The sequence below is a fragment of the Kaistia soli DSM 19436 genome (assembly GCF_900129325.1).
Classification (GTDB): domain Bacteria; phylum Pseudomonadota; class Alphaproteobacteria; order Rhizobiales; family Kaistiaceae; genus Kaistia; species Kaistia soli.
The window spans coordinates 1,268,224-1,323,699 of sequence record NZ_FQUP01000001.1; the positions used below are offsets into that span (position 1 = coordinate 1,268,224).

Annotated in this window: 59 protein-coding genes and 1 tRNA gene (1 of these 60 only partly in view); 32 read left to right on the forward strand and 28 right to left on the reverse strand. The window is 64.0% G+C overall.

Features of this window, described 5'->3' with window-relative positions; translation table 11 throughout:
- The 13 genes from BUB39_RS06235 to BUB39_RS06300 all read left to right on the forward strand — a co-directional run.
- On the forward strand, positions 1-440 hold a 440-nt coding region (locus BUB39_RS06235; RefSeq protein WP_210187037.1), incomplete at its 5' end, for a hypothetical protein.
- Between the two features lie 11 nt (positions 441-451).
- On the forward strand, positions 452-958 hold the full coding sequence (locus tag BUB39_RS06240; RefSeq protein WP_073052083.1) for a hypothetical protein: 507 nt from the start codon (positions 452-454) through the stop codon (positions 956-958).
- A 43-nt stretch (positions 959-1,001) separates the two neighbouring features.
- Complete coding sequence (locus BUB39_RS06245; RefSeq protein WP_073052085.1) at positions 1,002-3,149, forward strand: TolB family protein; 2,148 nt, start codon at positions 1,002-1,004, stop codon at positions 3,147-3,149.
- A 6-nt stretch (positions 3,150-3,155) separates the two neighbouring features.
- Entirely contained in the window at positions 3,156-4,235 is a 1,080-nt protein-coding gene (locus BUB39_RS06250) for a hypothetical protein (protein ID WP_073052091.1), read from the forward strand.
- Between the two features lie 606 nt (positions 4,236-4,841).
- Positions 4,842-5,249: a hypothetical protein gene (locus BUB39_RS06255; protein WP_073052093.1), complete on the forward strand. Its 408-nt coding sequence runs from the start codon at positions 4,842-4,844 to the stop codon at positions 5,247-5,249.
- 2 nt (positions 5,250-5,251) lie between these two features.
- Positions 5,252-6,061: a hypothetical protein gene (locus BUB39_RS06260; protein ID WP_073052095.1), complete on the forward strand. Its 810-nt coding sequence runs from the start codon at positions 5,252-5,254 to the stop codon at positions 6,059-6,061.
- A gap of 84 nt (positions 6,062-6,145) precedes the next feature.
- The gene (locus BUB39_RS06265) at positions 6,146-7,582 is read left to right on the forward strand and encodes a hypothetical protein (RefSeq protein WP_073052096.1); all 1,437 of its coding nucleotides are present in this window, start codon (positions 6,146-6,148) and stop codon (positions 7,580-7,582) included.
- Positions 7,528-8,475, forward strand: coding sequence for a hypothetical protein (locus tag BUB39_RS06270; protein WP_139251354.1), 948 nt, complete (start codon positions 7,528-7,530; stop codon positions 8,473-8,475). Before BUB39_RS06265 ends, BUB39_RS06270 begins: the two co-directional genes overlap by 55 nt.
- Before the next feature lie 380 nt (positions 8,476-8,855).
- On the forward strand, positions 8,856-9,158 hold the full coding sequence (locus BUB39_RS06275; RefSeq protein WP_073052098.1) for a hypothetical protein: 303 nt from the start codon (positions 8,856-8,858) through the stop codon (positions 9,156-9,158).
- 42 nt (positions 9,159-9,200) lie between these two features.
- Positions 9,201-9,425, forward strand: a complete 225-nt coding sequence (locus BUB39_RS06280) for a DUF7940 domain-containing protein (RefSeq protein ID WP_073052099.1) — start codon at positions 9,201-9,203, stop codon at positions 9,423-9,425.
- Positions 9,415-9,942: a lysozyme gene (locus BUB39_RS06285; RefSeq protein WP_073052101.1), complete on the forward strand. Its 528-nt coding sequence runs from the start codon at positions 9,415-9,417 to the stop codon at positions 9,940-9,942. Before BUB39_RS06280 ends, BUB39_RS06285 begins: the two co-directional genes overlap by 11 nt.
- Positions 9,942-10,292, forward strand: coding sequence for a hypothetical protein (locus BUB39_RS06290; protein WP_073052103.1), 351 nt, complete (start codon positions 9,942-9,944; stop codon positions 10,290-10,292). The genes BUB39_RS06285 and BUB39_RS06290 overlap by 1 nt, the downstream gene beginning before the upstream one ends.
- 168 nt (positions 10,293-10,460) lie before the next feature.
- Complete coding sequence (locus tag BUB39_RS06300) at positions 10,461-10,907, forward strand: hypothetical protein (RefSeq protein ID WP_073052107.1); 447 nt, start codon at positions 10,461-10,463, stop codon at positions 10,905-10,907.
- Between the two features lie 15 nt (positions 10,908-10,922).
- Here BUB39_RS06300 and BUB39_RS06305 read toward each other — a convergent pair whose 3' ends face one another.
- The 6 genes from BUB39_RS06305 to BUB39_RS06335 all read right to left on the reverse strand — a co-directional run bounded on the left by BUB39_RS06305 (position 10,923) and on the right by BUB39_RS06335 (position 16,237).
- Entirely contained in the window at positions 10,923-11,408 is a 486-nt protein-coding gene (locus BUB39_RS06305) for a hypothetical protein (protein ID WP_073052109.1), read from the reverse strand.
- A 635-nt stretch (positions 11,409-12,043) separates the two neighbouring features.
- Entirely contained in the window at positions 12,044-12,856 is an 813-nt protein-coding gene (locus BUB39_RS06315) for a TIGR04255 family protein (protein WP_073052112.1), read from the reverse strand.
- Positions 12,857-13,215: 359 nt separating this feature from the next.
- Positions 13,216-13,764, reverse strand: a complete 549-nt coding sequence (locus tag BUB39_RS06320) for a hypothetical protein (protein WP_073052113.1) — start codon at positions 13,762-13,764, stop codon at positions 13,216-13,218.
- Positions 13,761-14,603, reverse strand: a complete 843-nt coding sequence (locus BUB39_RS06325) for a carboxymuconolactone decarboxylase family protein (RefSeq protein ID WP_084526924.1) — start codon at positions 14,601-14,603, stop codon at positions 13,761-13,763. Before BUB39_RS06325 ends, BUB39_RS06320 begins: the two co-directional genes overlap by 4 nt.
- Complete coding sequence (locus tag BUB39_RS06330; protein ID WP_073052115.1) at positions 14,603-14,992, reverse strand: VOC family protein; 390 nt, start codon at positions 14,990-14,992, stop codon at positions 14,603-14,605. Before BUB39_RS06330 ends, BUB39_RS06325 begins: the two co-directional genes overlap by 1 nt.
- A gap of 63 nt (positions 14,993-15,055) precedes the next feature.
- Positions 15,056-16,237 carry a beta-keto acid cleavage family enzyme gene (locus tag BUB39_RS06335; RefSeq protein WP_139251356.1) on the reverse strand — a complete coding sequence of 394 codons (1,182 nt, stop codon included), beginning with the start codon at positions 16,235-16,237 and terminating at the stop codon, positions 15,056-15,058.
- A 364-nt stretch (positions 16,238-16,601) separates the two neighbouring features.
- Here BUB39_RS06335 and BUB39_RS06340 point away from each other — a divergent pair, with 364 nt between their 5' ends.
- Positions 16,602-17,585: an AraC family transcriptional regulator gene (locus tag BUB39_RS06340; protein WP_073052116.1), complete on the forward strand. Its 984-nt coding sequence runs from the start codon at positions 16,602-16,604 to the stop codon at positions 17,583-17,585.
- A gap of 196 nt (positions 17,586-17,781) precedes the next feature.
- Here BUB39_RS06340 and BUB39_RS06345 read toward each other — a convergent pair whose 3' ends face one another.
- Positions 17,782-18,498 carry a DJ-1/PfpI family protein gene (locus BUB39_RS06345; protein WP_073052821.1) on the reverse strand — a complete coding sequence of 239 codons (717 nt, stop codon included), beginning with the start codon at positions 18,496-18,498 and terminating at the stop codon, positions 17,782-17,784.
- A 569-nt stretch (positions 18,499-19,067) separates the two neighbouring features.
- On the opposite strand from BUB39_RS06345, the gene BUB39_RS06350 reads away from it, so the two are divergent.
- Positions 19,068-20,255 carry a pyridoxal phosphate-dependent aminotransferase gene (locus BUB39_RS06350; RefSeq protein WP_073052822.1) on the forward strand — a complete coding sequence of 396 codons (1,188 nt, stop codon included), beginning with the start codon at positions 19,068-19,070 and terminating at the stop codon, positions 20,253-20,255.
- 5 nt (positions 20,256-20,260) lie between these two features.
- On the opposite strand, the gene BUB39_RS06355 is transcribed toward BUB39_RS06350, so the two are convergent.
- Positions 20,261-21,037, reverse strand: coding sequence for an SDR family oxidoreductase (locus BUB39_RS06355; protein WP_073052117.1), 777 nt, complete (start codon positions 21,035-21,037; stop codon positions 20,261-20,263).
- 99 nt (positions 21,038-21,136) lie between these two features.
- Positions 21,137-21,634 (reverse strand): YciE/YciF ferroxidase family protein, encoded by a 498-nt coding sequence (locus BUB39_RS06360; protein WP_073052118.1) that lies wholly within the window; start codon positions 21,632-21,634, stop codon positions 21,137-21,139.
- 231 nt (positions 21,635-21,865) lie between these two features.
- On the opposite strand from BUB39_RS06360, the gene BUB39_RS06365 reads away from it, so the two are divergent.
- A complete protein-coding gene (locus BUB39_RS06365; protein WP_139251358.1) occupies positions 21,866-22,723 on the forward strand; it encodes an SDR family oxidoreductase in 858 nt (285 codons plus the stop codon).
- 92 nt (positions 22,724-22,815) lie between these two features.
- On the opposite strand, the gene BUB39_RS25920 is transcribed toward BUB39_RS06365, so the two are convergent.
- Positions 22,816-23,013 (reverse strand): hypothetical protein, encoded by a 198-nt coding sequence (locus BUB39_RS25920; RefSeq protein ID WP_342168838.1) that lies wholly within the window; start codon positions 23,011-23,013, stop codon positions 22,816-22,818.
- On the opposite strand from BUB39_RS25920, the gene BUB39_RS25925 reads away from it, so the two are divergent.
- The gene (locus BUB39_RS25925; RefSeq protein WP_342168827.1) at positions 22,916-23,233 is read left to right on the forward strand and encodes a low affinity iron permease family protein; all 318 of its coding nucleotides are present in this window, start codon (positions 22,916-22,918) and stop codon (positions 23,231-23,233) included. The two genes, BUB39_RS25920 and BUB39_RS25925, sit on opposite strands and share 98 nt — an antisense overlap.
- Here BUB39_RS25925 and murJ read toward each other — a convergent pair.
- The 4 genes from murJ to BUB39_RS06390 all read right to left on the reverse strand — a co-directional run bounded on the left by murJ (position 23,137) and on the right by BUB39_RS06390 (position 28,608).
- Positions 23,137-24,780, reverse strand: a complete 1,644-nt coding sequence (gene murJ / locus BUB39_RS06375; protein WP_073052120.1) for a murein biosynthesis integral membrane protein MurJ — start codon at positions 24,778-24,780, stop codon at positions 23,137-23,139. The genes BUB39_RS25925 and murJ overlap by 97 nt on opposite strands.
- A gap of 103 nt (positions 24,781-24,883) precedes the next feature.
- Positions 24,884-25,132, reverse strand: a complete 249-nt coding sequence (locus tag BUB39_RS06380; RefSeq protein WP_073052823.1) for a hypothetical protein — start codon at positions 25,130-25,132, stop codon at positions 24,884-24,886.
- Between the two features lie 216 nt (positions 25,133-25,348).
- Positions 25,349-27,895 carry an arylsulfatase gene (locus tag BUB39_RS06385; RefSeq protein WP_073052121.1) on the reverse strand — a complete coding sequence of 849 codons (2,547 nt, stop codon included), beginning with the start codon at positions 27,893-27,895 and terminating at the stop codon, positions 25,349-25,351.
- 200 nt (positions 27,896-28,095) lie between these two features.
- Positions 28,096-28,608 carry a hypothetical protein gene (locus BUB39_RS06390; RefSeq protein ID WP_073052122.1) on the reverse strand — a complete coding sequence of 171 codons (513 nt, stop codon included), beginning with the start codon at positions 28,606-28,608 and terminating at the stop codon, positions 28,096-28,098.
- A 132-nt stretch (positions 28,609-28,740) separates the two neighbouring features.
- Here BUB39_RS06390 and BUB39_RS06395 point away from each other — a divergent pair, with 132 nt between their 5' ends.
- The 10 genes from BUB39_RS06395 (at position 28,741) to BUB39_RS06440 (ending at position 38,981) form a co-directional block, all read left to right on the forward strand.
- Positions 28,741-29,814, forward strand: a complete 1,074-nt coding sequence (locus BUB39_RS06395; RefSeq protein WP_244540162.1) for an alcohol dehydrogenase catalytic domain-containing protein — start codon at positions 28,741-28,743, stop codon at positions 29,812-29,814.
- Positions 29,811-31,454, forward strand: a complete 1,644-nt coding sequence (locus BUB39_RS06400) for a GMC family oxidoreductase (RefSeq protein ID WP_073052124.1) — start codon at positions 29,811-29,813, stop codon at positions 31,452-31,454. Before BUB39_RS06395 ends, BUB39_RS06400 begins: the two co-directional genes overlap by 4 nt.
- Positions 31,455-31,620: 166 nt before the next feature.
- Positions 31,621-32,544: a helix-turn-helix domain-containing protein gene (locus tag BUB39_RS06405; protein ID WP_073052824.1), complete on the forward strand. Its 924-nt coding sequence runs from the start codon at positions 31,621-31,623 to the stop codon at positions 32,542-32,544.
- Positions 32,545-32,839: 295 nt separating this feature from the next.
- The gene (locus BUB39_RS06410) at positions 32,840-34,273 is read left to right on the forward strand and encodes an ABC transporter substrate-binding protein (RefSeq protein ID WP_073052125.1); all 1,434 of its coding nucleotides are present in this window, start codon (positions 32,840-32,842) and stop codon (positions 34,271-34,273) included.
- A gap of 109 nt (positions 34,274-34,382) precedes the next feature.
- On the forward strand, positions 34,383-35,264 hold the full coding sequence (locus tag BUB39_RS06415) for a carbohydrate ABC transporter permease (RefSeq protein ID WP_073052126.1): 882 nt from the start codon (positions 34,383-34,385) through the stop codon (positions 35,262-35,264).
- Positions 35,261-36,097, forward strand: a complete 837-nt coding sequence (locus BUB39_RS06420; RefSeq protein ID WP_073052127.1) for a carbohydrate ABC transporter permease — start codon at positions 35,261-35,263, stop codon at positions 36,095-36,097. The genes BUB39_RS06415 and BUB39_RS06420 overlap by 4 nt, the downstream gene beginning before the upstream one ends.
- Positions 36,098-36,102: 5 nt before the next feature.
- Positions 36,103-36,309 carry a DUF2160 family membrane protein gene (locus BUB39_RS06425; RefSeq protein ID WP_073052128.1) on the forward strand — a complete coding sequence of 69 codons (207 nt, stop codon included), beginning with the start codon at positions 36,103-36,105 and terminating at the stop codon, positions 36,307-36,309.
- A gap of 86 nt (positions 36,310-36,395) precedes the next feature.
- A complete protein-coding gene (locus BUB39_RS06430) occupies positions 36,396-37,433 on the forward strand; it encodes an NAD(P)-dependent alcohol dehydrogenase (RefSeq protein ID WP_073052129.1) in 1,038 nt (345 codons plus the stop codon).
- A 29-nt stretch (positions 37,434-37,462) separates the two neighbouring features.
- Entirely contained in the window at positions 37,463-38,236 is a 774-nt protein-coding gene (locus tag BUB39_RS06435; protein WP_073052130.1) for an SDR family NAD(P)-dependent oxidoreductase, read from the forward strand.
- A 19-nt stretch (positions 38,237-38,255) separates the two neighbouring features.
- Entirely contained in the window at positions 38,256-38,981 is a 726-nt protein-coding gene (locus tag BUB39_RS06440; RefSeq protein WP_073052131.1) for an SDR family oxidoreductase, read from the forward strand.
- Between the two features lie 16 nt (positions 38,982-38,997).
- On the opposite strand, the gene BUB39_RS06445 is transcribed toward BUB39_RS06440, so the two are convergent.
- The gene (locus BUB39_RS06445) at positions 38,998-39,264 is read right to left on the reverse strand and encodes a hypothetical protein (protein ID WP_073052132.1); all 267 of its coding nucleotides are present in this window, start codon (positions 39,262-39,264) and stop codon (positions 38,998-39,000) included.
- 172 nt (positions 39,265-39,436) lie between these two features.
- Entirely contained in the window at positions 39,437-39,898 is a 462-nt protein-coding gene (locus tag BUB39_RS06450; protein ID WP_073052133.1) for an Lrp/AsnC family transcriptional regulator, read from the reverse strand.
- 169 nt (positions 39,899-40,067) lie between these two features.
- Between BUB39_RS06450 and BUB39_RS06455 the strand changes: the two genes are divergently transcribed.
- Positions 40,068-40,793 (forward strand): aspartate/glutamate racemase family protein, encoded by a 726-nt coding sequence (locus BUB39_RS06455; RefSeq protein ID WP_073052134.1) that lies wholly within the window; start codon positions 40,068-40,070, stop codon positions 40,791-40,793.
- Between the two features lie 40 nt (positions 40,794-40,833).
- On the opposite strand, the gene BUB39_RS06460 is transcribed toward BUB39_RS06455, so the two are convergent.
- The 9 genes from BUB39_RS06460 to BUB39_RS06500 all read right to left on the reverse strand — a co-directional run bounded on the left by BUB39_RS06460 (position 40,834) and on the right by BUB39_RS06500 (position 49,653).
- Positions 40,834-41,460, reverse strand: coding sequence for a nucleoside triphosphate hydrolase (locus tag BUB39_RS06460; RefSeq protein ID WP_073052135.1), 627 nt, complete (start codon positions 41,458-41,460; stop codon positions 40,834-40,836).
- Positions 41,461-41,682: 222 nt separating this feature from the next.
- A tRNA-Gly gene (locus BUB39_RS06465) sits at positions 41,683-41,756 on the reverse strand.
- A gap of 167 nt (positions 41,757-41,923) precedes the next feature.
- Positions 41,924-42,442, reverse strand: a complete 519-nt coding sequence (locus tag BUB39_RS06470; RefSeq protein WP_073052136.1) for a cupin domain-containing protein — start codon at positions 42,440-42,442, stop codon at positions 41,924-41,926.
- Between the two features lie 165 nt (positions 42,443-42,607).
- Complete coding sequence (locus BUB39_RS06475; RefSeq protein ID WP_073052137.1) at positions 42,608-44,983, reverse strand: phosphoketolase family protein; 2,376 nt, start codon at positions 44,981-44,983, stop codon at positions 42,608-42,610.
- A gap of 92 nt (positions 44,984-45,075) precedes the next feature.
- Entirely contained in the window at positions 45,076-45,783 is a 708-nt protein-coding gene (locus BUB39_RS06480; RefSeq protein ID WP_073052138.1) for a transaldolase family protein, read from the reverse strand.
- Between the two features lie 87 nt (positions 45,784-45,870).
- Complete coding sequence (locus tag BUB39_RS06485; protein WP_244540163.1) at positions 45,871-46,719, reverse strand: ATP-binding cassette domain-containing protein; 849 nt, start codon at positions 46,717-46,719, stop codon at positions 45,871-45,873.
- 1 nt (position 46,720) lies between these two features.
- Positions 46,721-47,485 (reverse strand): aliphatic sulfonate ABC transporter permease SsuC, encoded by a 765-nt coding sequence (ssuC, locus tag BUB39_RS06490; protein WP_073052139.1) that lies wholly within the window; start codon positions 47,483-47,485, stop codon positions 46,721-46,723.
- Positions 47,486-47,492: 7 nt separating this feature from the next.
- Entirely contained in the window at positions 47,493-48,653 is a 1,161-nt protein-coding gene (ssuD, locus tag BUB39_RS06495; protein WP_073052140.1) for an FMNH2-dependent alkanesulfonate monooxygenase, read from the reverse strand.
- A 28-nt stretch (positions 48,654-48,681) separates the two neighbouring features.
- Entirely contained in the window at positions 48,682-49,653 is a 972-nt protein-coding gene (locus tag BUB39_RS06500; RefSeq protein WP_073052141.1) for an aliphatic sulfonate ABC transporter substrate-binding protein, read from the reverse strand.
- A 329-nt stretch (positions 49,654-49,982) separates the two neighbouring features.
- Between BUB39_RS06500 and BUB39_RS06505 the strand changes: the two genes are divergently transcribed.
- Positions 49,983-50,246: a hypothetical protein gene (locus BUB39_RS06505; protein ID WP_073052142.1), complete on the forward strand. Its 264-nt coding sequence runs from the start codon at positions 49,983-49,985 to the stop codon at positions 50,244-50,246.
- Here the strand turns inward: BUB39_RS06505 and BUB39_RS06510 are convergent.
- On the reverse strand, positions 50,243-51,151 hold the full coding sequence (locus BUB39_RS06510; protein ID WP_073052143.1) for a histone deacetylase family protein: 909 nt from the start codon (positions 51,149-51,151) through the stop codon (positions 50,243-50,245). The two genes, BUB39_RS06505 and BUB39_RS06510, sit on opposite strands and share 4 nt — an antisense overlap.
- A 94-nt stretch (positions 51,152-51,245) precedes the next feature.
- Here BUB39_RS06510 and BUB39_RS06515 point away from each other — a divergent pair, with 94 nt between their 5' ends.
- Positions 51,246-52,586: an MATE family efflux transporter gene (locus tag BUB39_RS06515; RefSeq protein WP_073052144.1), complete on the forward strand. Its 1,341-nt coding sequence runs from the start codon at positions 51,246-51,248 to the stop codon at positions 52,584-52,586.
- Position 52,587: 1 nt separating this feature from the next.
- Here the strand turns inward: BUB39_RS06515 and BUB39_RS06520 are convergent, their stop codons facing one another.
- A complete protein-coding gene (locus BUB39_RS06520) occupies positions 52,588-53,658 on the reverse strand; it encodes a quinone-dependent dihydroorotate dehydrogenase (RefSeq protein ID WP_073052145.1) in 1,071 nt (356 codons plus the stop codon).
- Positions 53,655-53,999, reverse strand: coding sequence for a DUF952 domain-containing protein (locus BUB39_RS25715; protein ID WP_073052826.1), 345 nt, complete (start codon positions 53,997-53,999; stop codon positions 53,655-53,657). Before BUB39_RS25715 ends, BUB39_RS06520 begins: the two co-directional genes overlap by 4 nt.
- Before the next feature lie 234 nt (positions 54,000-54,233).
- Between BUB39_RS25715 and BUB39_RS06530 the strand changes: the two genes are divergently transcribed.
- Together BUB39_RS06530 and BUB39_RS06535 are read left to right on the forward strand one after the other, a co-directional pair.
- Complete coding sequence (locus BUB39_RS06530) at positions 54,234-54,905, forward strand: S24 family peptidase (protein WP_073052827.1); 672 nt, start codon at positions 54,234-54,236, stop codon at positions 54,903-54,905.
- A gap of 11 nt (positions 54,906-54,916) precedes the next feature.
- Positions 54,917-55,476, forward strand: partial view of a thermonuclease family protein gene (locus BUB39_RS06535; protein ID WP_073052146.1) — the 5' portion only. Its footprint extends 202 nt past the window's final position; the window shows 560 of its 762 coding nt (coding positions 1-560); the start codon lies at positions 54,917-54,919; the stop codon falls past the right edge of the window.

Consider the following 55,476-nt stretch of genomic DNA (forward strand, 5'->3'; position numbering starts at 1 on the left):
TCAACGCCTATTGCGTCGAAAGCGACCCTGTCGACCAGAGCGGCGTGATCGTCCAGGTCCGCGACGATCTGCCGGCCAATCCCTTTAACCTTCGCTACACAGGCCTCGTTGGTGGTGTCAGGCGCTATACATGGGATGCCGACCCGGCATCGACCGCGGCGCAGCTCAACCGCATATCGCAGTTCGTCATGCGGTCCCGGCCGGGCTCCGGCTGGTCATGGGCTGACCTTCGCCCAATGCGTCTGTTTGTCGGTTACCCTCCATTCGACACGGTCGAACCCCTCACGGCCGGGCCGCACACGATCGGCATCGCGGCGGCCGACATCTTTGGCCGCCTGTCGCTCGTCCCTTCTGTCGTCGACGCAACACTCGACACGAGCGCGGAATCTCGCGTCGGCAAGCTCGACCTGTCCAACCCGGCGAATTCCGCCTGGATCTAGGGATCATCACCATGACTGTGACCACAATCCCCATCCTTGACGGGACGGGGGCAGCCTTCGATCACACTGCGATCGACGACGGCAGCGGCAACATCCTGCTCGGCCGGGTGGCCTTTACGGCGGATGGTCTGACCCCGGTCAATCCGAGCTCGGAAGAAAAGCAGGACGCGATCATCGCGGCGATCGCCGGCCTGTCGGCATCTCGCTGGCAGAGTGGCCCTGTCGTGCTGACGAATGCCGATCAGGCGCTGAAGGCCGCGGGGGCCGCCGGCGTCAAGAATTGGGCGACCTGGGGCGTCCTGATCTGCGACGCCACATGGACCGCCAACACGGTGCAGATCCGCGACGGCACGACCGTGCTGTTCAGCCTGCCGCTGCCGGCCGGCGCTGGCTACTACCCGATGCCAGCCGGTTTGGCGCTCGTCGGATCGGCGGCGACTGCGCTCAACATCAAGGCCGCATCCGCCGTGACCGGCGTCTGCACCGCCAATTTCGGCGGCCATTTCGGCTCCGCCTGATCCTCAAAACTTCGCCCGGTCGATCGAGAGAGGTCGCCTCCGCATGCCCGACAATTTTGCGAACCTGCTGCCGCTCGTCTCGTCTGTCGATGATCTGGTGGGCAACAAGACGGTAGACGGCGTCACCTCGACAGTGCGCGTCCCGCGCGCCAACATCACGAACGGAGCGTCGCCGGCGGATATCATCGCGGTTGCCGACCGTGCGACCGCGCTCGAGGGGGACCTCGCACCTGGCGCGCGGGCGATGCGCGGCGGCGCGAACATCGCATCTGCCTCGACCATCAATCTCGGCGCGGCAACTGGCGACTTCGCGGCCGTCACCGGCACCGCGACCATCAGCGCTCTCGGAACCGCTCCAGCCGGGATCGAGCGGACGGTTTACTTTACCGGCGTGCTGATCCTCACCCACTCTGGCACGCTGGTGCTGCCGACGGGCGCCAACATTACGACTGCGGTCGGCGACGTCGCCATTTTCCGGTCGCATGGCGGCGGCGCATGGAGGTGCGTCAGCTTTTTGCGGGCGACTGGAGTATCCGTTGGGCTGAACAAGGCGGCCTCGGCGACGGTCATCACGGGAACCGACGACAGTCAGTATGTGACTTCGGCTGGCGACAAGGCGGCGCTCGAAGCGCGGGTCGGGCCGCTGGATATCAAGACATCGTATGTCACGATCGTCACCGATGATCGTTTCGCCTATGGCAAGCGCCTGATCTCCGTCGAGACGGATAGCAACGACGTCGGCTATCGGTTCAACACGGATGACGGATACCTCCGCTCCAAGCTCGCCCTGAATGGCGGCGCGACCATCACTGTTGCTTGGGACGACATCGCCGGCGAGAACGTGATCGCCATCAACCCGGCGGCGATCGATGTCCCCGATCAGTCGGCGATTTGGTTTCACATGGGCCGTCAGCTCGACCGGGCCGACGTCGATGCAAATCTCTACCTGACCAGAGGAATGCTGGTCGATGGTACGCAGGTCGATGGGAAGGCGGGTGCCACAGCGTCATCGTCGGCGCCCGTCTTGGCATCGGCCGTCGTCGCGCCGAGCCATATTGTCGAGGTCCTGGACGATGGGTCCGGCATGGCGCAAATCTACAAGCGCAGCCGCGCCGGCGGCATTCGAACGGCCCTGACGACGAGCGGTCCGAACGGCGTTCCGGCGCTGCTGCCAGACGGCGACACCATCCTCTATCCGAGCACGCGCAGTGGCTCGCGCACGCTCTATGCGCAATCGATCCTCACCGGCGGCGAGGTGCTGGCCGAGAGCGGGCCGGAATTGGTCGGCTTCGGCAATTCGCTCATGGACCCCGGCTTCCTGCCGAGCCTGACGCCGCTCGGCTATACAGTCGACATCGAAGGCCGCTCGGGCCAGCGCGACGATCATATTGCGGCCCGTATGGGCGCTGTGCCTGTCACTCTTGTTGTCTCGGGAAACACCATCCCGACCAGCGGCAATGTCGCCGTGTCTTCGATCACGCCAGACATTTTCGACCACCTTGACGTCGATTGCTCTTTCCGCATCGAAGTTCTGGGGGCCGCAGGCGAGGTCATCCCCGGCAAGCTCACCAAGGTCTTCTCGACGGGTGTTATCGGCTTCACGCGCTACTTCGCCGGTGACGCGGTCACGGTCCCCAATCCGGCGACCATGCGCGTCATCTCGGGCAAGGGAGAGGGTACGCTTGACCCGTCAGCAGCCCTGAGCCTGGATGTTCTGCGTCGCCGTACAGCGCTGCTCTATCCCAATTTCAATTCGATCACGATTGTCGATGGCTCTTACCCGACCTCGGCCATCATCGCCCGAAACGCGGCAATGGTCGCGGCGCTCTTGCCCGTCATCAAGCGCTTTGCGTGGATCGGGGACGTCTGTGGCTATAGCCGTCTGACGGCGGCCCAGGCCGGAGGCTCTTACGCCGGCACGATCCCTGCGGACGATGTAGCCAGTCAGGTGTTGATTGAGCGCACTATCGCCATCAATGAGGCCAACCGCGCGGCTTGGGGTCCGAACTACTTCGACCAGACCGCCTACATGAAGTCGCGTGGCTATACGACGGTCAAAACTGTCAATGGCGTTGCCTACGACATCGTGCTGCCGTCGATCCTCACGGACGGCGTCCATCATGGGACGCTCGGCAAAACCGAAATTGCCCGAGGCATCGATCTTCATCTCAAGAGCCTTTACGGAGCCTGACCCGCCATGGCCAACACGCGCGTTTTCAGATCGCCTAACGCCCTGCAAAGCACGACGGGCCTGGTCCGCATCGGCAAGCACCCGATCCTTTCATATGGCATCAACCCGGCTGCCTTCCTGTTCTGCAAAGACTTCTCACGCCAGGAGGTCATCAATCAGTCCGCGATCCCGATCATCAATGCTCCAATTGGCGATCTCAGCGATACCGGCACCCCAACCGGGTTGTTGAAAACCGACACCCTCGCCCGTTCCGGCGGCGGGAAGCTGACTGGCATCTTGACCGCCGGGGCGCTGACGAGCGTCACGATCGATAATGGCGGCGGTTCATATAGCTCTGCCCCGCGCGTCTACGTCTATGGCGATGGCACTGGAGCCGCTGTCACAGCCATTGTGACGGCTGGTGTCATTACTGGCTACACGATCACGAATCCCGGCAGTGGCTATACCTTCATCGATCTCTATGTCGCGGGCGCTCGGATCATCGCCGGCAAAGGGCTGCAGATCGGGGACAACCAATCGACGCGCGTTCAGGTCGACACGGGCGCACAGTTGTTTCAGGCCAATCTCGGCCACGATTACTATGTTGCCGCCCACGTCACTGTGCCCTCTAAGACCGACGCGACCAACCCCAATATCATCTCCAAGATGGCGGGCAACGGAAATGGAACCGCCGGCATCTATCTTTCTTGGGGGCCGTCGACGGGAGGTCGCATAGACGGCAAGTTCTCCGGTTATACAGGCGGCAACGGAGACATCGGCCTTGCCTCCATTACCGGGGTCGGCGCCCCGGACAACGCCCCACACCACCTTGCCATTGCGATCGAGGGGGGCTTTCCGAAAGTCTACAAGGACAACACCCTTCGCGCGGTCGGGGCCTCCGTCGCGGCGACGCCGCTGACTGCCCTCACGCAGGAGATGGTCATCGGAAACCGCGGCGGCGTGATCGGTTTCACCGGCCATGCTGGCATGGTTGTGCATCTGTCCTACACGGTCGATCTCACCGTCGCCGGGATTACGGCAGCACAAATGAATGCAATCGACTTGGCCGCTCAGCGGGCCGGCAGTCTAACATGGCTCGCCGCCTGAATATTCGCGACGGCTGGCGATCTTGAAAGGAGCGGGCGGCCCGGTCAGCTGTGCTGTCCGGACTGCGGGGCCGATCCGGCAAGTCTGTCCCCGCCCGACGTCAGTGACCTTACCGTCGCCGCCGCTGCTGTGCACAGCCCGGTAAGACTCTGCCGCGTCGGGTTTTGATAGCAAGTGAGAGTATCAGATGTTCACGATGCAGCGCGCTGCTGACGGGTATCGACGCTGGCACCGTAACAACCTTCGCGGAGATCGACGCCGCCGGTTGGCCGGCCTGATCATGGCGACGCTCATCGATATCGACGTGTGGCGGGGCAATCCACTGTTTCTGCGGTTGGCGGGTCATACCTCTCAGCCGCGGGGTCGCAGCGCTTCGATCATGAACACAGACATCAAACGGTTGAAGCCTAGCATTCGTGCTCTCGTTTCTAAAACTTTTGGGTGTGGGACTCCACTTGCGCAATGCACAATGATACAACTCATTGGCTGTATTAATTCCTTCGGGGGAAGGGTTGCGATGGGGCTATACCGGCTTTGCCAAGGTATCGTTACACCGTTTGAGGGGGGATGCGCGGGACGAGTTGATGGCAATTGGAAGGCTCGGTTATGAGCCTGCCCACACTGCAAGATATTGACGTTTGGCGCGGCAATAACCTCCCGCCAATCGAATGGCCTTGGCCGGACGGCTATGTGGCTACGGTCGACTGCCAGCTAACGATCTGGAGCGGAGCAGAACTGCTGATTGTCGCGGACGGTGGCGGCAGCCTGATCGTTGATACCGTCGCCCGCAAATTCATCTGGTCCCGCACGTTAGCGGAGAGCCGCATGATCCCCTTCGGCCGCATCGCTCAGTATGAAATTGAGGATCGGGACGGCGGCGAAACGACGATTTTCTACGGCGCCGTCAATGGGCTGGGCGGACTCAACCTCGATAGCGACGAGCCGCAGGCGACGGGCCAGCTCGATTTCTCCAGTCCTTACAATTCCGGAAACCTTCTCCTCGGGTGGGTGTGATCATGTCAGGCTCAATCGTTACCAAGCCCATCCGCGATGGCGCCGGCAACCTCATGCAGATTCAGTGCTGGGACTTGTCTGGGACAGGCGCGGGGCCTTTCGTCCCCCTTCAGTTTCTGTCGTCGGCCAGCGGTCTCGGCGTTGTCGACTTCGAGGCGTTGTCTGCGACGCAGGTCGCTGCGATCAACGCCATCACGTCCACGATTGACGATGGCGTTCCGATCACCGCGGCGGCGTTGCCGTTGCCGGCGGGCGCCGCGTTGGAAGCTGGCGGCAATCTGGCAGCGATCAATACCAAGCTCGGCACTGCTCTGCCGCTTCCGGTCGGCGCCGCTGCTGACGCCAGCTTAGGCGGGGCAAACGCCGACGCGGCGGCAGACACAGGCGCGAGCACGACCAATGGCTTCCTGCGTTGGCTTCGCGACAAGTTCGTCGCCGGCATCACGCTCGCGGCCAGCTCAGCGGTCATCGGCAAGGTCGGCATTCAGATCGGCGGCGCCGACGTCGCCGCAGCCAACCCGATACCGGTCAGTTCTGCCCCCGGAACACTCACCTATGGGCAGATCGTCATGACTGGCTCCGCGGTCCAACTCCCGTCCCGCGCACTGGTGAATGGTCTTGTGATCAAGGCGCGCGACACCAATGCCGGAAACGGTTTCGTTGGCGCCTCAGGTGTCACGGCGACCGATAATGGGACTGGCAACGGCTATCGCCTCTCGCCGGGAGACGCATGGTCCGGCACGCCAACGAACGCCAACCAAGTCTATGTCATCGGCACCGCCGGTGATGTCTTCTATTTCACCGGGAGCTAGGCCGCCATGCCGATCCCCGCTATTCCCCCCACCGGCATTGTAGTTGCAACTAAGGCCACCGCCGCTGATCGCACGCAGACGGGGTTGGATCGTGTTCAGACCGGCGCCGACGTCATTTTGGCTAATGCGGCGCGTGACGCTGCACTGGCCTATACCAACGCCAAGGCTGACATCGCGACGGGCCGCGCATCCGTCGCGGACGGCCAGTATTTTGCCGTGATCGGCACAGTCGGTTCCGGTATCGCGGCCACGCTCTACCGCCGGGACAGCAGCACCACGCAGACTCTCGTCAACAGGCTGCCGGCGTCGGACGCGATTGTCACCGATGGCAGTTTCGGAGCGTTCACCATCCAGGCGCTTCATCCAGACACCGGATATCTCGGCGTAATCACTGCCCCGGCTTTTACCGGCTCGGGCAAAGAAAAGATCCTGATGATCAAGCGGGATGGCACCATTCAATTGGCCGCCTCCGCCGACAGCATTGTCCCCGCAGACGCGCTGGGCCCTGACGCAGTCCGCCTCTTGCCCGCCGGAGCGTCCTCAAGGTTTGTCCATCGCGACAGCGGCTACCTCATTCCCTTCGAGGCAGGTGGCGTCCTGCTCGGCGGCTTCACGGCCGAGGGCAAATTCCGCGCCGTGCTCGACGAACAGTCGGTGTTTCCGGCCGGTATCGGCGGCGGCAGCGCGATCACTATGCCGACAAAGTCGCTCTCCATGTGGGGCGACAGCATCACGGCCAATATGACTGGCAGCGCTATCGCGGCGCTGATCGGCCAGACCTTCAACAATATGGGCAGGGGGGGTCAGCGCTCGGGCGAGATCGCGGCGCGGCAGGGCAGCAAGCCGCTGCTCGTCACGCCGACCGGCAACACGATTCCGGCGTCTGGCTCCGTCGTCCTGACGGCGATTTCCGATGACGTGCTCTTTAATGCCGGCACTTGGCCGAGCAACATCGCTGTTGTGCTTCAGGGGGTTGAGGGCAGCCTCACAGCGGTGTCCGGTGGCGTCGGTGGCAATCCTGTCGGCAGCGGCGTCTACACCTTCACCCGAACCTCGCCCGGCAGCGCCGTCGCGTGTCCGCCTAACAGCGTGATGACGGTTTCCAACGCGGCGCTCTACCGGGGCGACACGATTTATCTGTGGGTCGGGCACAACAATGCCGGTCAGGCCGCGGTGATCACCGACCTCGAGCGGATGGTTCGCTACCTCACGCCGACCATCCAGCGCGTGCGCATCCTCACGCTGATCAATGACGGCGGCTCCGCCCAGGCGACGAACAAGGCGATTAAGGCCCGCTTCCCAGCCCATATGGTGTTCGACATCAGGCAATATCTGATGGATTTCGGCCTCTCCGACTGCGGCATGACGGCCGACAGCGCGGATCTCGCTGCGATCGCCGCCGGCAATATCCCGCCGCAGCTTCGCGGCGGCGACAGCATTCACCCCTCCTCGACCTGCAACACGCTGTGCATCGAGCCGGCGATCGCGCGGGATTACCTCAACCAGGGCTGGAACAGATAATGGGCTTCGTATTGTCCGGCGCTGATGCGCCCACCAAGCCGTCTCCCTTCGGCAAGCTGCTTGATGACCCCTTGATGTCGGAGGGGACACTTGCGCTTTGGGATCCGCGCCATCATCTATGCGCGTTTACGGGTGTCCCCATTCAGAGCCAGGTCATCGGCAACGCTGCCAAGAACCAGGCGGCGATTGTGCTCGGGCTTGATGCGTCGCTGCTCGACTTCACAGCGTCCGTTACCGTCACGGGCACGACTGAGATCAAGATCGAGCGCTCCGGCAAGGGCGGGCTGCATACGATCCTGTCGCAGGTCAATGAAACGGTTTCGAACAACAAGTGCGTGTTCAACGGGCCATCGGCTCTTCGCGACTATCTCTTCAATCTCGTGCCTTCCGGGGCAGTTGGCATCTGCATCTGGCAGCGGGTGACACGCAGCGCAATCGCTGCGGGGCCGAGTGCTTCCACGACGCACCTGGTTTCGTCTTCGTCTGGAAATGTCTTTTTGTGGGCTGCTCCCGGAGGTTCGCTCAACGGAGCTTCTCCGCTCGGAACATTTTCCGCGAACAGTGCCGAGGGCGCCAGGTTCAACACCATCGGTATCAACGCCTGGAGCGGGACAAAGCCTGGATCGTCCAACAGTACCGGGCTTCAGATTGGCGGTTCGCCCGGAGGTGTCACTGGGAACGCGAATAACAACAAGAAGTCGTCCAACATCCTTTACCGGGTGCAGATCGAAGACCTAACGAAATCGAAGCGCTCCAACAGCGGCTTCGGCGGCACGGTCACCGAGGAATACAATGCCTTCCAGGCCGCCATGTATGCCCAGTTCCAGAAGGAATTCGCGGCCGGTGGCGCCTTCTATGGCGACACCTTCACCGATCCGGCAACGTTCCCATAGGGACGGCCTGACGGCCTGATCCACTCATCTTCCGGAGACACTACATGACCGCGCTCACGGCGGCGCAGATCCGCGCGCTGGCGGCTCGAGCAGGATTGCCTGAGGCCTGACTGAGAGGACTCTTGTACTGCTTTGAAACCGGTCTTAAGGCAACTGTATCTGCCCCCTCAGACTGTGCAGAACCAAGTGGCGCCAGCTGCAAACACGAGTCGCATGCCACAGCGGAGGCCTCTTTCGGGAGGCCTACCGCTGTCGCGAAAGAGGGGGCCGGTTGCGGCCGGCCTCGAGGCCGCGCGAGCTGAGGCGTCTGCCGGCTCCTTTCCCGCAAAGCGTGGTAGGGCAGGGGAGGGGGTCTTTATGCCAAGCCCCGGTCAGCGACCGTGAAGGAGCGCATCAAACTGCTCGGCTTCGCGATCCTCTCGCTCGGCGTCATAGGGTTCGGCATCGCCAATCTCTACACGGCGGTTACGATCGGCGAGGTCCGCTCACGTAGCGGCTGGATCGCCTACGGAGAGCAGCCGCTGCTCTTCCTCGCCATGACAGGGATCTATGTCGGCGGAGCGGTGCTGTTTTCCGTCGCCCTCCATATCGTCATAACTCAGCAGCGCGCTTTCGAACGGTCCATGAAGCGTAGCCGCCCGGCGCTCGACGACGCGAAGCGGCGCCCCGCCGATCACCGATAGCGCCCGCAGCGCCGAATTCTCCCATCATCTCCGGAGTTCAACATGAAGCTCGTCAGTGACTGGCGCGCGGTGCTGAAGCACGCGTGGTCGATCCGTCTCATCCTGCTGGCTGCCCTGTTCTCGGGGCTCGAGGTCGCGCTGCCGATCATCGGTGACGAGATCCCGCCGCGCCTGTTCGCCGCCCTGACGCTGATCGTCGTGGCGGGCGCCTTCCTCGCCCGCATCGTCGCGCAGCCCAAGACGATGGGAGGCGACGATGCCGGTTAATAAGATCCAGAGCAGCCGGCGCGCGAAAGCGGCTATCGCCGGAGCCGGAGCGGTCGGCGCCGTCGCCTTGGCGAGCGTCGTCCTGATCCAGCCCTGGGAGGGCCGCAGCCTCGTCGCCTATCGGGACATCGTCGGCGTGCTGACAATCTGCGACGGCGACACGGCGAATGTCCGCCCCGGCATGAAGGTGACGCCAGCTGAATGCGATCGGCGCACGGCCGTCCGCGTCCGCCGCGACTATTTCGAGCCGCTCAAGGGCTGCATCTTCGGCTTCGAGAAGCGGCCGATCAGCTGGCAGGCGAGCATGATCTCGCTCGCCTACAATATCGGGACCGGCGCGGCCTGCAACTCAAGCGCCGCGCGCCTCGCACGCCTCGGCAAGCTGCGCGAAAGCTGCGAAGCGGCCACCGCGTTCAACAAGGCCGGCGGCAAGACAGTGCCCGGCCTCGTCAAGCGCCGAGAGATGGGCGACGCGACCCGCATCGGCGAAGCCGAGCTTTGCGTGAGCGGGCTGTGATGGCCGCGCTCCTCTCACCGCTTGGTCGCTGGATCGTGGGCGTAGCGCTCGTGCTGGCGGCGCTGGCGGGTCTCTATGGCCTCGGGCACCGCAACGGGGCTGCCGCAGCTGATGCCCGCTGGGACGCCGCTATGGCGGCCGAGCAAACGCGGCAGGCTTCTGCCCGCGCGAAGGCCCTCGATGCCGCAGTCGCGCGCGAGCTAACCCGCGCGGCCGAGAACGAAGCCCTCGAGCAACAGGTCGACGACTATGAGAAAGAACTGGCGACACGTCCGGCCGATGCTCGCTGCGTGCTCGATCGGGATGATGTCGACCGGCTGCGCAAGCTCCAGGGTGACGCCGCGCGTTGACCTGCCGCCCATGCCGGCGACGGTCCAGCAACCCTGTCACCATCCGGCGATCGAGGCCGGCGCGGATCCCCGCCTACCACTTGCTCGTTACATCGGTGCGCTGAAGGTCTGCGAGGGAAGACGGGCGGATGCGGTCGCGTTCTATGACGACCTTCGAAAGGGCTTCCAATGACGGAAATTGGCAGCGTGAAAACGGAAATCAGCTGGAACCTCGGCCTCACCGTCGTCGGCTTCCTGAGCATGTTCACCGGCGGCATCTGGGCCTTTGCCGACGCCTCGAACAATATCAACGACCTCATCGATCGGATGGACAAGTTCGAAGCCGGGGCCACCGTCCGGCGCGCCGCCACCGACGCCCGTTTCGGCAAGATCGAGGATCGCCTGCAGCCACTCGATAACTATCAGTATCGGACAACGACCGTTGAGGCGCAGGTGAAGGCGATCAATGAGCGGCTCGATCGCGGCTTTGATGTCCAGCGCGATTCCATGGAAGCGTTACGCAAGAGCATCGGCGACGTGTCGCTGCAGATCGGGCTTCTCTCGCAGCGCCTGGATGCGGTCGTGCCGAGGAAGGGGGCGAGTGCCGCACAGAATAGTGTGTACGCGAAGAACTAAGAACTAGAAGGAGCGTCAGCCCGCCGCCATCGCGTCTGACAGAGAAAGAACGTCACCGAATTGAAGCATAAGCAGTCCGCGCAGCCTCTTAAGGTCCGGCTCTGACTGCGCAGCAGATCGTATGATGGTCGCATGCATCGGCTGATCAGGTTGAGCGTCGTCGAAAACACAAAACGCTCTATTGTCCGTTTCATCGAGAAGCGAACGGGCGGCATTGGCCGTTCCAGCCATCACGCCAACGACCGCCTTTCCATCCTTACCCTCTACTAGCTTGCTCGCTTGTCGGGCCAACTCCTCATCTCCGAGATGCTGTCGTCTCAAAAGCGATAAGCCTCGACGGAGCAAGTCATCCATCGAAAAGGCAGCCGGTGTCGGCTTCCCAGTCTTCTGGTTAATATGATGCGGAGACACAATCACCCGCAAGAGCTGTTCATGATCCTGAATAGGGCCGTGGGGGCTGTGCGACACAACCTCGCACGAGCAGAGCGAGCCATCGACCATGGTCCGTCCTTAAGCACTCAGGATGACGGCCATTAGGTCCTTAGGCAGAGATTTCCTGTTGTAGGGTGCGACCCCGCTGGCAACCAGCTGAGTTCTGTCGTCGGTCCGCGACAATGCATGCCCATAATAGACGATGGTCTGATCGCCCTTGAAGCTGAGGTCTATATACGTCGTAGGGGCCTGCCAGAAGAGACCTATGTCACCGCGAGATTCCACCATTGCGGCCGGCGCGTCCGAACTCACAGGAATCAGGTCAAGAATAGCGAGGGCATCCTCGATAGCCTCTTTTGAGGGCACCACAGCGCCGTCACCATCCCAATCAGCATCGAGATGTTGGTAACTTAGTATCTGTGCTGCCAACTCGGCTTTCGGATCAAGCGTGGGCACCAAGTGACTAGACGCGATCGGAGCGGCTACGGCGGTGCTGCTTGACGCATTGGCGGCGCTAGGACCAGTAACAGTGCAGGCAATGCCCACCGTACCAATGACAACTCCAGCCACAGCTGTTCGAACGCGCTTCATTGCAGCGCGCGCGGCGGATCGCGGCACTGGCCGTGTATTTGACAACGCGTATCCCGGGTATGCGGTCGCCGCGGGACTAGCGGACATGTCTACCAAAGACGTCTGCAGGCCGGTCAAACCACGCTCCTCCGCATTCCGATCTGCTCTGCCATCGAATCTACCAAGTACCCCAATATCGACGACTTGTTGATAGCGTGCAATTCATTCATCAGATTATCAATCTTGCCGTCAACCGGTCCGAACAGCCTCATATAGGCGGCGGGCTGGAAAGCGTCCAGCCGCAAGAGGGAATCAAAGCGGACAATAGACGTTCCGTCCTCCTCGGTGGCGTCAATATGCATCCTGTCGAGCAATTTGCCACCGATCGCCAATTCCTTCGAACGGAACGAGCCTTGATGCAGGTGCCAGAGCGGTGAGTTGTTCGCGTCCCATAACGCCTCAGGAAAATATCTACTGTCTCTTCTGATCAGATTATCTATCGAATAACTCTTCGCGGAACCGTTCCATTTAAATGTATCGATATATTGCAAGCTAATGCTTGCCACGACGTTCCCGGATCGGGCTAGGTGCTTCGCGCTCGAAGCCAGAAGGTTGCGCGCGCGGCCCCAGACGTCTGCCCACCTGGTGTAGGTAGCACAATTAACAACCAGGGTTTGCATATTAGCCAACAGTCGCCAGTCGATCGAGCCGTCTCGTTTGAATGACTGGAATGCTATGCCGGACTGCGCGGCCTGCTCCGCGCTATCGAACGGCCCGATACTAAAGTGGAAAATCTGAGGTATCTCAATCTTCGGCAGCTCGGCCTTCCACTCGCTATGCGCAGCCTGCAAATCCTGCAGTGACTTCTGGTCGAACGGACGCTGGAAAATCAGGGTAAAGACGACCTCCTGAACGGAGTGATGACCGTATATAGGCTCAAACGGCAAGGCCCCCTCCGTGCGTCAGAATTGCTGACCGATATCACAGTCCTGTGGATGGGTCACTTTCGCGATATGGCGGACTCTTGTCCGCCCTTCGGTCCGCGCCATCGACGAGTCTTCATTGCCGATAGCGCTAATCACCGGCTAATGGTGATGCAAGCCGAAACTTCCCAGTCGCCCCGATCGCAACGTCCGGGTTGCGTCGAGGGGCCACGGTACAGTCGACCGCGTCAGATCTGCGTTGGACAAGGCTGCCGCCGATGCGGGGATCCTCGATCAAGCCTAACCTTCGTCCCGGCGACTGAGCCGTATTCTGAACGGAAGACATGGCGGCGGCCCAACACCTCATGAGCCGCCTTGCTTGCTCACGTACTGCGTTGACCGGCCCCCTCGAACAAAATCCGCCGCATTGTCTCTTCGCCGATGATCCTCGCGACGTTCTTGAAGGCGAAGAAGGGAAGCAGCGAGACGAACAGGATCACGACGACGATCGCGAGCCCCAGCAGGCCACCTCCACCGAAGGAGAAGGGGCTTTCAGTTGAAACGCTTCCTCTTATCCAAATGCTCACGGCGCGCTCGATCACGTGGAAGCCGAGAAAAAGAGCGCTACAGAAAGCCGCTTCGAAGAGGATCGACCAGATAACAGGCTTGCGACGAAGCCATCGCGCGAAGTCGAAATGCTCGGCGACTAGCATGATCTTCCCAAGCACAAGAGCGTTCAGGATCGCGAAACCCTGAAGCGCGATCGAATCTCCAGCCTCTCGCCGGGTGATGTCCTGATTGAGCACGAATAGCGCGAACAGCACCCAAAGATAGAGGAAGAGCGCAAGGAAGAGTCGAAACTCCCCGATCAGCCGCGCCGTGAGGGAGCGGGGTTTGCCGGCGTCAGTGGTGCTGCGGCTGTCCTGGTTCATCGGCGGGTCCGCTCCAGCAGCTCAATCTCCTCGGCAAGGATCGGTACCGCGAGATTGCAGGCGGCAACGCCGTACCCGACGCTGATTTTGAGCACGTCCATGATCTCCGACACGCTCGCGCCTGCGGCGAGCGCCCCCTTGATGTGGCGCCGCGTCCCGGGCGCATACATGTGGGTAAAGGAGGCATCGAACGCGATGCTGAGCAGTTCCGTCTCCTTCGGCGAGAACACGCCCGCGCCATAGATGCCAGCGCCGGTTGCCATAAACTCGTCCGTCCAGCTTGGATCGAGCTGGAAGAATGGGTCCCAGGCCGTGTTCCATTGGCCGATCGCCTTCATCCGGTCGCAGGCAGGCGTTTCCCCCACAGGCCGGACCGAGGCCGCGAGGGCTTCAGACCCCGCTTCCTCGCGCAGGATCGGGGCCGCCAGGCTGCAGCTATGAATCGCCATGACCGATCCCATCTTGATAACGGTCAGGATCTCGTTGCGCGTTGCGCCGGCGCCAAGCGCGGCGCGGATATGCTGGCGCACTCCGGCACGGTCGAGATTGGTGCAGGCTGTGCAGAGCGCGACCGCCACGAGCTCTACGAAGCGCGGAGTAAGAGTGCCGCTCGTCCAAGCATTCGTGCTCATGGCACGACAAAAGGCCGCCCACTCCGCGTCCCACTCCTCTAAAATCGCATAGGCCATCGCTGACCAGGGCCCGTTCGGGCCGATCTGGGTGGACTTCACCATGCTCGCTGTCCTTCGTGCCATCAAACCAAACGCCACCGCCGGCTGGCATGGGGAACGCGCCCTCGGCTGAGCGGTCCCCTCTTCGTCATGCAGTGCCGAATTCATCAGTCCGGCTCGGGCATCGGGAAGGCTGTCGGGTCGTGCTGCCAGACGAGGCAGGTGTTCCCGGCCGGATCGGCGATCACCGCGTGCCACGCAGTGCGCGGAACCGCCGTCTTTTCCTTGACGATGCTTCCGCCCAGGCGAGTGACCGCGTCGATCGTTTCGTCGATGGAATCGACTTCGACGAAATTCATCCAGCCTTGTTGTTCAAAGCGCGGCCGACGGGCGATGCCTCCGGCAGACAGCGGCGCCGCCTCTGCATCGAGAGTGATGCGCCAGTAATCGACGCCCTCGACGCGCTCGATCCGCCAACCGAACAGGCCGCGATAGAACGCCACCAGTGCTTCCGGCTCGTCACCATAGATTTCGAAATTAGTCAGGTGTCCTGCCATGATGCTCACTTTGCCAAGAAGGACGGGACGGCGCGTTGTGGCGCCGTCCCAAAAATTACAGCCTCAACCGGAAATGATACCTTTGGCGGCCGCCGCCGCTTCCATCGCGAGCTTGGCGGCTCCCGGCGGCACCATGCAGTAGGCCATCGGGTGCGAGTCGCCGCCGTTCTTGGCGGTCGTCTTCTTGCCGTCCGTATCGAAGACGAGGAAGCCCTTGTCGCCGTCGCGGCGGTTGGGGGGCAGGCCGAGATGGGCAAGCGTCTCCTCGACGCTGTCATACCAAACGCCGACCTTCAGGATCTCGCGCGCCTCATCGGTATTGGCGACCTTGCGGCCGAACTCCTCGGCGATGCGCACGGCACCTTCGATCTGCTGCACCGAGCTGCGGCGCTTCTTGTCGGGACCCCAGATATTGTCCTCGTTGCCGACGCGCACATGCTGGCCGAGCACGATCGCCATCGCCGAGAGGGAGATCAGCCCCCGCATGCTCGACCAGAAGGTGGAGACCGCGCCCTGCGGCACCTGCCGCAGGAAGTCCATCCAGTGATAGGGGTTGCGGCCAAGCGTCCCGCCGCCATAGCCGGCGATGGCGAGGTTCATCGGCCCCATATAGACGCCGGCACGGATCAGCCGCTCGATGATCTCGAGCTGGTGGACGTGTGCCGGCACGAAATAGGGCTGGATGCGATTGGCGCGAAGCCGCTTCAGATGCTCGAGATAGAAGGCCGGCCCTGCATCGACCCACATGCCCGACCATGCGGCCTGGACCTGCGGATTGTTGTCGAGATGAGTGCCCTTGATATCGTCGGGGACGAACATCGAGACGACGTCCCACTGCGTCGTGCCGGTTGCCACGGTGACGAAATCCGGCTTCGGGTCGAGCTCGGTCAGCATGTGGCGGGTGTCGTAGTCGAGCCACTTGGCCTTGGCCTCAGCCGTATGCGGCGCGAAGGAGATCGAACCGCCGACCTGCAGGATCATCTTCGGCACAGCCTGCCGAAGGCGGCCGAGGAAATAGTTGTACTGATCGAAATTGGTCGAGCCCTGGCCGGTGGCGGGGTCGCGGACATGCACGTGCAGCATGGTCGCGCCGGCATTGTAGCAATCGACCGCCACCTGGATCTGCTCGTCCCAGGTCAGCGGGATATCGGCATCGCCGGGCAGCCACTGGGGCCCGAACGGAGCGGCCGTGATGATCAGCGGCTGCATGTTCTCGGGAAGAATTGAATCGTCCGTGTAGTACATCGTGTCCTCGCTTCTGCTCGGCCGGGCCTTTTCCCGACCTACCGGAGAACAGCCGAGCGGATCGGCAAGCCCCTAACCCCGGGCACCGCGAGTCTTGCAGGCATGGGAAAACGCTCCCGGAAAGGCGAAATGCGCGCCCTACCAGCCTGGCTTTCTCCAGCCGACTTCTTGAGACCTTTGCGACGCCTGCCGCCGATCCGCTCGTCCCGCCGAGCCTGCGGATCCCCCCGACGGCTCGACTTGTTCTAAAATTGATCTACCGCAAGTTTTACCGATCGACTTGCGAGTTTCCGACGGCCGTGAAAATTTCGTCGGATTGGGGGGAGGACTATCGATGACAGAGGGGTGGCAACGGGTCGGCGCGATGAGCGCGCTCCCGAGCGTCCTGCGCGATCTCGGGGTCGATCCTGCCGAGGTGGCGGCTGCGGCAGATGTCGAACTTGAACTGCTTGCCGATCAGGACAGCCAGATTCCGTTCCGCTCTGCCTGTCTGCTTACCAAGGTGGCGGCAGAACGAACGGGATGCGATCACATCGGCTTGCTGGTCGCTGCCCGCGAGGGAAGCGACACCCACAGTATTGGTGCCGTCGGCATGTTGATGCGGAACGCGCCGACGTTGGGGCGCGCGCTGCTTGACCTTTGCGAAAACCATCATCGCTACGTACGTGGCGGCGTGCCCTATCTCGTTGCGCGCGACGGATCTGCCTGGCTCGGCTATGCCATCTACCAGGACCCAGGGGCGTCGGCGGAGCACTTCCAAGTTGGCGCGCTGGCCGTTGGCTTCAGCATGGTCAAGGAGTTGTGCCAAGCTCGGCCCGTTGAAGTTCTTCTTTCGCGCCGGCCGCCTGCCGATCCGCAGCCATACCGACAGTTCTTTGGCGCTCCGGTGACATTCGATGCCGACCAGTCGGCGCTCGTGTTCTCGACGGATGCGCTCGCGCTGCCCGTCGTGCGTGCCGATCCGGCTGCCCGGCAGGCCCTTGAAACACAGGTCCGCGATTATTGGGCTATCGACCTCCCGAAAGTGTCTGATCAGGTCGTCCGCCTGCTACGGCCGAGAGTCCTCTTCACGGATGACCGGTTGGCCTCCGTCGCCGCAGCGCTCGCGATGCATCCCCGGGTCCTGGAGCGCGCCCTGCAGGCCGAAGGTACGAGCTTTCGGGCGATCCTGAACCACACGCAAGTCGATGTTGCGCAGCGGCTGATGGCCCGGACCCGTCTCAGTATTACCGCGATCGCGGCCGCGCTCGGCTACGCCGACACCAGCGCCTTCAGCAACGCCTTCCGCCGGCAGACCGGCCAGTCGCCGCGCGTCTGGCGCACAACCCACTTGGCTCAAGGCACCTAGTCGATAGTGTTGCTGCGCCAGGGAACCGCCGGGGCAGGGCGCGAGATGGCAAACGGAGTGTGGGCGACCGCACCCCGTTGCGTTCCGAGATCGCTCGCGAAGTTGGCATGTCCAAGCACCAGCAGGTGCAAGTCGTCCGCGTGGCCAGTAATCCCGAGCCAGGGTTGGGCGGTCACAATCCAGGTGGTCCCACCGCTTATGCAGGCGGTGAGGCCTTTGCGAGAGCCTGTTTCAGCCTGATCTTCGCCTGCGCATTGCGGTGCAGAATGAGCCTTGTGGCTTCGTCAGGCGCGCTCTCCGGAGAACCCGCGTTGAACGGCGGAGACGGGTCATATTCGATCGCCAATTGGATCGCCTCGGCAACATCTAGCCCGGCGAGCTCGGCGACGATGAGCAAGGCAAAATCGATGCCCGCTGTTACCCCGCCGGCCGTGAAGATATTGCCATCTCGCACTATGCGACTGGGTTCATGCGTCGCATCGATCAGCGGAAGGAGGTCGCAGAACGCCCAATGAGTCGTAGCGCGGCGGCCTTGGAGAAGGCCAGCGGCGCCCAACAGGAAGGCGCCGACGCAGACAGAAGTGATGTAAGTCGCCTGCGCGGCCTGGCGACGAATGAAAGCCACCGTCTCGGCATCTTCGACGGCATCTGCCACCCCCGCACCGCCGGGAACGCAGATGAGGTCGAACTTCGGACAATCGTCAAAAGTACAGCTCGGCATGAAGGTGAGGCCGCGGTCGCTTGTGACGGGCAGCATGCTCTTTGCCACGACATGCGTCTTCGACTGGGCGAACCTGCTCGGCTCCGAAACAGAGGCTGGCGTCCCAATCCGGCTCAGGACTTCGAACGGTCCGGTGAAATCCAGTTGCGTGATGCCAGGGAAGATGACGAAGCCGATATTGAAATCCGACATGAGTATCTCCGTCGAATGGGCCGGTAGGCGATGGCGGATGCTGAAGATGATATGCGAGTGACGCACGGCAACAAGCATGGCTGGACACCGCTCCGACCCGGTAGGCACACTCCTGCTGGGGCGCGAATTCGAGCGCCAAGTCGAAAGCGACCCTCCGCCTATCGTCACCGCCCCTGCAGAACTTCCGGGCAATCGCCTGGACGTCCGAGGGGTCTAGCCCTTCCCGATCAACTCAGCCCTGGCCGACTATCGCGTCAAGGCTTTCGTCTGGCACGTCGCAGCTATCGCGCGACAGGCGTCGCCCTAAGGCGATGGTTGGATTCCCAATCGAGGAACCGATGCAGAACAGGTTGGAACAAGCACTCGGTTCCAACCGGCCTAACCACATGAAATCGTTCGCGGTGCGCGCCTCGCCCCCAGGCACCATTCTTCTTTTCACATCACGTCTGTTGCCCAGCCTGCCGCGTCTTCGGGATTGCGGCCGGGGACGATCCCTCGTAACCAACGGCCATGATGCGATCGGGCCGGTCGAGGCGACCTGCGCCCTGCGACACCGCACGGAGCCCTCGATGACGCCTGAGACCGTTGCCTTTCCGCCGCATGCCCGGCCCGATATCCGGGCGTTGTCTGCCTCCCGGATCCGCGTCATCGCCAATGCGGCGATGGGGCGGCGCGACATGGCCGCCTTCTGGTTCGGCGAGAGCGACCAGCCCACGCCCGCTTTCATTTCGGACGCCGCCATCGCTTCGCTTGGGCGGCAGGAGACGTTCTACACGCAGAATCTCGGTCGTCCGGCGCTACGCAGCGCGATCGCCCGATATAGCAGCGCGCTACACGACATCGCGCTCGATGACGACCGCATCGCCGTGGTCGCCTCAGGCGATTCGGGACTGATGCTGACGTCGCAGATGCTGGTCTCGCCGGGAGACCGGGTCGTCGTGGTGACACCGATCTGGCCCAATATCGCGGAGATGCCGCGGATCATGGGCGCCGATGTCGTCCGCCATTCGCTCGTCATCGAAAATGGCCGCTGGCGGCTCGATGTCGACAGGCTGATCGCTGATTTGACTCCCGATACGCGGATGCTGATCGTCAATTCGCCCAACAACCCCACAGGCTGGACGATCGAGGCCGAGGACCAGGCCGCGCTTCTGGCGCACTGCAGGCACCACGGCATCTGGATCCTCTCCGACGACGTCTATGAGCGTCTGGTCTTTCGGCCGGGTGTCGAGGTGGCGCCGTCGATACTGGCGATTGCCGATGCCGAGGACCGGCTGATCGTCGTCAACAGCTTCTCCAAGGCCTGGCGCATGACCGGATGGCGCGTCGGCTGGATCACGGCACCGGCGGCGATGATGGGGGACCTTGCCAAGGTCATCGAGTACAATACGTCCTGCCTTCCGGACTTCACACAGCATGGCGCGATCGCGGCGGTCTCCGATGCGCAGAGCGAGGCGACGGTGAGCCGCTTCCGGGCCGATCTCGCGCAGTCGCGCGGGCTCCTGGTCGATGGGCTGAAGGGGCTCGGCGGCGTCGAGGTCCCCGAAGCGGATGGTGCGATGTACGCCTTCTTCCGCATCGAAGGCCGTCCCGACTGCATGGCGCTCGCGCGCGATCTCGTCGATCAGGTCGGGCTGGGGCTGGCGCCCGGCAGCGCCTTCGGGCCGGAAGGCGAGGGCTGGCTGCGCTGGTGTTTCGCGGCGGCGCCGGACAAGATTGCAGACGGGCTCGACCGGCTACGCAGCTTCCTGCGCTGAAGCCGTCAGACCAGAAGCGACTGACCCCCGTCGATCCAGATCGGCGTTCCGGTGATGTGACGCGAGCGATCGGAGGCGAGGAAAACGACGAGGTCGGCGACTTCTTCACTGGTGCCGGGCTCGCCGCGCGTCAGCGGAACGGTGCCTTGCGGAAATTCAACGGGGACCGGCGGCTCGACGCCCTGCTTCTCGGTGTTGTCGTCGATTTCGGTGTCGATGGCACCGGGACAGATAACGTTGACGCGGATGCGATAGCGGGCAAGTTCCAGCGCCGCCATCTGGCCGAGCGCCAACTGCCCGGCCTTGGTGGTCGCATAAGCCGAGGCGCCGGGCGTGGTAAAGGTGCGCGTGCCGTTGATCGAGGATGTGATGATGATCGACCCGCCCGTCTCCAGCATGGCCGGCACGGTGTAGCGCAGCGTCAGGAACGTGCCGCGCAAATTGATGCGCGAAGTCTCGTCCCAGTCATCCGGCGATAGCTCGTGCAGCGGCGCCCAGACACCATTGATGCCGGCATTTGCGAAGACTATGGAAAGACTGCCCAACTCGTCGAGCGTCCGCGCGACGGCGCTTTCCATCGCAACGGCATCGGCGATGTCGGCAGTGATGGCCAAGGCATGGCGACCGCGTTCCCGGATCTCAGCCGCAACGGCGTCGATCTCGTCTTGAGAGCGGCTGATGACGACGACGTCGGAGCCCCCATCAGCGAGCTTCAAGGCCGCCGCCCGGCCGATGCCGCTGCCCGCGCCAGTGACGAGCGAAACCTTGCCTTGAAGTTCCATCGACGGTCCTTGCTGTTCGGCGCGGCATTGTCGCGTTGTTGATCAGCGGCGGCGGGCGGAACGGTACCGCTCCTGCCCGCCGCCGTAACGGTCGCCTGATCAGGCAGCGGCCTTCTGGTTGAGCGCGGCCGTGCCGAGCTTTGAAAGCGCCGCATCCGTCGCCTTCTCTTCGCCGAGGGTCGCGTCGAGCAGCGCAACGGCGTCCTTCATGCCGAGCTGCTGTGCCCAGGCGCGCAGCGTGCCGTAGCGGGCCATCTCGTAGTGCTCGACGGCCTGTGCCGCGGCGACGAGGCCGGGATCAAGCGCCGCTGTGCCGGCGAAATCTTCCATGATCTCCTTGCCTTCCTCGACGATGCCGAGAATGGCCTCGCAGGTCTTGCCGCGTGCCGGCTTGCCGACCAGTTCGAACACCTGTTCCAGGCGGTCGACATGCGTCTCGGTCTCGTCGCGATGCTTTTCGAAAGCAGCGGTCAGCTCAGGCGACTGTGCAGCTTTTGCCATCTTCGGCAGAGCACGGAGGATCTGCTTCTCGGCGAAGTAGATGTCCTTGAGGGTCTCAAAGAAGAGGTCGTTCAAATCCTTGGGCTGCTTGGCCATGTGTCTTCTCCAGCAATTGGGGTGGCTCCGGCGCAGTCTTCGCCCCCAGCGATAGACGAACCGTCGAGGCTACAAGTCGCCGAGGTCGCCAGACGTTCCATTGCATCGTCGCAAACCGCGGTGCCGGCCACTTCGGAACGATCGGCGCACCGTTGGATTGGGTCGGTAGAAGGTGGCCGCCATCGCCGCCGCTCATACCAACATCATCAATCCTTCCGGGAGACGAAAGCCGTGAACGCTTATCCAAGACCGCCCTTCCCGAGCCAGCCGCAGCCCATGCCGGGCGCGACAGCCAGCATGGATCCCGTGCCTGACCATGGAGAGACGTCCTACAAGGGTTCGGGACGCCTCAAGGGCATGAAGGCCGTCATCACCGGCGGCGACAGCGGCATTGGCCGCGCGGTGGCGATCGCCTATGCCCGCGAGGGCGCCGACGTGCTTATCTCCTATCTCAATGAGGATGCCGACGCCGAGGCGACGCGGGCGCTCGTCGAGAAGGAGGGCCGCAAGGCCGTGCTGGTGGCAGGGGACATCCAGAATTCGGCCCATTGCCGCGCGATCATCGACAAAGCAATGCAGGAACTCGGCGGCATCGACATCCTTGTCAACAATGCCGCGCATCAGGCGAGCTTCACGTCGATCGAGGATATCAGCGACGAGGAATGGGACCTGACCTTCCGCGTCAACATCCATGCGATGTTCTATCTGACCAAGGCCGCCGTCCCGCACATGAAGGCAGGCGCCTCGATTATCAACACCGCCTCGATCAATTCGGACAGCCCCAGCCCGCACCTTCTCGCCTATGCGACGACGAAAGGCGCAATCCAGAACTTCACCGCGGGACTTGCGCAACTGCTGGCCGAAAAGGGCATTCGCGCCAACAGCGTCGCCCCCGGCCCGATCTGGACGCCGCTCATTCCCTCGACCATGCCCGAGGACAAGGTCACCAATTTTGGCAAGCAGGTTCCCATGCAGCGCCCCGGCCAGCCGGCGGAACTCGCGACGGCCTATGTGATGCTCGCTGACCCGCTTTCGAGCTACGTCTCCGGCGCGACGATCGCCGTCACCGGCGGCAAGCCGATCCTCTAGCGATGGCCCCCGATCTGCGGGAACCGGCCTCTGTGCCGACCCGTTGGTCAGGAAATGACGAGGGGCCCTCGCTGCCGCGGGGGCGGAGGGGCTCACTCGAGCAGCCGGTGCCGGACCATGCAGTTCGACAAGATCTTCGCGGCGTTCGCCAACCGGGCAGCACGGGCGGCCGGCAGTCCGGTAGCGTTCCTGATCTGCGTTGCAGGCGTCGTGCTCTGGGCCATATCCGGCCCGTTCTTCGGATTTTCGGAGACGTGGCAGCTCGTCATCAACACGAGCACGACCATCATCACCTCAGGAACTCGAACGGCTGCATCTGCGCTGCGAGGATATGGCTCGTCGCGCGTCAGCAGCGGTCGAAAAGGCCAAGCAGGCGCGCCGCGCCCGTGGACACGCCGTCTAGACGTATCTGCTCAGACGGTGCGACGGCGACGCCTCAGCCGCGCCATCACCATCGTCGTCAGTTCGCCGAATTCGCGCATGCCGAGACGACGGGCCACCACGGCATAGACGCCGACGCCGACGCCGCAGAGGATGATTGCCCGCAAGACAGCGACGCCAACATGCAGGCCGGGCAGCCACTGCATCAGTCCATAGCGGAGCGCGAGGCCACAGCCGATGGCGACTGCGGCGGCGAAGCCCGAGCGCACAGCGCCGTCGATCATGCCTGGCGCCGTGCCAAGGGCCATGCCGCGGTCGCGCGCCTCGCGCTCGAAGCGCCGCCGCTGCAGCCAGCCGAGAACAAGGACATAGACGATGATGGCGATGGAGCTAGCAATGGCAAGGCCGATCGCGCCTGCCTGCTGGCGCAGCACCACATAGAGCGGGATCAGTATGATCGTGACGGCCGTACCGACAATCGTCGGCACCCATGTACTGCCGAGCGCATAAAAGCCGCGGCTGATCAGGGTCTGCGCAGCCCATCCGCACAGGCCGATGCTCATATAGGCGAGCACAGTACCGGTCGCGGCAGCGTCGGCGGCGCTGAAGCGGCTCGCGAACGCCCCCCAGACGAGATAGACCGCCTCAACGCCCGCTAGCGTCATGCAGACCTGCGCTGCGAAAGTCGCCACCAGCATCAGGCGGACGGCGTGGACCAGCACGCCATAGGCCTCGGGAATGCTGCCGGCCGCAACCATCCGGCTCAGCGAAGGATAGGCGGCGACGCCGACCGCCATGCCGAACACGCCGATCGGTACATTCATCAACGTGCGCGCATATTGGAGATAGGAGAGCTCGCCCGCCGCGAGATAGGATGCCTGGTTCTTGATGATCCACTGGTCGACCAGCACGATCGAGAAGCCGATCATGATCGGCAGCGACAACACGAGGTAGCGGCGCAAGTCCGGATTGCGGAAGGAAAGGATCGGATACCAGCGCATATGGCCCCTTAGGCAGCCATAAAGCGGCAGTCCGAACGGTCCGACGATCGAACCGACGAGCACGCCCCAAGCAAAGCCATCGGCGCCCCAGCCTAGATACGCCCCGACGAGGCCTCCGGCGATGATGCCCACCGAATAGACGAGCGGCGCCATGGCCGGCAGGACATGGCGATCCTGCGCTTGCAGCGTCGCCGAAAGCAGCCCGCCGACAACATGGAAGAACTGCGCCGGCAGGATGATCCGCATCAGGCGAACCAGTGTGTCGACTTCGGCGGGATCGTTGAACCCCGGTGCGACGACGCCTGCCAGTGGCCGCGCGAACACCATGAGCAGCACGATGCCGAGCGTTCCGGCCAGCAGCATGAAGTTCGCAATGACGCTGAAGGCCCGCCAGCCGCCCTCCTCTTCGCCGCGCTGAACATGCGCCAGGAAGATCGGGATGAAGACGATCGAAAGAGCACCGGCCGCGAGCAGGTAATTCAGGAAATCCGGCAGCGTGAACGATGCGAAATAGAGATCGGCCTGCCGACTGGCGCCGAGCGTGCGCCCGACAATCTGCTCGCGCACGAGGCCGATGATGCGCGACAGGAAGATCGAGGTCGCCCAGATCGCCGAGGCGATGCCGATGGTACGAGCCCGGCTGGGCGCGGTCTGTGCAGGCTTTGTCTCGTCCACGCGATCATTCCCGGCGCGCGATTCGGCGCCATCTGCCGGGACATTAGGTGAAAACCCTCTCGAACGGCGAGCGTCATAAAGCCCCGCCCGTCGAGGGGCGGAATCAGCCCTTCATCAGGCGGCGGGAATTGGCGCGAACGCGGCGACGATAGGACGCCACGACATGGTCGACCGCCTTGCCGGACATCAGCGCCATGGTCGCATCCTCGGCGGCCGCTAGCTTCTCCGCCACCATCAGCCGCGCTTCCGCCTCAGCCTTCGGGCCGCCGGCCGCCATCTTCATGGTGCGCAGGAAGATCACCTGCTGCGACTCGAAGGCAAGGCTGGCGAGATTCTGGAAGAGCGAGAACATAGTGAAACCCTTATGCAGCGGAACGCACATCGATGGGTGCGGCGCTGCAGCCGGGCTCTCGATTTCGGACGGGGGAATGTGACCCTTTCGCCGCTGCCTTTCAATGCCGATTATGGCCGGCAGTTGCGTGTTCATGGGGCCGGCCGACAATAAAGGGCCGCGACACGCCACTGACGGCGGATCGCGGCCCTTCAAACGACGAGGTCGAGACTGACGTCAGTTGTTGGCATTCCGCAAGCTAGCGTCGAGTTTGGCCTGGAGCGTTGCCGCCTGCTCCGGCGTCAGCTTCGGCGGATCGATGGTGATCTTCAGGCCGTCAATCGTGCCGGCGAAGTCGAACGGCACCTGGTAGTCGGGGCTGACGGCCGTCAGCGTGTCGGCGCCGATATCAAAGCTCTCGTCGATCGGCATCAGCAGCGGGATGGTCTGATCCATCTTCTGCTCCGCCACGACCGCACCATCCACCTTGAAGGTGCCCATGCCGCCATGACCGATCCCCGAAGTGTCGTTGAAGGCAAGCGTTGCGAATCCGAGACCGTCATAGGCGAAGTCAAATTCGAGCGTGTGCTTTCCGGGTGCCAGCGCGGAGGGTCCCTCCCAGCGCATCTGCTTCAATCCAAGCAAGTTCCAGACAAAGACCGGCTTGCCCTTGAGCAGATAGAGCCCATAGCCGCCGAACCGGCCGCCGAACGTATTGATCATGCCTTCGGTGCCGGTCTCCGGAACCGTGATGTCGGCCTTGATCGTGTAGGATGTGTTGAGCACGTTGGGAGCCGACGAACGCGGTATGCCGGTCAGGCGGCGGCCCGAATAGTCGAATTCCGTCCGGCCGGCGGTGACGCTCGGCCGTGGAGCGACGAGACGTGTCGCCAGGGAAGAATCGAGCGGCAACACCTGATGGCTGGCCAGTTCGGTCCACAGCCGGTCCTGCATTTCGCGAAGCTTGTCGGGATTCGTGGCGGCAACATCGGTATTTTGCGTCCAGTCCTTGCTCGTGTCGTAGAGTTCCCACTTGAAGGCATTGGACGGAGCCGCGATTGCAGGACCGGACAGGTTCCAAGGATCGTTGAGCGGGGGGGTCGACAGCATCCAGCCGTCATGCCAGAGCGCCCGCATGCCAAACATCTCGAAATACTGCGTGCGGTGCCGGGTCGGCGAGTCGGTATTCGCCTTGTCGAAGGTATATGCGAGGCTCGTGCCTTCGATCGGCTTCTGGGCAACGCCATCGACGACGGCGGGGGCCGGAATGCCGGTTGCTTCAAGCAAAGTCGGCACGATGTCGATCACATGGGCGAATTGGTTGCGGACGCCACCTTTGTCCTTGATCACTGCCGGCCAGGAGATGGCCATTCCCTGACGCGTTCCGCCGAAATAGGACGCGATCTGCTTGGTCCACTTGAACGGCGTGTCGAAGGCCCAGGCCCATGGGACGGCCATGTGGGGATAAGTCTGGTCTGTGCCCCAGGCGTCGTACCACTTCATCTGCGCGGCGACCGGAAGATAGACGCCGTTGAAGACGAGCCCCTCGTTCGGCGTTCCATTCGGCGTCCCCTCCGCGGAGGCGCCATTGTCGCCGCTGATATAGATGATCAGCGTGTTGTCGAGCTTGCCCATGTCCTGGACGGCCTGGATCACCCGTCCGATCTCATGGTCGGTATAGGCGAGATAGGCGGCATAGACTTCGGCCTGGCGGATAAAGAGCTTCTTGTCCTCGTCGCCAAGCTGGTCCCAGTTCTTGAGAAGTCCGTCCGGCCAAGCGGTCAGCTGGGCAGATTGCGGAATGACGCCGAGTTTCTTTTGGTTGGCGAAGATCGTGTCGCGAAGATTATTCCAGCCGCCATCAAAGAGATGCATCGCGTGGATCTTGTCGATCCATTCCGGCGTCGGATGATGCGGCGCATGCGTGCCGCCCGGAACATAATAAAGGAAGAATGGCAGCGTCGGATCGATGGAGTTCAACTGGTCCATCCAGCCAATGGCATCATCCGCCATTGCGGTGATCAGGTTCCACTGCGGATGTCCTTGGAAGGGATAGATCTGCGTGGTGTCCAGGAAAAGGTTCGGCTGCCACTGGCTCGTATCGCCGCCATTGAAGCCGTAATAGTGTTGGAAGCCCAAGCCATTCGGCCACTGGTCGAACGGGCCGGCCTGGCTCTGGGCATAATCGGGCGTGTTATGGTTCTTGCCGATCCAGGCCGTGCGATAGCCGTTTTCGAGCAGAATCCGCCCAATGGTTGCGTTCTCGGGCCCGATCGTGGCGTTGTAGCCCGGAAAGCCGGTCGACTGTTCAGCCACCACGCCGAACCCGACCGAATGGTGGTTCTTGCCGGTGATGAGGGCGGCGCGGGTTGGCGAGCAGAGCGCGGTCGAGTGGAAGTTCGTATAGCGCAGACCGTCCGCCGCGATGCGATCGAGCGAAGGCGTCGGAATGACCCCGCCGAACGTCGAGGGCGCCGAGAAGCCGACATCATCCGTCATGATCAACAGAATGTTCGGTGCGCCCTTGGGCGGCACGATGCGCGGCGCCCAGGCTGGAACGGACTGCAATGCGTTGAGATCGATATGGCCGGCAAAGGGCGTTGGCGGATTGGGCAGGACACGGCCGTCAACCGTGGTCGTGGCACCTGGGCTTCCCGGCACACCGCTCGCCTGCAACGCCTCTGGTTGTCCTGCTGGCAAGCCTGCCGACTGCGCCCAAGCGGCCGGCACGAACGCCAGCAGCACCAGCGCGACCATGATCATTCGTGGCCTCGAAGCGTTCATGAATGTCCCCCCGGACTCCAGCCCATTGCCGGATAGCAATGCCGCGAACTTCCCTGGCTGTCCTTGCTACAGATCAAGAAACAGCCAGGGAGGGGTCACGGCATTCGGAGACAATCTTAACGCCTGCGCCAGATTCCAGTTTGCCTTTTCCCGACAGGACAGTCGTTCACTTGCCCAAGATCACGTATCGGCAGGCGCGGTCAGCCCGACATCACAAGAAATGCCAGGATCACGAAAGACGAAATCGCGGCGAGGACGAGAGCGACGGCCGGGGCATGCCGGAGCGGGCTGCGGTCGAATTCGTGAAGTCCATCACCGGCATCCTCGTCGAAACCTTCGGCCAGACGCGGCACGAAGCGTCGTGGCACGGGACGGGGCGAATTCCCTGCATCTGTGGTGCAGAAGAGCGGCGCGAGCGCCCATACATCCGCGGCAGGCAATCGAGCCATCGGCATCGAGGGCGTCATCGAAGCCACGAATTTTCCTGATGCCTGCACGATGGGCTCCTCGACCGTCGGCGACGGACCAAGGGTTTCGTCGCCGTCCGAAACTGATCGTGAATTGATAAGTGGGAATTTTTCCCACGTCAAGATCTCATTGCGCCGCGGTTCCTCGGTTGACCGCTCGCGGTTTGAGCCTGGGTTTGCAATCGGGATGGGCTGCCGAGGCGCTTCCTCAACAAAAAAGAGCCAAAACGGTACCGGTCGGCGCAAGAAAGTATCGGTCGGCGGACGATTGATCGTGGCTTCGGCTGGATGTGGCTCCTAGAGTTCCGGCTTGTCCCGGTTTGTCGCGAGGAGAGCGGTCCGGGAAGGGGTGGAGCCATGACCAGACTGGACAGAACGATGACCGCCGTGGTTTGCCACGGTCCGCGCGACTATCGCGTCGAACGGGTCGGCAAGCCGGAACCGGGACCGCGCGAGATCGTCGTGCGTATTGCCGCCTGCGGGATCTGCGCGGGCGACTGCAAATGCTGGGCCGGCGCGCCGATGTTCTGGGGCGGGGACAGCCCTTACGTGAAGCCGCCGGTGATCCCGGGCCACGAATTCTTCGGCACCGTTGAGGCGCTTGGCGAGGGCGCCGGCGAGTACCATGGCGTCCAGATCGGCGACATGGCGATCGCCGAGCAGATCGTGCCATGCGACCGCTGCCGGTTCTGCCGTTCGGGGCAATACTGGATGTGCGAGGTGCACAACATCTTCGGCTTCCAGCGCCAGGTCGCCGATGGCGGCATCGCCGAATACATGCTCTATCCGGCGACGTCGATCGTCCACAAGATCCCGGCCGACATGCCGCTCGAGGACGCGGCGATCATCGAGCCGCTCTCCTGCGCCATCCACACGGTCAATCGCGGCGATATCCAGCTCGACGACGTCGTGGTGATCGCCGGCGCCGGCCCGCTCGGCTTGCTGATGACGCAGGTCGCACGCCTGAAGACGCCGAAGAAGCTCATCGTCATCGACATGGTCGACGAGCGCCTGGCACTCGCGCGGCGCTATGGCGCCGACCTCGTCATCAATCCAGGCCGCGAAGACGCCGACGCGATCGTGCGCGGGCTGACGGGCGGCTATGGCTGCGACGTCTATATTGAGAACACCGGCCACCCGAGCGGCGTGACGCAGGGCCTCAAGATGATCCGCAAGCTCGGCCGCTTCGTCGAGTTCTCTGTGTTCGGTTCGGAGACAACGGCCGACTGGTCGATCATCGGCGACCGCAAGGAACTCGACATCCGCGGCGCCCATCTTGGTCCCTACTGCTATCCCATCGCCATCGATCTCCTGTCGCGCGGGCTCGTCACCTCCCAGGGCATCGTCACGCATTCTTATGCGCTCGAGGACTGGGATGAGGCGCTGAAGATGGCCGTTTCGCTCGACTCGATCAAAGTCCTGATGCGTCCCGGGTATCGGCCGAATACATGAGCGAAAGCTACGACTACATCATCGCGGGCGGCGGATCGGCTGCCTGCGTCGCGGCGATGCGGCTGGTGCGCGATCACGGATTCCGCGTGCTTCTGGTCGAGAGGGGCCCGGCGAAGACGGCCCGCGTGATGCGCATGCCGGCCGGATATATGAAATATCTCGGCCGCGACGACTATCTCGAGATGCACAAGACCGCCGCACAGCCCCGGCTCGGCGGGCGGGCGCCGATCGTGCCGCAGGCGAAGGCCCTCGGCGGCGGCAGCGCTGTCAACGCGATGGTCTATATGCGTGGCCAGCGCGAGGATTACGACGGCTGGGACGCGATGCTGGGCGGTGGGTCGGGCTGGTCCTATGACGACCTGCTGCCGCATTTCCGCACCCTCGAACGTAACGCGAAATTCAACGATGCCTATCACGGCATCGACGGGGGCCTGCGTGTCTCCGATCCCGGCAGTCTCTGCGACACGACGCAGGACTTCATTCTTGCCGCGCAGGGCGCCGGCATCCCCTACAATCCCGATTTCAACGGCGCCCGGCAGGCGGGCGTCGGCGTGATGCAGCACACGATGGGCCTTTTGAACGGCCGCATGGAGCGCTGCGACGCCGTCACGGCCTTCCTGTCGACCGTCATAGGCGATCCACGCCTCACCGTGATCACCGGCGCCCGCGTTGACCGCATCCTGTTCACGGGCAATCGCGCCACGGGCATCGCCTGGACTGGCCCCGGCGGTGCAGGCTCAGCCACCGCGACGCGCGAAGTTCTGGTCGCGGCCGGCAGCTACAACACGGCGAAGCTGCTGATGCTCTCTGGCATCGGCCCGGCGGCGCATCTGCGTGAACATGGTCTTGACGTCGTCGCCGACCTTCCGGTCGGGGCCATGCTGCAGGATCATCACGAGGTCCCCGTTATCGCCACCACCAAGGCAGCGAGCGGCTATTTCGGGCAGGACCGCGGCTGGAACATGATCCGCAACGGGTTGCAGTATCTCTTGTTCAATACCGGACCCGTGACGACGACGGGCATCGAATCCTGCCTGTTCTACGATCCGGATGGCGGCGAACGGCCAACGATCCAGCTTTATTGCGCGCCGATCGTTTATCTCGATCGCGACGTTTCCTCGGCCGAGCCGACCCATGGCGTCACCCTCACCTCATGCCTGCTGAGGCCGAAGGCGCGCGGCAGCGTCAAGCTGCGCTCTGCAGACCCGGACGCCATGCCGCTTGTCGATGCCAACTTCTTCGGCGATGCGGATGATCTCCGCCTGACCATCGCTTCGCTGCGCTTTGCGCGAAAGCTGCTCGCGACGTCGCCGCTCGCCGAAAAGATCGGCACTGAGCTGCTGCCGGGCGCGGCGACCGTCGACGACGCGGCGCTCGCCGCCTATTGCGGCAAGACGGTCAAGACCAATTACCACCCGATCGGCACGGCGCGCATGGGCCGGGACGGCGATCCGGGCGCGGTTCTGGATATCCGTCTGCGGGTGCGCGGCATCGAGGGCCTGCGGGTGATCGACTGCGCCGCGATGCCGGCGATCCCCTCAGGCAATACCAATGCACCGGTCATGGCGCTGGCCAGCCGCGCTGTGGACTTCATCGCCGCCGAAGCCAGGGCCTCCGCGCCGGCCGCAGCGGTTGCGTGACAAAAGCTGGGCCCGGATTTATTTCGGGCCCAGTAATACGCAAATGTCGCTAGAGTGACTGTCCGCTGTGACGGCCTGCCGGAGCAACGGGCGAGAACGGGAGCACGAGGCACGACAAGGCGCGAAGACAAGCGCTGCGGCCGCGGCTCGCCAGGGAGAGATGATCATGGGCTTCGAGCGCCGAATCGTGCCTGATTTCGAGGTGATCGTGTGTGCACCGGAGGAATCCTTCCGGTGGAACGTGCATGACTACCCGCACCATCTTGCCAAGTGGCACTATCATCCCGAATACGAACTTCACCTCATCCAGCACAGCGCCGGCGAGATGATGATCGGCGATTATGTGGGCGGGTTCGAGGCCGGCAGCCTGGTGCTGACCGGGCCAGGGGTGCCGCACAACTGGGTCAGTCGGATCCAGCCGGGCGAGCGCGTCGCCAATCGCGACATGCTGATCCAGTTCAGCCAGGAATTCGCCGACAAGGTTGCCGGTCTCTGTCCCGAATTCGATGTCGTCGGGGACCTCTTCGAGGACGCGGCGCGCGGCATCGAGTTTTCCGGCGCGACGGCCGAGGCCGGGCGGCGGCTGCTGTTGTCGATCGGCAGCGCCCATGGCGCCGCAAGGCTGCTGCTGTTCCTCGAACTGATGACCGTTCTCGCCCGCAATCCGCGCGAACGGCGCATCCTGTCGCGGGCAGCGCCTGCGCCGGGCCAGCAGGTGCGCTCGTCCGAGAAGATCGAGACCGCCATCACCTTCATCCTGGAGAACTCGGCGCAGCCGATCCGCTTGACGCAGCTCTCGGCCCTTTGCGGCATGGAGGCGACCGCGTTCTCGCGCTTCTTCAAGAAGCAGACGGGCCACACCTTCGCCCGCTACGTGAACTGCATGCGGGTGCACGCCGCCTGCAATCTCTTGGCAAGCTCCGACATGCCGATCACCGATATCTGCTTCGAGGTCGGCTTCAACAACATCGCCAATTTCAATCGACAATTCGTAAAGATCTGCGGACGATCGCCTTCTGCCTATCGCCGGGATGCGCGCCGCATCGGGCAGGCGCCGCGGCCGGAGGCTCTTGCCGAGGTCAGAGTCTAGTTTCTTGGCCCACTTTGCTGCGCCTGGCAGCAAAATTGTACAGATGCGGTTTCGAATGTGCGTAGCAAGGAAACAGACCCTCTCCTAGAGTCGAGATCGAGCAGCCTCTATCGGAATACACGAGGCTTGGAGGAAGTCGGGCTGCTCGGGACCAAAGTTCAATCGGGCGTGTTTCCCTGAACTCGGGGAATAAAGACAACAAGGGCAGGCTTTGCTTCGGATGGCGTGTTGATCGCCGCGTCCGTCGAGGCTGAATCTTTGTCCGTCGCGCCACGAAATCGAGGGAGGACATGGAATGTCAGGTTTGAAGCGAATGTTGCTCGGCGCGGCCGTTGCCGGGCTTCTGGTCGGTGCCGGCCCGGCGCGGGCCGATTTCTGGTCGGACGCAGCCAAGGGGCTCGAAGGGACGACCATCCATGGCGTTTCGGAAAGCACGCCGCCGTCCAACTATGTGAAGGACGTGCTCGCGCCGGCCTTCACCAAGGCGACCGGCATCAAGGTCGAGTTCGAGGCAACGTCCTGGGACCAGATGTATGACAAGGCGATCAAGGACATGGAGGCCAATACCGGCATCTATGACTTCGTCTATATCGAGCAGGACATCGTCTACTCCTACCTGTCGCGCGATTTCCTCGTCGACATCACCAAGTCGCTCGCCGAAAAGCCGAACCTCAAGGCTCCCGATTTCGACCCGGCGATGTTCACGACCTTCGTGAATTACTTCAAGGGCGACAAGGGCGACATCTTCGGCGTTCCGATGGAGGCCTTCATCAAGGTCTATCTCTACCGGAAGGACCTGTTCGAGGATCCGGCGGCCAAGGAAGCCTTCAAGGCGAAATACGGCTACGACCTTGCCGTCGCCAAGACGCACCAGCAGTACAAGGACATCGCCGACTTCTTCACGGCCTGGGGCAAGGAAAAGGGCATCGAGCTCTGGGGCTCGACCGTCCAGGCCCACACCGGGCACCCGGCGTCCTGGTACGAGTTCTTCGAGAGCATCGCGCCGACCTTCGGCGTCTATAACTGGGGCATCGACGCTTCCAAGAATTATGCCGCGACCGTCGAGCATGGCGGCTCGATGAACAGCCCCGAGTCGAAGAAAGCGCTCGAATACTGGCTGAGCCTCCTGCCGGATGCACCGCCGGAATCGACGGCCAGCACCTGGGATGAAGTTGCGGCGACCTTCGCCGCAGGCCGCACCGCCCAGGGCCTCGTCTATGGCGAAAACGCCGCCTGGATCGCCACCAACGACACCAAGTCGAAGGTTGTCGGCAAGGTCGGTGTCGCGCTGCCGCCGCTCGAGCCGGGCGTGCTCGAAGCTGCCGAAAGCGGCAAGGGCTATATCGGCTATTATGATGGCGGCGCCTTCGGCATCCCGCACTCCTCGAAGAACAAGGACGCGGCGCTGCTGTTCCTTGAATATATCGCGCAGCCGTCCGTGCAGGCCGACTGGGCGGTCGCCGGCTCCCGCATCACGCATCAGGCGACCTATGACGATCCGAAGGTCGTCGCGCAGGATGCCAAGACCGACGGCTACTACACGCTGATGAAGAATGACGGCCGCCTGTTCGCAGGCGCCCCGCCCTACCCGTTCCATGCCCAGGTCCGTGAGGCCACGGCGCCATTCTTCTATCAGGCGATCACTGGCGAGCTCTCGGCTTCCGACGCCCTCGACCAGATGGCGGCGGCGGCTGAAAAGGAACTGACCAAGCTCGGCTACCGCAAATAGGCCGAACGTCCGGCGCGGTCCGAACGGATCGCGCCGGCCCCTCGCGCGAGCCGTCTCCCTGTCGGCTCGCGCCCTTTTACCGCCCGGCCGTCTCAGGAGACCTCGCTCCATGCGCCCCCAATCCGTCGGCTGGCTGTTCATGGCTCCGACCCTCGTCATCCTTTTCGTCTTCGGTGTGCTGCCGTTCGTCTATGTGCTGGTCATCTCGTTTTTTGACTGGAACTCGTTCGCGGCCGACCCGACGATGCGCTTCAGCGGCGTGCAGAACTATCGCGACCTGGTGTTCGACACCGGCTATCTGATGTCGCTCTGGAACACGCTGAAGTTCGGCGTCTTCGCCGTGGCGAGCGAGATCGTGCTTGGCTATTTCCTGGCCCAGCTGTTCATGCGGAACTTCCCGCTGAAGAGCTTCTTCCGCACCATTCACACGCTGCCGCTGATGATCGCGCCGGTCGCCGTCGGCGCGACGTGGCGGCTGATGACTGTTCCGGGGCTCGGACCGATCCCCTATTATCTCGATAAGTGGTTCGGCTACGACTATCTGATCAGTCGCTATGCGGGGCAGGCCTTCTTCACCACCGTCGTGATGGATGTCTGGCACTGGACGCCGCTCGTCACGCTGACACTCCTCGCCGCCCTCTCGTCGATGCCGAAGGAGCCGTTCGAGCAGGCCCAGATCGACGGCGCCAACAAGCTGCAGACCTTCTGGTACGTGACGCTGCCGCTCCTGAAACCCGCAATCCTCGCGGCGGTGTTCATCCGCCTGATGGATGCCATGCGCACCGTCGACGAGGTCTGGATGCTCACGGGCGGCGGACCTGCCGCGGCGACACGCTATGTCGGCCTCTATATCTGGCGCGTCGTATTCCCGAAGACCGATTACGGCTACGGCTCGGCGATGTCCCTGATCACCCTCTATCTCACCATCGTGATGTGCTGGCTGCTCTATGCCGGTCTTGTCGCCCGCCGCGATCTGAGGAAACCCGAATGAAGCGCGACCGCAAAGGCCTGTCCCTGCTGTTCTGGCTCTTCTCCAGCCTGATCACGCTGTTCCCGATCTACTGGATGTTCGTCGTATCGGCGAAGAGCCGCGTCGAGCTGTTCGGCGCCCCAACCTTCCTGATCAAAAGCTTCTTCTCCGAGAATTACTGGGCGACGCTGACCAATACGAGTTTCCAGGGCTACATGTTCAATTCGATCGTCATCGCGACGTCGAACGCCCTGCTCGTGACGACGCTGTCGCTGTTCGCGACCTATGCCCTTTCCCGCTACAAGCTGTCGGGCAAGGAAAACATCTTTTTCTGGACGATCACCAACCGCATGGCGCCGCCGGCGGCCTTCCTGCTGCCGCTGTTCCTGCTCTACACGCAGGTGTTCGTCGTCGGCGACTGGAAGATGTTCGACACGCGCATCGGCCTGATCCTGCTCTACTGCGTCTTCAACCTGCCCTTCGCGATCTGGACCATGCGCGGCGTCGTCGACGCCATTCCGCAGGAACTCGACGAGGCCGCCTTCGTGGACGGCGCCAGCACCTGGCAGGTGATCCTCCATGTCATCCTGCCGCTGGCGCGGCCGGGCCTTGCCGTCACCGGCATCCTGACCTGGGTGTTCGCCTGGAACGAATATCTCTTCGCCGCGACGCTGACGAGCGTGCATGCCCGCACCATCACCACGGGTCTCGCCGAATTCGTCACCGTGACCGGCACCAACTGGGGCCAGATGGCGGCCACCGCGATGCTGACGCTCATTCCTGCGATCATTTTCCTGTCGCTGGTGCAGAAGCATATCGTCGCGGGCCTGACCTTCGGCGCCGTCAAGGGATGACCGCAATGAGTGACGACGTTCCTCTCCGCCGCGCCGCGCCGCAGGGTTTCCTGCCGATCCATACAAATGCCTTCGACCGGGTGTTCGTCTCGGTCGTGTGCTTCGTCGCCATCCATCTCTTCTGGATGCGCTTTCTCGAACAGGACATTTCGCTTTATGTGGCGACGGTGCTGTCCGTGATCCTCGGAGCCATCATCATCGCCCGCGGCTGACCTTTTCGAGGCCGGCGCATGCGGCAACCGATTCAACCAAAGCGGCTCGCGGGCCTTCCCGCGCCGCGCCAATTGGAGTGACGACCTTGCAGGCGCTCGTTCTCGAGGAAAAGAACCGCTTGTCGCTGCGCGACTTCCCGGTCGAGGAAACGCTCGGGCCGCGCGATGTCCGCATCAAGCTGAAGACGGTCGGCATCTGCGGCAGCGACGTCCACTACTACACCCACGGCGCGATCGGGCCCTTCGTCGTGCGCGAGCCGATGATCCTCGGCCACGAGGCCTCGGGCGTCATCGAGGAAGTCGGCAGCGACGTCACCGAGCTTGCCGTCGGCGACCGCGTCTGCATGGAGCCCGGCATTCCCGAGCCCGCGTCGCGCGCCGCCCGGCTCGGCCTCTATAATCTCGATCCGGCCGTGCGCTTCTGGGCGACGCCGCCGATCCATGGCGTTCTGCGCCCCTCGGTCGTCCACCCGGCCGACTTCACCTTCAAGCTGCCCGACAATGTTTCCTTCGCCGCCGGCGCGATGGTCGAGCCGCTCGCCGTCGGCGTGCATGGCGCCACAAAGGCGCAGGTTAAGCCGGGCGATGTCGCCATCGTCATCGGCGCGGGCCCGATCGGCCTCGTCACCGTCCTTGCCGCGCTTGCCGCCGGCTGCGCGCGCGTCATCGTCAGCGACGTCGACGATACCAAGCTCGCGATCGCCGAGAAGCTCGGCGCCGTGACGGCGGTCAACGTTGCCCGCACGCCGCTTGTCGAGGCCGTGAAGGCGGAGACGGCCGGCTGGGGCGCCGATATCGTGTTCGAATGTTCGGGCAACGCTCGCGCGGCGGCGGCGGTGTTCGAGCCGCTCTGCCCCGGCGGCAAGGTGGTGTTCATCGGCATTCCGCTCGAGCCGATCCCCTATGACGTCGCCGGCGGCCAGATCAAGGAAGTCCGCGTCGAGCATGTCTTCCGCTACGCGCATGTCTATCCGCGCTGCGTCGGCATGCTCGCATCCGGCGCGATCGACGTCTCGTCGCTGATCACCCGCACATTCCCCTTCTCGGCCAGCGTCGAGGCCTTCGAATATGCCGCGACGTCGCCAGCCGGCGAGGTCAAGATCCAGATCGAGATGCCGGACTGAACGGCACGGCCTGACAGCGGGAGGCGCGGATGTATCTCGAAAAGCTGCGGCTCGACGGCCGCGTCGCCGTCGTCACGGGCGGCGGGCGCGGCATTGGCCTCGCCATCAGCGAGGCGCTGGCCGAAGCCGGCGCCCATGTCATCATCGCCGACATGGACGCCGAGATCGCGGCCGCGGGCCAGGCGAGCCTCGCCGAGAAGGGCTTTCCGGCCGACGTCGTCGAACTCGATGTCACCAAGCCGGCCGACGTCACAGCCGCCGCCGACGCGATCTTCGCCCGGCACGGCCGCATCGATATCCTGGTCGCCAATGCCGGCATCGCCCGCTCGGGCGTTGCCGCCGAGGACACCACCGACGAGCACTGGCTCAGCGTCATCGACGTCAATCTCAATGGCGTCTTCTGGTGCAATCGCGCCTTCAGCCGGCACATGCTGGCGGCCGGGCGCGGCGCCATCGTCAATATCGGCTCGATGTCCGGCTTCATCGTCAACCGGCCGCAGAACCAGTCCTATTACAACGCCTCCAAAGCGGCGGTGCATCATCTCACCAAGTCGCTCGCAACGGAGTGGGCCGCGCGCGGCGTCCGCGTCAATGCGGTGGCCCCGACCTATATCGAGACGCCGCTGATGAAGTTCGCCTGGGATGTACCGGGCATGGTCGAAGGCTGGCTCGAGGATACGCCAATGGGCCGGCTCGGGCAGCCACACGAAATCGCCTCCGTCGTGCATTTCCTTGCCTCGGACGCGGCAAGCCTCATGACCGGATCCATCGTTCAAGCCGATGCCGGCTTCACCTGCTGGTAGGTTCAAGGAGTCTTTCGAAATGGAATTCAGCGGCAAGAGTGTCATCGTCACCGGCGCCGGCAAGGGTATCGGCCGGGCGACGGCGAAGATGCTGGCGGCGCGCGGCGCCGAGGTGATCGCCCTCTCGCGCTCGCAGGCGGATCTCGACAGCCTCGCAAGCGAGATCGGCTGCCGCGGCATCGCCGTCGACCTCGCCGATGCCGCGGCGACCCGCCAGGCGGCGCTCGAGGCGCTGCCGGCCGATCTTCTTGTCAATTGCGCCGGCACGACCGCGCTCGATCCGTTCCTCGACGTAACCGCCGAGACGTTCGACATGATCTATGCGGTCAACACCCGCGCGCCGATGATCGTGGCGCAGGAATATGCGCGCGACCGCGTCGCCAAAGGCGTTCCCGGCGCGATCGTCAACGTCTCCTCGATGGCGTCGTTTTTCGGCATTCCCGATCACGCCGCCTATTGCGCCTCCAAGGGCGGCCTCGACGCCTTGACCCGCGTGATGGCCAACGAACTCGGCCGCCACGGCATCCGCGTCAACGCGGTCAACCCGACCGTGACGCTGACGCCCATGGCCGTGAAGGCCTGGAGCGACCCGGCCAAGGCAGGCGGCATGCTCTCGCGCATCCCCGTCGGCCATTTCGCCGACCCGGACGAGGTCGCCGAAGTCATCCTGTTCCTTCTGACCGACCGCGCCTCGATGATGAACGGCGTCGCCATGCCGGTCGACGGCGGCTTCATGGTGACATGAGGCGGCAGGATCGGTCCTACCGGCAGCAGACCTCTCTGACATAGGTATTGCCGAAGGTAAGCACGCTGTCCGCGGGAACGAGCGCGCGCGCCTTCAGCTGCCGGAGCGTGGCGACTCCGACGTCCCTATCCAGAAACGACTCTCGTGTCGTGATCGCGAACCAACCGCTCGTCGTCACATAAGCGACGAGCGGCAAGCCGGCACCGAGCACATAGTCCCGTGCCTCGTCGAATGAGCCAGCGTCAACATCCTGCAATTCCAGCGAGAGGGAACCCGGCGCCATCCGCGTCGTTGCCCTACCAGACGGAGGCGCGTCAACCGGACGTGGCGGCAGAGGGAACAGGGTGATTTTTCCGGTTTCTTACCCTGGCCAACGCAAAGGCAGTCGAGCCCTTATCCCGCCCGCCTCCGTCAACTCTCTTGCTTCCAACCCATCCCCGGCAACCTCACGCCAATCAGGCATGGTGCGTCGGCAGCGGGGCGTCGCTTTTCAGCGTCTCCATCGAAATATAGGCCGAGACGTCGTGCAGGCGGATGCGGTGGACGAGTTGCTTGTAGATGACGTCGTAATATTCGACGTTCGGCAAAACGATCTTCAATATGTAGTCGAAATTGCCGGTGAGGCGGTGAACCTCGACGATCTCGGGAATATCGGCCGCGACCGCGCGGAGCCGTTCCAGCCAGTCTGCCGTGTGCTCGCTGGTGCGCAGCAGCACGAACATCGTCGTCGGAAGGCCCATCCGGCGCCGATCGACCTCAGCGGTCGTCCGAAGGATATAGCCCTCCTCGCGCAGACGCGTGATCCGCCGCGAACAGGCCGAGGGCGAGAGATTGACCGCTTCGGCGAGCTGCGCGACGGATGTTTCTGCGTCCTGCTGCAGCAGGGACAGAAGCTTGCGATCGCGATCATCGAGCATCACCGTCTCCAATCGATTCACGCACGCAACGCCACCCGCCGCGCAATCCAGATGCGCTATTTATGACGGCGGCGCTCACGGATTGCGCTAACTGCCGAACTTTCTCGAACGAACGGGCGCTTATTGCACAAGCAGCGCCCTAATATAGTCGTGGACAGGGAGTTTGGACATGACGGTTATCGGACTTATCGGCGGCATGAGCTGGGAAAGCTCGCTGATCTATTACCGGCTGCTCAACGAGCGGACGCGGGCGCGTCATGGCGGGCAGCGCTCGGCCGATATCCTGATGCGTTCGGTCGACTTCGAGACCATCGTGGCCCTGCAGAAGGCCGATCGCTGGGACGAGGCCGGCGCGGTGCTCGCCCAAGCGGCGGCGGGTCTCGAGGCCGGCGGCGCCGACTGCGTGTTGATTTGTACCAACACGATGCATCTCGTTGCGCCGGCCGTATCGCGGGCGCTGGCCGTGCCGCTGATCGATATCATCGCTGCGACCGGCGTTGCGGTTCGCACCGCAGGCTTTAAACGTCCCCTGCTTCTTTCCACGCGCTACACCGCCGAGCACGGCTTCTATGCTGAGCGCATGCAGGCAAGCGCCGGCATCGAGGTCATGACGCCGGCAAGCGCGGAGGCGCGCGGCCGCGTCCACGACATCATCTTTTCTGAACTCTGCCAGGGCATCGTCAGACCCGCGTCGCGCGAGGAGATGCGCCGCATCGTCGCCGACGGCGTGGCCGCGGGCGCGGACTGCGTCATCCTCGGCTGCACCGAACTCTGCCTTCTTGTCGATGACGAGAGTCTCGCCTGCCCCGTCTTCGATTCGACGGCGATCCATGTCGACGCGGCGCTGGCGTTTGCCGAAGGCGAAGCGGCGCCATCGATCGCCAGCGCTGCCTGAGCAACATCGCTATTAACTGAGCCCTGCGCCTCGCGCCTCGTCAGGTGCGGATCGTATAGTCTGCCGGCCGGCTCTGCGACAGCACGAGATCGACATTGGGCATGTCGTTGCCGTCGATCTTGGCGACCATCTCCTCCGGCGTCAGCTTGTAATGGGTCCACCGGTCCACGAGGCGTTGTCGCAAGACCTCGCGATCAGGCGCGATCATAGCCGTCGCGTCAAAGGAGAGGCTCCGCCAAGGTTCCCTGTCGAGGAGGAGGTAATTGCCCTCCGTGATGATGATCCGGGCGGTCCTCGGGATGATCCGGGCGCCTGCTCGGGCGATCTCGATGTCGCGATCAAAGACGGGGATCGCCACCTCGTCCTCGTCATCAGCCCGGAGCCGGCGGAGCATGTGGGCAAAGCCCGCGACATCAAATGTTTCGGGCGCGCCCTTGCGCGGCCGGAGGCCGCGAGGAACCAGCACGCGGTCGTCATAGTGGTAGCCATCCATCGCCAGCGTGGCCGCAACGCCCGGCGCCAGCGCGTCGATACGCTCCTCGAGGCGGGCGGCGGTGGTCGTCTTGCCCGCGCCGGGTGGGCCGGCCAGCGCCACGATCTGTCGCGCGCGATCCGCGCCGGCCACGAGCCGTTCCGCCAGTTCGTCGATCGTTATGGGATGCGCCATGGAGCCTCGTCCGTTGCCGGTGTCATTCATCGTGACCTTGCCGCGACCAGATCGCGCGCCAGACACCCGACGAGGCGGTCATAGTACGGCCAGCCGAGAAATTCACGCGGAAGCTGATGCGCGCTGATCATCGTCATCGAGGCCGGCGCCCGCCCGGCGCCAGAACAGCGCACCGCCTGAGGCGTGGCGCCCATGACGTCAATCGATTGGTGTTGCTGAAAATGGAGCGGGTGAAGGGAATCGAACCCTCGTCATCAGCTTGGGAAGCTGCTTCTCTACCATTGAGATACACCCGCATACCAAGGCGCCGGAAAAGCTCCTGCCATCGCCGAGGCGCCCCGATCATGCTGGATGATCAGGGCAGATTCTTTTCTAGCCGCTTTGCCCCTGACTGATCAAGCGTGCCGGAAACAGGAAGTCGCCAGACGCGCTCGATCCACGGCTTGCACAGTCGATCCCATGCCTAGACGAGCGCGGGTTCGAGACCAGGCAGCCATTCGGCCAATGCGATCAGAACGGCCGTCAGACTCCAGGGGCGACGGGCAAAGCGGATGAGCCTCGCCAGATGCGGGTTCAGCGCACGGCGGCAGACGGCCATCTTCTGCACCGGCTGCCGCACGGTCCAGATCGACGTGCCTCCCGCCTGGAACAACGCGACAGACCCGGCTTCGAGGATGTCCCTATGACCATCCGCCGCGACCACCTCCACCTCACCCTTGGTGATGTAGACGGATTCTTCCCAGCCGAACGTCCAGCGGAAGCTGCCCTCGGTGCATCGCCAGAGCGACAGCGAGGAATAGCCATCTTCGCCGACACCGATCGGAATATAGTGGGCGATCGGATCGCCGGCGATGATCCAGGATGGATTGATCGGAGCCGGCCGCCAGTCGTTGCGCGCCGCATGGCCAACCGTGACGCTGCGTGACGGCCTGCCTGCCTGACTCCCGACAGCGCCGAGCGCCGAGAAACTTGTCTCCGACATCCTGCCTCCCTCACGCCGGCCTTTGCCGGCTTGTTGTTCTCCTCGACCGGCGGCACGACTATCATGGCGTGTGCGCCGCCGGCGACTGCGCGATTCAAACTTGCTTAGAATTTTCTTTAACCGACCGCAAAAACATCGTCCGATCCGTCGGCCGCACCAGGCCGCTCAGCGTGACGGCCAGGTCAAGTTGACGATCTCCGGCATGTCCTCGCCATGCTCGCGGACATAGCGAGCATGTTCGATCAGCTTGTCGCGGAAGCGTTGAATCACCGGCGCGGCACCGACGGCGAGGCCAGGCACGCGCTCGATCGCCGAAATGGCGAGATGGAAACGGTCGAGTTCGTTCATCACCGTCATGTCGAAGGGCGTCGTCGTCGTGCCCTCCTCGATGAAGCCGCGCACATGTAGACGTGCATGATTGGCGCGGCGATAGGTCAGGCGATGGATGAGCTGCGGATAGCCGTGATAGGCGAAGATCACCGGCTTGTCCTTGGTGAAGATCGTGTCGAACTGCCGGTCGGTGATGCCGTGCGGATGCTGTTCGTTGGACTGGAGCGTCATCAGGTCGACGACATTCACGACACGGATCCTCAATTCGGGCAGCGCCGTCCGAAGCAGATCGACAGCCGCCAGCGTCTCCAGCGTGGGCACATCGCCGGCGCAGGCCATCACCACATCGGGCTCCTCGCCGCCGCGTTCGGTCCCGGCGAAGGACCAGATGCCGATGCCGGCCTCGCAATGCGGCACGGCCTCTTCCATCGTCAGCCATTGCGGCGCCGGTTGCTTGCCCGCGACGATGACGTTGATGCGGTCATAGGTCCGGAGGCAGTGGTCCGTCGTCCAGAGCAGCGTGTTCGCGTCCGGCGGGAAATAAATACGGACGATGTCGGCCTTCTTGTTGGCGACGAGGTCGACGAAGCCCGGATCCTGATGGCTGAAGCCGTTGTGGTCCTGCCGCCAGACATGCGACGTCAGCAGGTAGTTGAGCGAGGCGATCGGCCGGCGCCAGGGGAGGCCACGCGACACCTTCAGCCATTTCGCATGCTGGTTGAACATCGAATCGACGATGTGGATGAAGGCCTCGTAGCAGGAGAAGAAACCGTGCCGGCCGGTGAGGAGGTAACCTTCCAGCCAGCCCTGGCACAGATGCTCCGACAGCACCTCCATGACGCGGCCATCCTGCGCGAGGTGATCGTCATAGCTCTCGATCTCCTCCATCCACACGCGGTCGGTGGTGGCAAAGACACCGTCAAGCCGGTTTGACGCCGTCTCGTCGGGACCCATGAGGCGGAAGTTGCGCGCCTCCGCATTGAGCGCGAAGACCTCGTTCAGGAAATTGCCCATGACGCGGGTCGCCTCGGCATCGACAGCGCCCGGCGCCGGGACGGCGACCGCATACTTGTGGAAGTCGGGCAGCTTCAGCTCGCGCTTCAGCGCGCCGCCATTGGCGTGCGGATTGGCGCCCATCCGGCGAGAACCCGAAGGCGCCAGCGCTTGCAGCTCGGGCATCAGGCGGCCCTCGGCGTCAAAGAGATCGTCCGGCTCATAGGAGCGCATCCAGGCATCGAGCAGCGCGAGATGACCGGCATTGTTGCGGACATTGGCGATCGGCACCTGATGGGCGCGCCAGAAACCCTCGACCTTCTTGCCGTCGACCTCTTTCGGACCGGTCCAGCCCTTCGGCGAGCGGAGGATGATCATCGGCCAGCGCGGCATCAGCGCAGAGGCGTCGCCCGACCGGGCAGCCGACTGAATGGCCGCGATCCGGCCGACGATCGTATCCAGCGTGCCGGCCATCGCCTGGTGCATCGCCTCCGGCTCATGGCCCTCGACGAAGAAGGGCTCGTAGCCGAAGCCGGTAAAGAGATGGGTGAGGTCCGCGTCGCTCATCCGCCCGAGCACTGTCGGATTGGCAATCTTGTAGCCGTTCAGATGTAGGATCGGCAGCACCGCGCCGTCGCGTTTCGGATTGAGAAACTTGTTCGAGTGCCAGGACGCGGCGAGCGGGCCGGTCTCCGCCTCGCCGTCGCCGACGACGCAAGCGACGATGAGATCGGGATTGTCGAAGGCAGCGCCAAAGGCATGGACCAGCGCATAGCCGAGTTCGCCGCCCTCATGGATCGATCCCGGCGTATCCGCCGATGCGTGGCTCGGAATGCCGCCCGGAAACGAGAACTGCCGCACCAGCTTCCGGAGGCCGTCGAGATCGCGGCCGATATCGGGATAGATCTCGCTATAGGAACCTTCGAGATAGGTGTTGGCCACCATGCCGGGACCGCCATGGCCGGGGCCGCAGACATAGATCATGTCGAGGTCATGCGCACGGATGACGCGGTTCAGATGCGCATAGATGAAATTGAGGCCGGGCGTCGTGCCCCAATGGCCGAGCAGCCGCGGCTTGATATGCGCGTTTGTAAGCGGCTCGCGCAGCAGCGGGTTATCGAGCAGGTAGATCTGGCCGACGGAGAGAAAGTTAGCCGCCTTCCAATAGCGGTGGAGCAGATCGAGCTCCCCGGCATCCAGCGGACCGTTTTCTGCCATGCTCGCCTCCTGTCATTCCAGCCGAAGCCGGCCGGCCGCCGTCGACCGGAGGCCACTAAGCAGGAGGAGGATGCGCCGGGCCTTGATCCCGATCAAGCGACGGCGCTGGGCGCCGGAACCTGATCGGCCCCGGCGGCCGCTTCGAAAGCCTCAGCGGCGGCCTCCGTGAGCGGATCGGCGAACAGCATCGCCGCCACTTTCGGGCTGAAGGTGAAGGTATCCAGACCGCGCGCAGCGAGACGCGCAAGATCATCCGCAGAGCGGAGGCTCGCGACCAGAATACGCGTCGCAGCGCCTGACTCGGCAACCAGATTGCGCATGGCGACGATCTCGCCCTCGCCATCTCGGCCGGCATCGTTCATGCGGCCGAAATAGGGAGCGGCGTAATCGGCGCCGATCGCGGCCGCGGTCAGCGCCTGATGCGCCGCATAGACTGCGGTGATCGTGACGCGCACGCCGTCTGCCTTCAGGCGCCCGGCCGCGAGGATGCCGTCAAAGGTCACCGGGATCTTCACCACGACGCGCGGATCGAGCGCCGCGATGGCGCGGCCATTACGTTCCAGCACGTCGGCCGTTCGGCCGAAGGTCTGGATCTGCATCTCGTTGGCGCCAAGGCTGAAGGCCGCATCGACCAGCGCAGGAAGCACCGCGAGGTCGCAAGGGATGCCGGCAGCGGCGAGCAGCGTTGGATTCGTGGTCACGCCATGAAACAGGCCGGTCGGCAGCCACTCGCGCCAGGCCGACTTCTCGGCCGTGTCGAGAAAAAGCCTCAGCCGTCCGCGATTGTCGTCTGCCGTCATGGTGCCGATCCTGCCGCTCGTTCAGGAGGCATAGACGATCAGGCCAAAACTTGCACGCGGCGTGCTGTCTCAGGCCATCGAAGCCCCTCAGATGGCGTCGCCGCCCTCGAAGCCGCCAAACAGCGCGTCGAGCACGCGCTTTTCGAGCGCGGCAAAGGCCGGCGTGCCGCGTCGGCGCGGCCGTGGCAGATCAACGGGCAAGTCGAGCGCAATGCGGCCGCCATCGATGAGGATGACGCGATCGGCAAGCGCGATCGCTTCCGAGACGTCGTGGGTCACGAGAAGCGCGGTGAAGCCTTGGTCGCGCCAGACGCGCTCGACCAGCGCCTGCATGGAAATACGGGTGAGCGCGTCGAGCGCCCCGAGGGGCTCGTCGAGCGCAAGAAGGCGCGGCCGGCTCACCAGCGCACGGGCAAGCGCGACGCGCTGCTTCTGGCCGCCGGAAAGCACCGAGGGCCAGGCGTCGCCACGCCCGTCGAGGCCCACATCGGCGAGCGCCTTCGCCGCCGCCGGGCGGCGGGTTGAACGCGTGCCGCTTCGGCCGAGCCCGACAGTGACATTATCGACAACCGTTGCCCAGGGCAGCAGTCGAGGCTCCTGGAACACGAACCGCGCCGTCGTGCCTTCAGGAATGTCGATCCGGCCGGACGTCGGTGTCTCCAGCCCCAATAGGAGCCGCAGCAAGGTGCTCTTTCCGCAACCGCTTTTGCCAACCACCGCGACGAACGAGCCCGGCGCGATCTCAAGATCGATCCCCCCGATCACCGGCGTCTCGCCGAAGCGCTTCGTGAGACCGGAGATCGCAACGCTCGCGCCGCTCGCGATCGGCGCCGCTTCCTGGAGAACCTCGAACGGAATGGGCTTGTCGCGACGGAGTGCTGCAGGCGGCCCGAGATGGGCGGCCGTCTCGATCATGGCCAGAGCATCGGCAAACATCTCACACTCCCTCGAAGGCAGGATTCCAGGCGAGTGTCCGCCTCTCCAGGACGCGCGCTACCGTGTCGGCGAGCTTGCCGAGCAGCGCGTAGATCAGGATCGACAACACGACGACGTCGGTCATCATGAATTCGCGCGCCTGCATCGCCATGTAACCGATGCCTGACGAGGCGGAGATCGTTTCCGCGACGATCAGCGTCAGCCACATGATGCCGAGACCGAAGCGGAGGCCGACAAAGATCGAGGGCAGCGCACCGGGAAGGATCACGCGGCTGAAGAGTTCGGCCCCGCTCATGCCATAGGTCTTGCCCATCTCGACGAGCTGCGGGTCAACGCTTCGAATGCCGTGCAGCGTGTTGATGTAGATCGGGAAGAAGACGCCGAGCGCGACGAGGAACAGCTTTGCCTGCTCGTCGATGCCGAACCACAGGATGACCAGCGGGATCAGGGCGAGATGCGGCACGTTGCGCACCATCTGCAGCGTCGTATCAGTGAATTGCTCGGAGAAGCGCGACAGGCCATTGGCGAGCCCGAAGGCAAAGCCAATCGCCCCGCCGATGAGAAAGCCGATGCCGGCGCGCCAGGCGCTGACGCCCATATTTCGCGCCAGCTCGCCTGAAACGGTGACACGCCAGAGCGCAGCCGCAACCGCCGTCGGCGCCGGCAGAATATTGGCCGGGATCACGCCGAGCCGGGACAGTGCTTCCCACCCGACGAGAAGCGTCGCGGGCAGGATCCAGCCGATGAGGCCACGGAAGCGCTTCATCGCGGGTTCAGGACGCCGCAGCCGCGAGGCGCGGCGCGGCGTTACCGACCGAGAACTCGTTCTCGACACTGGCCCGGAGCCGCCGTGCGCCCGGCCGGTCGATGCCGAGCGCAGGGAACAGCAGTTCGGCGACCCGGTAAGCCTCTTCCAGATGCGGATAGCCCGAACCGATGACCGTATCGATGCCGAGCGCCTGATATTCGGCGAGCCTCTCCGCCACTTGCTCTGGCGTGCCGACCAGAGCGGTGCCGGCGCCGCCGCGCACGAGGCCGACGCCGGCCCATAGATTGGGCGAGACGACCAGCCTGTCGCGGCGACCGCCATGCAGCGCCGCCATGCGGCGCTGACCGACCGAGTCCATCTCCTTGGTGAAGCGCGCCTGCGCCGCGTCGATCTGTTCGTCGGAAATGCGGCTGATGAGACGATCGGCGGCGCGCCACGCCTCCTCCTCGGTCTCTCGAACGATGAAGTGCAGGCGGATGCCGAACCGCAGCCGGCGACCGCGCGCCTTCGCCTTGGCTCGAACAGCGGCGATCTTTTCGCCGACCCCCGCCGGAGGCTCGCCCCAGGTCAGGTAGAGCTCTGTTGCCTCGGCCGCGAGGTCCTGGCCCGCATCGGATGATCCGCCGAAATAGAGCGGCGGCCGTGGCGCCTGCACCGGCGGAAAATCGAGCCGCGCCTTCTCGACGCGGTAATGTTTGCCGGCAAAGTCGACGGTCTCGCCCGTCAGCAGCCGCGACCAGATTTCGAGAAATTCGGCAGCCTGCTCGTAGCGCTGGTCATGCGGCAGGAAGACGCCATCACCGGCCAGTTCCGCCGGATTGCCACCGACCACCACGTTCAGGAGCAATCGTCCATTCGAAAGACGGTCGAGCGCCGCGGTCTGGCGGGCCGCGAAGGTCGGAGAGACCACGCCCGGCCTGAGCGCGACCAGGAATTTGAGCCGCTCCGTGATGGTCGCGAGGCCTGCGGCCGTGATCCAGCTGTCCTCACAGGCTTGGCCAGTCGGCAGCAGAACGCCGCCGAAGCCGAGCCGGTCGACCGCCTGGGCGATCTCCTTGAAATACGCAAACTCCGGCGGGCGTTGCTGCGTCTCGGAGCCGAGATAGGATCCGTCGCCATGCGTCGGAATGAACCAGAAGAAGTTGAGGGGATTGGCGGCGGCCATGTGATCTCGCTCCTGCTCGTTGACGCAATCAGGCCTTCGGCGCCGACCACACGATGTCACGGACGGTAATCGGCTTGGGGATCAGGCCGAGCTTCTGGAAGCGGTCCGCCGTCGCCTGCTGCCCCGCGACGATCGTGTCGTTAATCGGGAAGATGCCGTAGACGGCGCGTTCGACCGCCACCGTCTCCGGACCGATCGGCACGCCGGTGATCTCGGAGAGCGCCGCGGCGACATCACCGCGATTGGCATTGGCCCAATCGGCCGTCGCAGCCAAGGCCGTGACGATTGTCCCGACCGCGGCCGGATGGGCGTCCGCGAAGCTCTTGTTGGCGAGCAGATAGGTGTTGACCTCCAGCGTCGCCGCGGTGGTGGTCAGTTGGCGGACCGGCGCACGGCTTTCGGCGAGCGCCAGGAAGGGATCCCAAATCGCCCACGCATCGACGCTGTCGTTGGAAAATGCCGCGGCGGCATCGGCGGGCGAGAGATAGACCGGCGTCACGTCGGCAAAGGCGACGCCTGCCTTCTCCAGCGCCGCGACCGTGAGATTATGGGCGCTCGAGCCCTTGGTGACGGCGATCTTCTTGCCCTTGAGATCGGTCACCGAGCCGATCAGTGAGCCCTCCTTGACGATGATGGCCTCGCCTTTGCCGTTGGAAGGCGCCGCGCCGATATAGACGAGGTTCGCCCCTGCGGCCTGCGCGAAGATCGGCGGCGCGTCACCCGTCCAGCCGATGTCGACGGCCCCTGCATTCAGCGCCTCGAGCAGCGGAGGCCCGGAGGCGAACTCAACCCAGGTGACAGTCGTACCGAGTGGAGCGAAGGCCTTTTCGAAGGCTTCCTGACGCCGTGCCAGCGCTAACAGCCCCGCCTTCTGATAGCCGACCTTCAGTGTCGGCAGCGTATCGGCGGCAAAGGCCGTCTGCCCGCCCGCAAGACCGAACGCGGCGCCAGACAGCGCGACACCGGCTATGCTGAAGAAGGATCGGCGGGAAATCGTCATGGCTCTGTCTCCGGCAAGGCCCCATGGGGGCAATCATGGGCTGGCGCGAGGTCAATTCCTGCGCACGGGCATCTTGCCGCTATTCAACGCATCACGACCAAATCGATCAAGAAAACCGTTGTTTCGCGCAAGGCGCCCTGCGGAATGAAAATCCGCCTGAAGCCGTTCCGACGCGATGATCCGCTTTTTGCGTGTGTCGCCATTCACAGAGCCGCGGTGACATCAGTCACAGCCGCCAATCATTCATCGTGATTGAAACCGTTAACGGGTTTCCGCGTTGAGCAGTCACGAGAATGACAGGGGGCCGCCTCCGGGAGGCGGGTTCGACGATGATGAGCATCAACAGGCGTAGTCTGGCGGGTGTGCTGGCGACAGCGACGCTGGTTGCGGTTGCAGTCACGGCCTATGGCACCCAGGCGACCGGACATGGCCGCGGGGTGAGCGACCCAATGTCGGCCGTCAGCTATGACCGTGCCGGGGTTGGCGGGCGCAAGGGCTGCGAGGTGCAGTCCTGGCCGTATATCGCCCCAGAATGTCTCGCCGCCTCAGATAACGGCGCTGATCACGCCAAGGTTATTCGCCGTCTTCTCTAGAGGCTTTCGACAAAGCCGGCTGCCGCCTTGTGCAGCAGCGCGTGGCGGCCGGCGATCGCGTCGATATCGGCGCCATAGCCGCCGCCGATGACGCCAGCAAGCGGGATGCCGCGTCCCCTCGCCGCGCCGATCACCATCCGGTCACGCGCGAACAGCCCGGCATCGCTGAGGGCCAGGCGGCCGAGCCTGTCGTCACGATGCGGGTCGACACCGGCATTGTAGAAGATGATGTCAGGCGCGAGGCGTTCGATCAGACCGGGCAGTACTTCCTCGAGCGCCGCCAGATAATCCGCATCGCCGAGATCATCGGGAAAGCCTATATCGATGGAGGAGGTGCGCTTGCGCACTGGATAGTTGCGCTCGGCATGCAGCGACAGCGTCGTGACATTGGCTTCGCCCGCGAAAATCTCCGCCGTTCCGTCACCCTGGTGAACATCGCAGTCAACGACCAGCGCCGTTGCGATCCGGCCTTCTGCGAGCAGGACGCGGATTGCGACTGCGACGTCGTTGAATGTGCAGAAGCCGGCGCCCTGATCACTGCGCGCGTGATGGCTGCCGCCGGCCGTGTTGCAGGCAATGCCCGTCTCGAGCGCCAGCCGGGCGGCCAGGATGGTGCCCCCGGTCGCCGCCGCGGCGCGGCGAACGACGGTTTCGTTCATCGGCAGGCCGATCTCGCGCTCGATTGGCTTCGGCACGTTGAGACCGAGCACCGCATCGACGTAGGCGCGGTCATGCGCCAGCGCCAGTTCATCGGCGCTAGCTGGCTTAGGCGTGACAAAGCCGCCTGGAACGAGCCCCTCCGCTTCGAGGATTTCCGCCAGGCGGCGATATTTGCCCATCGGGAAGCGATGATCGGCTGGAATCTCGGCGGTGAAGGCGGGGTGATGGACGATCGGCAAAGGCATACGCCGAGAATAGCGCGCCGATGGTGCGAATGAAGGCGGGCATCGACGATTTGCCGCCGGGCGTCTAAGCCTGTCTGACCGCAGCGAATCTCTCATGTCCGACACCGTCATCTCCCAGACCATCCGACCGTTCCAGGTCACGCATCGCGGCATCCTCGCCATCGCCGTACCGATGACGCTCGCCTATCTCTCGACGCCGATGCTCGGCGTCGCCGACATGGCGGTGATCGGCCGGCTCGGCGATGCGGCGTTGATCGGCGGCGTCGCCCTCGGCGCCGTCATTTTCGATTTCGTCTTCGCGACCTTCAATTTCCTGCGCAGCGGCACGACCGGCCTGACGGCGCAGGCCCTCGGCGCGGGCGACAGGACCGAGACGCAGGCGGTGTTCCTGCGGTCGCTGCTCCTTGCGGCGCTGATCGGGCTCGGCGTGATCGCGATCGGGCGGCCAGTGCTTTCCCTCGCCCTGCTCGGGCTCGGCGGCAGCCCGGCCGTTCAGGCAGCGACGACCACCTACTACGACATCCGCATTCTCTCGACGCCGTTTGCGCTCGCCAACTATGTCATGCTCGGCTGGCTGGTCGGGCTTGGCCGTGCCGGCGCGGGGCTTCTTCTGCAAACCGTGCTCAACGGCGCCAATATCGCGCTGACCGTCCTGTTCGTACTGGGCTTCGGCTGGGGCATGGCGGGCGCTGCCCTCGGTACGACGATCGGCGAGATCCTGACCGCGTGTCTCGGGCTGCTCGTCGTGCTGCCCTCGCTCGATCGCTCCGCGCGACCCTCCCGCGCAGCCGTGCTCGATCGGGCGGCGCTCATCCGCATGGTCGCGGTCAATCGCGACATCATGATCCGCTCCTTCGCCCTGTTGTTCGCCTTCGGCTTCTTCGCCTCGCGCGGGGCGAAGATGGGCGACGTCGTGCTGGCGGCGAATGCGATCCTGATGAACGTCTTCCTGGTCGGCGGCTACTTCCTTGACGGCTTTGCGGCCGCGGCGGAGCAATATGCCGGACGCGCCGTCGGGGCGAATTATCGCCCGGCCTTCATCCGCTCGCTGAAACTAACGCTCGGCTGGGGCTATGTGCTAGCCTTCCTCGCCGCTGCCATCTTCGCGCTCGGCGGCCCCTTGGCGATCGACTTCATGACGGCAAATGCCGAGGTGCGCGCTTCCGCGCTCGAATTCCTGCCCTGGGCGGTGCTGACGCCGATCGCTGGCGTGCTCGCCTTCCAAATGGACGGCATCTTCATCGGTGCCACCTGGTCGCGCGACATGCGCAACATGATGCTCGCCTCGCTCGTGCTCTATCTCGCTGTCTGGTGGTGTGCCGAGCCGGCGCTCGGCGCGCATGGGCTGTGGCTCGCGCTGATCGTGTTCCTTTCGGCACGCGGCATCACGCTTGCCTGGCGCTGCCGCGCCCGCGTCAAGGCGACCTTCGGCTAACTCAGCCGCCAGCCGCCCAGCGCTCCCGCTCGATCCCCACCGCGTCGGCGATCGACGCAAGCCCTCGCCGATCGAGAATGCGCGCAAGGCCCCGTATGATCTCTGCCGGCAATGTCGGCCCGCCATAGACGATGCCGGTATAGAGCTGGACCAGATCGGCACCGGCCGCGATCTTGGCAAAGGCGGTCTCGGCCGAATCGACGCCGCCGACGCCGATCAGCGGCAGGCTGGGCCCGACCAGAGCGCGGAAGCGCGCCAGCATCACCGTCGACAGGTGGAAAAGCGGCTTGCCCGATAGGCCGCCCGTTTCCTTGGCCTGAATCCGATCGTGGAGCGCGGGGCGCGAGATGGTGGTGTTGGAGATGATGACGCCGTCGAGACGGCGCGCCAGAACGACCTCGGCCACGTCGGCAAGACCTGCCTCGTCCATGTCGGGCGCAATCTTCACCAGCACCGGCACACGCCGCGGCGCCGCGTCGCGCGCTTCGACCACCCGCGCCAGAAGCCCGTCGAGCGCCGCCCGCCCCTGCAGATCGCGGAGACCCGGCGTATTGGGCGAAGAGACATTGACCGTGAAATAGCTGGCAAGATCGGCAAAGGCCGTGATGCCTGCGACATAGTCGGCGATGCGGTCCGCTGCATCCTTGTTGGCGCCGATATTGACACCGACGATCCCGCCCCGCTGCTTGCGGGCCAGAAGGTTCTGCCGGGCGGCCTGGTGGCCCTTGTTGTTGAAGCCGAGCCGGTTGATCACGGCGCCGTCCTCGACGAGGCGGAACATGCGCGGGCGCGGATTGCCGTCCTGCGGTTTCGGCGTGACCGTGCCGACCTCGACGAAGCCGAAGCCGAGCGCCAGTAGCCCGTCCGCGACCTCGGCATTCTTGTCGAGGCCAGCGGCGATGCCGAGCGGATTGCGAAAATCGAGGCCGAGCAGTTGGCGCGCGAGACGGGGGTCATCGGCAAGGCTTCGCGCGCCCGTGAGACCGGCGCCGATCACCTTGAGCGAAAGGCCGTGAGCGGTTTCCGGATCAACCCGGAAAATCGCCGGCCGGAGGAGGTCGTAAAGGCTCACGGAATGTCGGACGGAAACAGATGGAAGCCATGCGCGCCGAGAAGCAGCGGACGCGCCCAGGCAACATCCGCGATCGCAAGCGGCGCATAGAGATGGGGAAACAGCGCCCCTCCGCGAGAAGGTTCCCATTTCAAGGTCTCGCCGAGGCGGTCCGTGTCGATGGCGACCAGAACCAGATCGTCGATGCCGCTGAAATAGCGGGCCGCTGTCTCGCGCACCTGATCGGCAGCGGAGAGGTGGATATAGCCGTCGGCCGTGTCGATCGGCGCGCCTGCGAAGACGCCGCGCGCCTCGGCCTCGCGCCAGAGTTCGCCTGGCGCGATCTTGTAAATCAGAGTCATGGTCATTCCCGTTTGGTCACGAAAGCGTAGCCGGGCGGACGTTCTGCAGCAAGCGGCGGCATTCTCGCGAAGAAAGAGCTGCAGGCGCTGGACACGGTTCGTATGCGGGGATAAATCCTGCGTTCGGGGATTTTATTCCTTTTCGTGCGATCCGCTGTACCGCGTTTCGAGGAGACCACGCAGAATCGAACCGAGGTCATCGACGGCCCGGCTCATCTTCCGGAGGGTCCGGCCATGCTGTCACACGAGCGGATCTGGGCCGCCATCGACGTCCTGGCGGAGCGCCACGATCTCAGCGTATCCGGGCTCGCGCGGCGGGCGGGACTCGACCCCACGACATTCAACCGCTCCAAGCGTGTCGCCACTGACGGGCGGCCGCGCTGGCCGTCGACCGAAAGCATCTCGAAGATCCTTGAGGCGACCGGCGAGACCCTGGAGCGCTTCCTCGATCTCGGTGCCCCCAGCTCGATAGCGGAGGCCAGCGCGCCGCTTGATCTCGCCGAGATCGATCGGCCGTTCCGCCAGGTTCCGCTGATCGGCTTCGCGCAGGCCGGCGCCGGCGGCTTTTTCGACGATGGCGGCTTTCCGGCCGGCCAGGGCTGGGACGAAGTCGCCTTTCCACAGACGCAGAAGGTGGAAGGTGTCTACGCACTCGAGGTCTCGGGCGACTCCATGATGCCGCTTTATCGCGATGGCGATGTCATCATCGTCTCGCCGACATCGCCGAGCCGGATCGGCGACCGCGTCGTCGTGCGCACGCGGCAGGGCGAGGTGATGGCGAAGGTGCTGGCAAAACGCGGCACGCGGACCGTCGAACTCTCTTCGCTCAATCCCGACCATCCGAACCGCGTCCTGGCGGCGCGCGATATCGAGTGGATCGCGAGGATCATCTGGGCAAGTCAATGAGACGGGGCATCATGGCCATTGCTGCCACGGCCGCGCTTGCGGTCGTCATCGCCGCCGGATTGACGATCCTGATGGATACAGGTCCCGTGCCGGGCACGGCTCCCGTTCGCGTGGCGGATCAGCCGGCAGCGAGCCGTGCGGCTGTACCGCCGGCCACGATTGCGCCGGCGCCGCTCGAACCGCGCCGGCCGCTTGTCCCCCCTGATGTCGTCACCAGTCCGCCGCCAGCGGATGATCCTGCTGCGTCGGGTCCGGTGCCGCGCATCGTCGGCGGGCCCGGCATCAGCCCGGGGCCGGTGTCGCACGGCCCGATGGCGCGTGAGGCGCCGTCAGCAAAGCCCGAAGTTGTCGACGAAGGCCCCGCCTGGCAGGCCTTCACGCAAGTGGTGGTGATCGGGGCCGGGACGCTCAACCTTGGCGGCCGAAAGGTCCAGCTTGCCGGCATCACGCCTCCGGAGAGCGGCGTCCGCTGCCGGACAGCGCCCGATGCCGAGGCGTTCGACTGCGCCTTTCTTTCGATGCAGGCGCTGCGCCAGCGGCTGCGGGCACGGGGCGTCGAATGCCGGTTGTC

What these genes read in the sequence shown, in the direction of transcription:
- BUB39_RS06240 (WP_073052083.1), top strand. Translation starts at nt 452, where the DNA reads ATGACTGTGACCACAATCCCCATCCTTGACGGGACGGGGGCAGCCTTC.
- BUB39_RS06245 (WP_073052085.1), top strand. Translation starts at nt 1,002, where the DNA reads ATGCCCGACAATTTTGCGAACCTGCTGCCGCTCGTCTCGTCTGTCGAT.
- BUB39_RS06250 (WP_073052091.1), top strand. Translation starts at nt 3,156, where the DNA reads ATGGCCAACACGCGCGTTTTCAGATCGCCTAACGCCCTGCAAAGCACG.
- BUB39_RS06255 (WP_073052093.1), top strand. Translation starts at nt 4,842, where the DNA reads ATGAGCCTGCCCACACTGCAAGATATTGACGTTTGGCGCGGCAATAAC.
- BUB39_RS06260 (WP_073052095.1), top strand. Translation starts at nt 5,252, where the DNA reads ATGTCAGGCTCAATCGTTACCAAGCCCATCCGCGATGGCGCCGGCAAC.
- BUB39_RS06280 (WP_073052099.1), top strand. Translation starts at nt 9,201, where the DNA reads ATGAAGCTCGTCAGTGACTGGCGCGCGGTGCTGAAGCACGCGTGGTCG.
- BUB39_RS06285 (WP_073052101.1), top strand. Translation starts at nt 9,415, where the DNA reads ATGCCGGTTAATAAGATCCAGAGCAGCCGGCGCGCGAAAGCGGCTATC.
- BUB39_RS06290 (WP_073052103.1), top strand. Translation starts at nt 9,942, where the DNA reads ATGGCCGCGCTCCTCTCACCGCTTGGTCGCTGGATCGTGGGCGTAGCG.
- BUB39_RS06300 (WP_073052107.1), top strand. Translation starts at nt 10,461, where the DNA reads ATGACGGAAATTGGCAGCGTGAAAACGGAAATCAGCTGGAACCTCGGC.
- BUB39_RS06305 (WP_073052109.1), bottom strand. Translation starts at nt 11,408, where the DNA reads ATGGTCGATGGCTCGCTCTGCTCGTGCGAGGTTGTGTCGCACAGCCCC.
- BUB39_RS06320 (WP_073052113.1), bottom strand. Translation starts at nt 13,764, where the DNA reads ATGAACCAGGACAGCCGCAGCACCACTGACGCCGGCAAACCCCGCTCC.
- BUB39_RS06325 (WP_084526924.1), bottom strand. Translation starts at nt 14,603, where the DNA reads ATGAATTCGGCACTGCATGACGAAGAGGGGACCGCTCAGCCGAGGGCG.
- BUB39_RS06330 (WP_073052115.1), bottom strand. Translation starts at nt 14,992, where the DNA reads ATGGCAGGACACCTGACTAATTTCGAAATCTATGGTGACGAGCCGGAA.
- BUB39_RS06335 (WP_139251356.1), bottom strand. Translation starts at nt 16,237, where the DNA reads ATGTACTACACGGACGATTCAATTCTTCCCGAGAACATGCAGCCGCTG.
- BUB39_RS06340 (WP_073052116.1), top strand. Translation starts at nt 16,602, where the DNA reads ATGAGCGCGCTCCCGAGCGTCCTGCGCGATCTCGGGGTCGATCCTGCC.
- BUB39_RS06345 (WP_073052821.1), bottom strand. Translation starts at nt 18,498, where the DNA reads ATGTCGGATTTCAATATCGGCTTCGTCATCTTCCCTGGCATCACGCAA.
- BUB39_RS06350 (WP_073052822.1), top strand. Translation starts at nt 19,068, where the DNA reads ATGACGCCTGAGACCGTTGCCTTTCCGCCGCATGCCCGGCCCGATATC.
- BUB39_RS06355 (WP_073052117.1), bottom strand. Translation starts at nt 21,037, where the DNA reads ATGGAACTTCAAGGCAAGGTTTCGCTCGTCACTGGCGCGGGCAGCGGC.
- BUB39_RS06360 (WP_073052118.1), bottom strand. Translation starts at nt 21,634, where the DNA reads ATGGCCAAGCAGCCCAAGGATTTGAACGACCTCTTCTTTGAGACCCTC.
- BUB39_RS25920 (WP_342168838.1), bottom strand. Translation starts at nt 23,013, where the DNA reads ATGATGGTCGTGCTCGTGTTGATGACGAGCTGCCACGTCTCCGAAAAT.
- BUB39_RS06380 (WP_073052823.1), bottom strand. Translation starts at nt 25,132, where the DNA reads ATGTTCTCGCTCTTCCAGAATCTCGCCAGCCTTGCCTTCGAGTCGCAG.
- BUB39_RS06385 (WP_073052121.1), bottom strand. Translation starts at nt 27,895, where the DNA reads ATGAACGCTTCGAGGCCACGAATGATCATGGTCGCGCTGGTGCTGCTG.
- BUB39_RS06395 (WP_244540162.1), top strand. Translation starts at nt 28,741, where the DNA reads ATGACCGCCGTGGTTTGCCACGGTCCGCGCGACTATCGCGTCGAACGG.
- BUB39_RS06400 (WP_073052124.1), top strand. Translation starts at nt 29,811, where the DNA reads ATGAGCGAAAGCTACGACTACATCATCGCGGGCGGCGGATCGGCTGCC.
- BUB39_RS06405 (WP_073052824.1), top strand. Translation starts at nt 31,621, where the DNA reads ATGGGCTTCGAGCGCCGAATCGTGCCTGATTTCGAGGTGATCGTGTGT.
- BUB39_RS06410 (WP_073052125.1), top strand. Translation starts at nt 32,840, where the DNA reads ATGTCAGGTTTGAAGCGAATGTTGCTCGGCGCGGCCGTTGCCGGGCTT.
- BUB39_RS06415 (WP_073052126.1), top strand. Translation starts at nt 34,383, where the DNA reads ATGCGCCCCCAATCCGTCGGCTGGCTGTTCATGGCTCCGACCCTCGTC.
- BUB39_RS06420 (WP_073052127.1), top strand. Translation starts at nt 35,261, where the DNA reads ATGAAGCGCGACCGCAAAGGCCTGTCCCTGCTGTTCTGGCTCTTCTCC.
- BUB39_RS06425 (WP_073052128.1), top strand. Translation starts at nt 36,103, where the DNA reads ATGAGTGACGACGTTCCTCTCCGCCGCGCCGCGCCGCAGGGTTTCCTG.
- BUB39_RS06435 (WP_073052130.1), top strand. Translation starts at nt 37,463, where the DNA reads ATGTATCTCGAAAAGCTGCGGCTCGACGGCCGCGTCGCCGTCGTCACG.
- BUB39_RS06440 (WP_073052131.1), top strand. Translation starts at nt 38,256, where the DNA reads ATGGAATTCAGCGGCAAGAGTGTCATCGTCACCGGCGCCGGCAAGGGT.
- BUB39_RS06445 (WP_073052132.1), bottom strand. Translation starts at nt 39,264, where the DNA reads ATGGCGCCGGGTTCCCTCTCGCTGGAATTGCAGGATGTTGACGCTGGC.
- BUB39_RS06450 (WP_073052133.1), bottom strand. Translation starts at nt 39,898, where the DNA reads ATGCTCGATGATCGCGATCGCAAGCTTCTGTCCCTGCTGCAGCAGGAC.
- BUB39_RS06455 (WP_073052134.1), top strand. Translation starts at nt 40,068, where the DNA reads ATGACGGTTATCGGACTTATCGGCGGCATGAGCTGGGAAAGCTCGCTG.
- BUB39_RS06460 (WP_073052135.1), bottom strand. Translation starts at nt 41,460, where the DNA reads ATGGCGCATCCCATAACGATCGACGAACTGGCGGAACGGCTCGTGGCC.
- BUB39_RS06470 (WP_073052136.1), bottom strand. Translation starts at nt 42,442, where the DNA reads ATGTCGGAGACAAGTTTCTCGGCGCTCGGCGCTGTCGGGAGTCAGGCA.
- BUB39_RS06475 (WP_073052137.1), bottom strand. Translation starts at nt 44,983, where the DNA reads ATGGCAGAAAACGGTCCGCTGGATGCCGGGGAGCTCGATCTGCTCCAC.
- BUB39_RS06480 (WP_073052138.1), bottom strand. Translation starts at nt 45,783, where the DNA reads ATGACGGCAGACGACAATCGCGGACGGCTGAGGCTTTTTCTCGACACG.
- BUB39_RS06485 (WP_244540163.1), bottom strand. Translation starts at nt 46,719, where the DNA reads ATGTTTGCCGATGCTCTGGCCATGATCGAGACGGCCGCCCATCTCGGG.
- ssuC (WP_073052139.1), bottom strand. Translation starts at nt 47,485, where the DNA reads ATGAAGCGCTTCCGTGGCCTCATCGGCTGGATCCTGCCCGCGACGCTT.
- ssuD (WP_073052140.1), bottom strand. Translation starts at nt 48,653, where the DNA reads ATGGCCGCCGCCAATCCCCTCAACTTCTTCTGGTTCATTCCGACGCAT.
- BUB39_RS06500 (WP_073052141.1), bottom strand. Translation starts at nt 49,653, where the DNA reads ATGACGATTTCCCGCCGATCCTTCTTCAGCATAGCCGGTGTCGCGCTG.
- BUB39_RS06505 (WP_073052142.1), top strand. Translation starts at nt 49,983, where the DNA reads ATGATGAGCATCAACAGGCGTAGTCTGGCGGGTGTGCTGGCGACAGCG.
- BUB39_RS06510 (WP_073052143.1), bottom strand. Translation starts at nt 51,151, where the DNA reads ATGCCTTTGCCGATCGTCCATCACCCCGCCTTCACCGCCGAGATTCCA.
- BUB39_RS06515 (WP_073052144.1), top strand. Translation starts at nt 51,246, where the DNA reads ATGTCCGACACCGTCATCTCCCAGACCATCCGACCGTTCCAGGTCACG.
- BUB39_RS25715 (WP_073052826.1), bottom strand. Translation starts at nt 53,999, where the DNA reads ATGACTCTGATTTACAAGATCGCGCCAGGCGAACTCTGGCGCGAGGCC.
- BUB39_RS06530 (WP_073052827.1), top strand. Translation starts at nt 54,234, where the DNA reads ATGCTGTCACACGAGCGGATCTGGGCCGCCATCGACGTCCTGGCGGAG.